Annotated in this window: 56 protein-coding genes and 1 riboswitch (1 of these 57 running past the window's edge); of the genes, 35 read left to right on the top strand and 21 right to left on the bottom strand. The window is 41.3% G+C overall.

The genetic code is table 11. From position 1 onward, the window contains the following. Window positions 1-164, top strand: the 3' portion of a protein-coding gene (locus tag I2484_RS11700; protein ID WP_207151200.1) for an IclR family transcriptional regulator. It extends 595 nt beyond the left edge of the window; only the last 164 of its 759 coding nucleotides appear in the window; the start codon falls outside the window, past its left edge; it ends in the stop codon at window positions 162-164. Window positions 165-285: 121 nt separating this feature from the next. Here the strand turns inward: I2484_RS11700 and I2484_RS11695 are convergent, their stop codons facing one another. Together I2484_RS11695 and pxpB are read right to left on the bottom strand one after the other, a co-directional pair. Continuing rightward, window positions 286-1,278: a 5-oxoprolinase subunit C family protein gene (locus tag I2484_RS11695; protein WP_207151199.1), complete on the bottom strand. Its 993-nt coding sequence runs from the start codon at window positions 1,276-1,278 to the stop codon at window positions 286-288. Next, the gene (gene pxpB / locus I2484_RS11690) at window positions 1,275-2,021 is read right to left on the bottom strand and encodes a 5-oxoprolinase subunit PxpB (protein ID WP_207151198.1); all 747 of its coding nucleotides are present in this window, start codon (window positions 2,019-2,021) and stop codon (window positions 1,275-1,277) included. The genes I2484_RS11695 and pxpB overlap by 4 nt, the downstream gene beginning before the upstream one ends. 273 nt (window positions 2,022-2,294) lie before the next feature. On the opposite strand from pxpB, the gene I2484_RS11685 reads away from it, so the two are divergent. The 3 genes from I2484_RS11685 to I2484_RS11675 are packed head-to-tail and all read left to right on the top strand — an operon-like array spanning window position 2,295 to window position 5,130. After that, the gene (locus I2484_RS11685) at window positions 2,295-3,056 is read left to right on the top strand and encodes a LamB/YcsF family protein (RefSeq protein ID WP_207151197.1); all 762 of its coding nucleotides are present in this window, start codon (window positions 2,295-2,297) and stop codon (window positions 3,054-3,056) included. Window positions 3,057-3,068: 12 nt separating this feature from the next. After that, complete coding sequence (locus I2484_RS11680) at window positions 3,069-4,307, top strand: NRAMP family divalent metal transporter (protein WP_207151196.1); 1,239 nt, start codon at window positions 3,069-3,071, stop codon at window positions 4,305-4,307. A gap of 49 nt (window positions 4,308-4,356) precedes the next feature. Next, complete coding sequence (locus I2484_RS11675; RefSeq protein ID WP_207151210.1) at window positions 4,357-5,130, top strand: putative hydro-lyase; 774 nt, start codon at window positions 4,357-4,359, stop codon at window positions 5,128-5,130. Between the two features lie 298 nt (window positions 5,131-5,428). On the opposite strand, the gene I2484_RS11670 is transcribed toward I2484_RS11675, so the two are convergent. Further along, window positions 5,429-6,355, bottom strand: a complete 927-nt coding sequence (locus I2484_RS11670; protein WP_207151195.1) for a S66 peptidase family protein — start codon at window positions 6,353-6,355, stop codon at window positions 5,429-5,431. Window positions 6,356-6,561: 206 nt separating this feature from the next. On the opposite strand from I2484_RS11670, the gene I2484_RS11665 reads away from it, so the two are divergent. The 3 genes from I2484_RS11665 to I2484_RS11655 all read left to right on the top strand — a co-directional run bounded on the left by I2484_RS11665 (window position 6,562) and on the right by I2484_RS11655 (window position 9,469). Further along, complete coding sequence (locus I2484_RS11665) at window positions 6,562-7,404, top strand: glycerophosphodiester phosphodiesterase (RefSeq protein WP_207151194.1); 843 nt, start codon at window positions 6,562-6,564, stop codon at window positions 7,402-7,404. Between the two features lie 141 nt (window positions 7,405-7,545). After that, window positions 7,546-8,760 (top strand): carboxylate--amine ligase, encoded by a 1,215-nt coding sequence (locus tag I2484_RS11660; protein ID WP_207151193.1) that lies wholly within the window; start codon window positions 7,546-7,548, stop codon window positions 8,758-8,760. 97 nt (window positions 8,761-8,857) lie between these two features. Further along, on the top strand, window positions 8,858-9,469 hold the full coding sequence (locus tag I2484_RS11655) for a sterol desaturase family protein (protein WP_207151192.1): 612 nt from the start codon (window positions 8,858-8,860) through the stop codon (window positions 9,467-9,469). 107 nt (window positions 9,470-9,576) lie between these two features. Here I2484_RS11655 and I2484_RS11650 read toward each other — a convergent pair whose 3' ends face one another. Beyond that, a complete protein-coding gene (locus tag I2484_RS11650; protein ID WP_207151191.1) occupies window positions 9,577-10,635 on the bottom strand; it encodes an SDR family oxidoreductase in 1,059 nt (352 codons plus the stop codon). A gap of 164 nt (window positions 10,636-10,799) precedes the next feature. Between I2484_RS11650 and I2484_RS11645 the strand changes: the two genes are divergently transcribed. From I2484_RS11645 to I2484_RS11635, 3 genes are all read left to right on the top strand, one after another. Further along, entirely contained in the window at window positions 10,800-10,952 is a 153-nt protein-coding gene (locus I2484_RS11645; RefSeq protein WP_207151190.1) for a Fur-regulated basic protein FbpA, read from the top strand. Between the two features lie 113 nt (window positions 10,953-11,065). Further along, entirely contained in the window at window positions 11,066-12,517 is a 1,452-nt protein-coding gene (locus I2484_RS11640; protein WP_207151189.1) for an amidase family protein, read from the top strand. A gap of 77 nt (window positions 12,518-12,594) precedes the next feature. Next, entirely contained in the window at window positions 12,595-13,737 is a 1,143-nt protein-coding gene (locus I2484_RS11635; RefSeq protein ID WP_207151209.1) for a DEAD/DEAH box helicase, read from the top strand. Between the two features lie 190 nt (window positions 13,738-13,927). On the opposite strand, the gene map is transcribed toward I2484_RS11635, so the two are convergent. From map to I2484_RS11625, 3 genes are all read right to left on the bottom strand, one after another. Next, on the bottom strand, window positions 13,928-14,674 hold the full coding sequence (gene map / locus I2484_RS11630) for a type I methionyl aminopeptidase (RefSeq protein ID WP_207151188.1): 747 nt from the start codon (window positions 14,672-14,674) through the stop codon (window positions 13,928-13,930). A gap of 106 nt (window positions 14,675-14,780) precedes the next feature. Beyond that, window positions 14,781-14,897, bottom strand: a complete 117-nt coding sequence (locus tag I2484_RS21495) for a hypothetical protein (protein WP_255551346.1) — start codon at window positions 14,895-14,897, stop codon at window positions 14,781-14,783. Between the two features lie 63 nt (window positions 14,898-14,960). Then, window positions 14,961-15,302 (bottom strand): magnetosome magnetite crystal formation protein family, encoded by a 342-nt coding sequence (locus I2484_RS11625; RefSeq protein WP_186672371.1) that lies wholly within the window; start codon window positions 15,300-15,302, stop codon window positions 14,961-14,963. Between the two features lie 106 nt (window positions 15,303-15,408). Beyond that, window positions 15,409-15,511: riboswitch (TPP riboswitch) on the top strand. A gap of 80 nt (window positions 15,512-15,591) precedes the next feature. On the opposite strand from I2484_RS11625, the gene thiT reads away from it, so the two are divergent. Next, the gene (gene thiT / locus I2484_RS11620; RefSeq protein ID WP_207151187.1) at window positions 15,592-16,149 is read left to right on the top strand and encodes an energy-coupled thiamine transporter ThiT; all 558 of its coding nucleotides are present in this window, start codon (window positions 15,592-15,594) and stop codon (window positions 16,147-16,149) included. A 38-nt stretch (window positions 16,150-16,187) separates the two neighbouring features. Here thiT and I2484_RS11615 read toward each other — a convergent pair whose 3' ends face one another. Beyond that, window positions 16,188-16,919 carry a tryptophan-rich sensory protein gene (locus I2484_RS11615; RefSeq protein ID WP_207151186.1) on the bottom strand — a complete coding sequence of 244 codons (732 nt, stop codon included), beginning with the start codon at window positions 16,917-16,919 and terminating at the stop codon, window positions 16,188-16,190. A gap of 160 nt (window positions 16,920-17,079) precedes the next feature. Here I2484_RS11615 and I2484_RS11610 point away from each other — a divergent pair, with 160 nt between their 5' ends. Both I2484_RS11610 and I2484_RS11605 read left to right on the top strand, forming a co-directional pair. Beyond that, entirely contained in the window at window positions 17,080-18,882 is a 1,803-nt protein-coding gene (locus tag I2484_RS11610; RefSeq protein WP_207151185.1) for a M3 family oligoendopeptidase, read from the top strand. Between the two features lie 7 nt (window positions 18,883-18,889). Then, on the top strand, window positions 18,890-19,435 hold the full coding sequence (locus I2484_RS11605; RefSeq protein WP_207151184.1) for a GNAT family N-acetyltransferase: 546 nt from the start codon (window positions 18,890-18,892) through the stop codon (window positions 19,433-19,435). A gap of 100 nt (window positions 19,436-19,535) precedes the next feature. Here the strand turns inward: I2484_RS11605 and I2484_RS11600 are convergent, their stop codons facing one another. Next, window positions 19,536-20,111: a beta-class carbonic anhydrase gene (locus I2484_RS11600; protein WP_207151183.1), complete on the bottom strand. Its 576-nt coding sequence runs from the start codon at window positions 20,109-20,111 to the stop codon at window positions 19,536-19,538. 330 nt (window positions 20,112-20,441) lie between these two features. Beyond that, window positions 20,442-21,674: an aminopeptidase gene (locus tag I2484_RS11595; RefSeq protein WP_207151182.1), complete on the bottom strand. Its 1,233-nt coding sequence runs from the start codon at window positions 21,672-21,674 to the stop codon at window positions 20,442-20,444. A gap of 234 nt (window positions 21,675-21,908) precedes the next feature. Between I2484_RS11595 and motA the strand changes: the two genes are divergently transcribed. Both motA and motB read left to right on the top strand, forming a co-directional pair. Next, window positions 21,909-22,724 (top strand): flagellar motor stator protein MotA, encoded by an 816-nt coding sequence (motA, locus tag I2484_RS11590; RefSeq protein ID WP_207151181.1) that lies wholly within the window; start codon window positions 21,909-21,911, stop codon window positions 22,722-22,724. Continuing rightward, window positions 22,708-23,466 carry a flagellar motor protein MotB gene (gene motB, locus I2484_RS11585; protein ID WP_207151180.1) on the top strand — a complete coding sequence of 253 codons (759 nt, stop codon included), beginning with the start codon at window positions 22,708-22,710 and terminating at the stop codon, window positions 23,464-23,466. Before motA ends, motB begins: the two co-directional genes overlap by 17 nt. Before the next feature lie 392 nt (window positions 23,467-23,858). On the opposite strand, the gene I2484_RS11580 is transcribed toward motB, so the two are convergent. After that, window positions 23,859-24,080 carry a DUF1128 domain-containing protein gene (locus I2484_RS11580; RefSeq protein ID WP_207151179.1) on the bottom strand — a complete coding sequence of 74 codons (222 nt, stop codon included), beginning with the start codon at window positions 24,078-24,080 and terminating at the stop codon, window positions 23,859-23,861. Window positions 24,081-24,155: 75 nt separating this feature from the next. Beyond that, entirely contained in the window at window positions 24,156-25,520 is a 1,365-nt protein-coding gene (locus tag I2484_RS11575) for an alanine/glycine:cation symporter family protein (RefSeq protein WP_207151178.1), read from the bottom strand. Between the two features lie 228 nt (window positions 25,521-25,748). Between I2484_RS11575 and I2484_RS11570 the strand changes: the two genes are divergently transcribed. Both I2484_RS11570 and I2484_RS11565 read left to right on the top strand, forming a co-directional pair. Further along, window positions 25,749-26,102 (top strand): YtxH domain-containing protein, encoded by a 354-nt coding sequence (locus I2484_RS11570; protein WP_207151177.1) that lies wholly within the window; start codon window positions 25,749-25,751, stop codon window positions 26,100-26,102. Between the two features lie 52 nt (window positions 26,103-26,154). Beyond that, complete coding sequence (locus I2484_RS11565; RefSeq protein WP_218627995.1) at window positions 26,155-27,153, top strand: YihY/virulence factor BrkB family protein; 999 nt, start codon at window positions 26,155-26,157, stop codon at window positions 27,151-27,153. Between the two features lie 41 nt (window positions 27,154-27,194). Here the strand turns inward: I2484_RS11565 and I2484_RS11560 are convergent, their stop codons facing one another. The 3 genes from I2484_RS11560 to I2484_RS11550 form a co-directional block, all read right to left on the bottom strand. Then, window positions 27,195-29,099 (bottom strand): heavy metal translocating P-type ATPase, encoded by a 1,905-nt coding sequence (locus I2484_RS11560; RefSeq protein ID WP_207151176.1) that lies wholly within the window; start codon window positions 29,097-29,099, stop codon window positions 27,195-27,197. A gap of 409 nt (window positions 29,100-29,508) precedes the next feature. Further along, window positions 29,509-31,050 (bottom strand): fumarate hydratase, encoded by a 1,542-nt coding sequence (locus I2484_RS11555; RefSeq protein ID WP_218627994.1) that lies wholly within the window; start codon window positions 31,048-31,050, stop codon window positions 29,509-29,511. Between the two features lie 28 nt (window positions 31,051-31,078). Then, complete coding sequence (locus tag I2484_RS11550) at window positions 31,079-31,255, bottom strand: SE1561 family protein (RefSeq protein WP_207151175.1); 177 nt, start codon at window positions 31,253-31,255, stop codon at window positions 31,079-31,081. A gap of 599 nt (window positions 31,256-31,854) precedes the next feature. On the opposite strand from I2484_RS11550, the gene I2484_RS11545 reads away from it, so the two are divergent. Next, window positions 31,855-33,033, top strand: a complete 1,179-nt coding sequence (locus I2484_RS11545; protein WP_207151174.1) for an MFS transporter — start codon at window positions 31,855-31,857, stop codon at window positions 33,031-33,033. A gap of 687 nt (window positions 33,034-33,720) precedes the next feature. Here I2484_RS11545 and I2484_RS11540 read toward each other — a convergent pair. Then, complete coding sequence (locus I2484_RS11540) at window positions 33,721-34,524, bottom strand: polysaccharide deacetylase family protein (RefSeq protein WP_207151173.1); 804 nt, start codon at window positions 34,522-34,524, stop codon at window positions 33,721-33,723. Between the two features lie 48 nt (window positions 34,525-34,572). Next, the gene (locus tag I2484_RS11535; RefSeq protein ID WP_207151172.1) at window positions 34,573-35,481 is read right to left on the bottom strand and encodes a TIGR01777 family oxidoreductase; all 909 of its coding nucleotides are present in this window, start codon (window positions 35,479-35,481) and stop codon (window positions 34,573-34,575) included. Between the two features lie 108 nt (window positions 35,482-35,589). On the opposite strand from I2484_RS11535, the gene recX reads away from it, so the two are divergent. After that, entirely contained in the window at window positions 35,590-36,402 is an 813-nt protein-coding gene (gene recX, locus I2484_RS11530) for a recombination regulator RecX (protein WP_207151171.1), read from the top strand. Further along, window positions 36,392-36,724, top strand: a complete 333-nt coding sequence (locus tag I2484_RS11525) for a YfhH family protein (RefSeq protein ID WP_207151170.1) — start codon at window positions 36,392-36,394, stop codon at window positions 36,722-36,724. Before recX ends, I2484_RS11525 begins: the two co-directional genes overlap by 11 nt. Before the next feature lie 282 nt (window positions 36,725-37,006). Here I2484_RS11525 and I2484_RS11520 read toward each other — a convergent pair whose 3' ends face one another. Next, window positions 37,007-37,990 (bottom strand): metal-dependent hydrolase, encoded by a 984-nt coding sequence (locus tag I2484_RS11520; RefSeq protein ID WP_207151169.1) that lies wholly within the window; start codon window positions 37,988-37,990, stop codon window positions 37,007-37,009. A gap of 223 nt (window positions 37,991-38,213) precedes the next feature. Here I2484_RS11520 and mutY point away from each other — a divergent pair, with 223 nt between their 5' ends. The 11 genes from mutY (at window position 38,214) to nikC (ending at window position 50,746) form a co-directional block, all read left to right on the top strand. Further along, the gene (gene mutY / locus I2484_RS11515) at window positions 38,214-39,278 is read left to right on the top strand and encodes an A/G-specific adenine glycosylase (protein WP_207151206.1); all 1,065 of its coding nucleotides are present in this window, start codon (window positions 38,214-38,216) and stop codon (window positions 39,276-39,278) included. Then, entirely contained in the window at window positions 39,278-40,024 is a 747-nt protein-coding gene (fabL, locus tag I2484_RS11510; protein ID WP_207151205.1) for an enoyl-[acyl-carrier-protein] reductase FabL, read from the top strand. The genes mutY and fabL overlap by 1 nt, the downstream gene beginning before the upstream one ends. Before the next feature lie 64 nt (window positions 40,025-40,088). After that, on the top strand, window positions 40,089-40,400 hold the full coding sequence (locus I2484_RS11505; protein ID WP_207151168.1) for a gamma-type small acid-soluble spore protein: 312 nt from the start codon (window positions 40,089-40,091) through the stop codon (window positions 40,398-40,400). A gap of 358 nt (window positions 40,401-40,758) precedes the next feature. Continuing rightward, complete coding sequence (ntdP, locus tag I2484_RS11500) at window positions 40,759-41,304, top strand: nucleoside tri-diphosphate phosphatase (protein ID WP_207151167.1); 546 nt, start codon at window positions 40,759-40,761, stop codon at window positions 41,302-41,304. Between the two features lie 724 nt (window positions 41,305-42,028). Beyond that, window positions 42,029-43,780 (top strand): ABC transporter ATP-binding protein, encoded by a 1,752-nt coding sequence (locus I2484_RS11495; protein ID WP_255551344.1) that lies wholly within the window; start codon window positions 42,029-42,031, stop codon window positions 43,778-43,780. Window positions 43,781-43,798: 18 nt separating this feature from the next. Next, window positions 43,799-44,824, top strand: coding sequence for an ABC transporter substrate-binding protein (locus tag I2484_RS11490; RefSeq protein WP_207151166.1), 1,026 nt, complete (start codon window positions 43,799-43,801; stop codon window positions 44,822-44,824). A gap of 224 nt (window positions 44,825-45,048) precedes the next feature. Beyond that, on the top strand, window positions 45,049-46,071 hold the full coding sequence (locus I2484_RS11485) for an ABC transporter ATP-binding protein (RefSeq protein ID WP_207151165.1): 1,023 nt from the start codon (window positions 45,049-45,051) through the stop codon (window positions 46,069-46,071). Next, window positions 46,043-47,056 carry an ABC transporter ATP-binding protein gene (locus I2484_RS11480; RefSeq protein ID WP_207151164.1) on the top strand — a complete coding sequence of 338 codons (1,014 nt, stop codon included), beginning with the start codon at window positions 46,043-46,045 and terminating at the stop codon, window positions 47,054-47,056. The genes I2484_RS11485 and I2484_RS11480 overlap by 29 nt, the downstream gene beginning before the upstream one ends. Continuing rightward, window positions 47,053-48,687: an ABC transporter substrate-binding protein gene (locus tag I2484_RS11475; protein ID WP_207151163.1), complete on the top strand. Its 1,635-nt coding sequence runs from the start codon at window positions 47,053-47,055 to the stop codon at window positions 48,685-48,687. The genes I2484_RS11480 and I2484_RS11475 overlap by 4 nt, the downstream gene beginning before the upstream one ends. 113 nt (window positions 48,688-48,800) lie before the next feature. Continuing rightward, window positions 48,801-49,805: an ABC transporter permease gene (locus I2484_RS11470; RefSeq protein WP_207151162.1), complete on the top strand. Its 1,005-nt coding sequence runs from the start codon at window positions 48,801-48,803 to the stop codon at window positions 49,803-49,805. Window positions 49,806-49,822: 17 nt separating this feature from the next. Further along, window positions 49,823-50,746, top strand: a complete 924-nt coding sequence (gene nikC, locus I2484_RS11465; RefSeq protein ID WP_207151161.1) for a nickel transporter permease — start codon at window positions 49,823-49,825, stop codon at window positions 50,744-50,746. 207 nt (window positions 50,747-50,953) lie between these two features. On the opposite strand, the gene I2484_RS11460 is transcribed toward nikC, so the two are convergent. Together I2484_RS11460 and I2484_RS11455 are read right to left on the bottom strand one after the other, a co-directional pair. Continuing rightward, window positions 50,954-52,036 carry an FUSC family protein gene (locus I2484_RS11460; RefSeq protein WP_207151160.1) on the bottom strand — a complete coding sequence of 361 codons (1,083 nt, stop codon included), beginning with the start codon at window positions 52,034-52,036 and terminating at the stop codon, window positions 50,954-50,956. 251 nt (window positions 52,037-52,287) lie between these two features. Continuing rightward, window positions 52,288-53,592 carry a glutamate-1-semialdehyde 2,1-aminomutase gene (locus I2484_RS11455; RefSeq protein WP_218627993.1) on the bottom strand — a complete coding sequence of 435 codons (1,305 nt, stop codon included), beginning with the start codon at window positions 53,590-53,592 and terminating at the stop codon, window positions 52,288-52,290. Between the two features lie 126 nt (window positions 53,593-53,718). On the opposite strand from I2484_RS11455, the gene bcp reads away from it, so the two are divergent. From bcp to perR, 3 genes are all read left to right on the top strand, one after another. Beyond that, on the top strand, window positions 53,719-54,195 hold the full coding sequence (gene bcp, locus I2484_RS11450) for a thioredoxin-dependent thiol peroxidase (protein WP_207151159.1): 477 nt from the start codon (window positions 53,719-53,721) through the stop codon (window positions 54,193-54,195). A gap of 13 nt (window positions 54,196-54,208) precedes the next feature. After that, a complete protein-coding gene (locus I2484_RS11445) occupies window positions 54,209-55,153 on the top strand; it encodes a D-2-hydroxyacid dehydrogenase (protein WP_207151158.1) in 945 nt (314 codons plus the stop codon). Window positions 55,154-55,295: 142 nt separating this feature from the next. After that, window positions 55,296-55,739, top strand: coding sequence for a Fur family transcriptional regulator (gene perR, locus I2484_RS11440; protein ID WP_207151157.1), 444 nt, complete (start codon window positions 55,296-55,298; stop codon window positions 55,737-55,739). Between the two features lie 48 nt (window positions 55,740-55,787). Here perR and I2484_RS11435 read toward each other — a convergent pair whose 3' ends face one another. Continuing rightward, complete coding sequence (locus tag I2484_RS11435; protein WP_207151156.1) at window positions 55,788-56,168, bottom strand: YgzB family protein; 381 nt, start codon at window positions 56,166-56,168, stop codon at window positions 55,788-55,790. A 127-nt stretch (window positions 56,169-56,295) separates the two neighbouring features. Here I2484_RS11435 and I2484_RS11430 point away from each other — a divergent pair, with 127 nt between their 5' ends. After that, the gene (locus I2484_RS11430) at window positions 56,296-57,159 is read left to right on the top strand and encodes a nucleotidyltransferase-like protein (RefSeq protein WP_207151155.1); all 864 of its coding nucleotides are present in this window, start codon (window positions 56,296-56,298) and stop codon (window positions 57,157-57,159) included. Window positions 57,160-57,671: the final 512 nt, after the last annotated feature.

Genomic DNA, 57,671 nt, shown 5'->3' with positions numbered 1-57,671 from the left:
CCATCGCCGCACCAATTTTCGATTATAAAGGAAACATAATTGCCGGACTAAGTATTGCCGGGATTGAAGCGAATTATCAAGATGAAAACATTCCCATATATGCAGCGAGAGTAAAAGAAGCCGCTGAAGAAATATCACAACGGTTAGGCTATATGAAAAGTTAAAAACATCCTCTACTTACCTGTTAATCAGGCAAAAGTAGAGGATGTTTTTTTGAATAAATTTGCATTAAAGTGACCGATTTCTAGTCAATTATCCTTATTTTAATAAGACCATTTCCTCATATTAGTATGTTCTTTTAAAGTGAATCGCCATTTTTATTTCATCTATAATGTGTTCTTTTTTTAATAACTCCATTTCTGCTTCTTTATGTGTTACTTCTTTGAATTGAATTGTTGAAGTTGGCTGTAACTGAGCTAAACTTGATAAATCGGCGGAAATAATTTGACCGATTTTTGGATAGCCGCCAGTTGTTTGTCGGTCCGCCATTAAAATAATAGGCTGTCCATTTGGGGGTACCTGAATAGTTCCATATGTGACACTTTCAGATAGTAATTCAAATGGTTCAGCTAATGAAAGAACAGGACCTTCCAATCGATACCCCATCCGGTCAGCTTGTATTGTTATTGTATATGGTTCATTAAAAAGAGTTTGCTGACTTTTATTATCGAATCGATTGAACTCAGTACCCTTTAGAACGCGTATCGATTGAGATGTTTTTAAATTGATGAGTGCACTGTAGTTGACGGCCCATGTAAAGTGTCCATTTATCTTGTCTAATTGTTGGACGAGCGAATGATTGAGTTTATTCATTTCTCCAAACTCGAGTATATCCCCTTTTTGTAAAGCTCTACCTTGGAAGCCGCCAATTCCTGCACGAAGATATGTACTTTTACTATCCATAACCTTTGGAATAGCAATACCTCCTGCAAATGCTAAGTAGGCTCTACATCCTTTTATTGCAGATTTAAATTTTAATACGGAGCCCTTCCGCATGAGTATGGGGCGCCACATCGGTGCATTTTCACCATCTATGGTAGTAAGTAAGTCTCCACCTGTGATGGCGATTAACGAATCCTTTTCGAAATAAAGGGTTGTTCCAAATAACGTGATTTCGAGGGCTCCTTCGCCTTCATCATTACCTACTAGCAGATTAGCGACTCTCAGTGAATAGCTGTCCATCGCACCGCTAACGATTACACCATATTTTTGAGAACCATATCTTCCTAAGTCCTGTATCGTAGTCAAAAGACCCGGATTAAGTACTTTGACGGTCATAGTTCCATCTCCTTATAGTGGTCATATTCTTTAGGGGAAATTGGTGCAAAACGAATTTTATCTCCAGCTTGTAATAATGTTGGTGGAGAGATAGCGGGAAGAAATAAATCGAGTGGGGTACGGCCAATAATTTGCCATCCTCCGGGTGTTTCCAATGGGTAAACACCCGTCTGCTTTCCAGCAATCCCAACGGATCCAGAGGGAATGACTAAACGTGGCGTTTCTTTTCGTGGCGTTGCGATTTGTTCACTTAGTCCTCCCATAAATGGAAAACCAGGAGCAAATCCAATCATATAAACTAAATAATCACCTTCGGAATGTATTTGAATAACTTCATCTACGGATAGGGAATGGCACTGCGCTACATATTCTAAGTCGGGACCATACTCCCCCCCATATAAGACTGGAATTGTAACAACCCTTTTATCGTGAAATTTATTACTTCTAATTTGTTGAACCAATTGTTCCATGAAAGCGCTAACTTTTTGGAAAGGAGTTAATCGTGCATGGTGTACTTCCTTATTTATTTGCGAATGGTGTACGACGACGGGGTTGTAATAGATAGTTAGATTATTGTAGGCAGGTACCGACTCAATAAATCCTTCAAAAGGATGATTATTTAATAACACTGACAGATTGTTTACCAATTCATGAATAGATGGACTAATACCTTCCCCAAGTTGGACAATTAGTGCTGAATCACCTAAAGGCTTCATGCTGGCTCCTAAGTTACGATTGCTCATTCCAACAGCTCCTATTGTTTCGATTTACGGTACTCCAGTTCTTTAAAATGGATTATAGAACAATTATAGTTGTCAAAATACAAAAAACAAGCCCAGAAAACTAAAAAAACATATTATTTTTTATTATTGCAACATTTGAAGATAACGTCTATTCAGTTAAATTAATTTGTGATAGAATTAATTTAGTTTCAAAACTCGAGTTCCTAAATTCGGAACTCAATTAGTTTGAAAGCGCTTACGTATACTAATATTTACCACTTGGAGGGAAATAAAATGTTTCGAGTCGATTTAAATTGTGATTTAGGTGAAAGTTTTGGCAGATATAAACTTGGTGAACAGCAAGAAATATTGAAGTATGTAACATCCGCTAACATCGCGTGTGGTTTTCATGCGGGCGATCCAAGTGTAATGAGAGAAACGGTGAAACTTGCAATTGAAAATGGTGTGAAAATTGGTGCACACCCTGGTTTACCTGACTTAAATGGATTTGGACGTCGAGAGATGAAGATTACCCCACAAGAAGGGTACGATATGGTAGTTTATCAAATCGGTGCTTTACAAGGATTTTTAGCGACTTTCAACGAGACAATGCAGCATGTAAAGCCGCACGGAGCATTATATAATATGTCAGCTACAGACACGAAGCTGGCGGAGGCGATTGCTCAAGCGGTATATGATATTTCACCTTCGCTAGTGTTGTTTGGACTTGCTGGTAGTGAATTGACGAAAGCAGGAGAGAAGATTGGCTTGCGTACAGCACATGAAGTGTTTGCTGACCGAACCTATCAATCGGATGGTACGTTAACTTCGCGTTCACAATCTGACGCTTTACTAACAAATCAAGAACAGGCAGTTGCCCAAATAGTTAAAATGGTGACGGAAGGAAAAGTCATTTCTCAGCAAAATACGGAAGTTTCTTTAAAGGCAGATACGATTTGCATCCATGGAGATGGAGAACACGCCCTTGATTTTGCAAAATACAGTAAAGAAACGTTAGAAAAAAACAACATCATAGTTTCAGCAGTTTGTAAGTAGGGGGCAATTTAAATGAGCGAGAAAAAAATAGAGAACTTAGAAATAGCGGGAACAGCAAAGACTAAAAAGAAAGTTAGTATGAGTATTTTATTAGGTGCAGCATTCCTAATGGCTACATCATCGATTGGTCCTGGATTTTTAACGCAAACAACGGTGTTTACGCAGCAATTGGCGGCAAGCTTTGGATTTGTAATATTAATTTCGTTAATTTTAGATGTATTTACTCAAATGAATGTTTGGAGGATTATTGCTGTATCGGGGTTACGTGGTCAAGAAATAGCAAATAAGGTATTACCGGGACTCGGCGTGTTTTTAGCTATTCTTATTGTAATAGGTGGCCTTGCATTTAATATTGGTAACGTTGCCGGAGCAGGTCTTGGATTAAATGCGATGCTTGGACTTGATCCGATAATGGGCGCTATTATAAGTGCTACATTCGCGATCTTTATCTTCCTTGTAAAAGAAGCAGGAAAAGCAATGGATAAAGTTGCTCAAGTAGCCGGTGTTGTAATGATGCTTCTAATGTTGTATGTAGCATTCACAACATCACCACCTGTTGGAGAAGCAATTGTGAATACATTTAAACCAGAACAAATCAGTATATTTGCCATCGTGACACTGGTTGGTGGTACGGTTGGAGGATACATAACTTTTGCTGGTGGGCATCGATTATTAGATGCAGGGGTAAAAGGTATAGAATCATTACCTGAAGTTACGAAGAGCTCTGTAATAGGTATCTTAGTGACAGGAATCATGCGAGTGGCATTATTCTTAGCGGTACTTGGGGTAGTTTCCAAAGGACTTGCAATTGACCCATCAAATCCTCCTGCATCTGTATTCCAACTCGCTGCAGGGAATATAGGGTATAGAATGTTTGGTGTTATTATGTGGGCAGCGGCCATTACCTCTGTAGTCGGTGCAGCTTATACTTCAGTTTCTTTCATTCGATCATTCCACCCGGCAATAGAAAAATATCATAACTGGGTTATTATTCTATTCATTTTAATCTCAACAATTACATTTACATTGATCGGACGTCCTGTTAACGTGCTCTTACTTGTTGGCGCTCTAAATGCACTTATTTTACCACTGGCTTTAGGAACGCTATTAGTAGCTGCTTACAAGAAAGATATAGTCGGAAATTATAAACATCCACTGTGGTTAACAATTGGAGGCGGATTAGTCGTAATCAGCATGGGTGTTTTAGGGATTATGACACTTATTGAACAAATTCCGTTGCTTTTTAAGTAAGTAGAGTATATATGTGAAGGAGTGATATGGGTTGAGGAATTATGAAACAATGGCATCAAATGAAATAAGGGAACTCATCCGTAAACAAGAAATAACAGGTCCTACAGCCGGTATGTCTAAAGGTTTCACACAAGCAAATTTAGTTATTTTAAAGAAAGAACATGCCTTTGATTTTTTGCTATTTTGCCAACGAAATCCGAAGTCATGTCCTTTATTAGATGTGACTGAACCTGGCTCTTTCATTCCAAGCAAACTTGCAAAAGAAGCCGATATTCGTAAGGATGTCCCAAGCTATCGTATATACAGAGATGGTGTGAATACGGAAGAAGTTCTGGATATAACAGAGTATTGGGAAGATGATATGGTTGGCTTTCTTTTAGGTTGCAGCTTTACATTTGAAACGCCGCTACTCGAAAGTGGAATTCCGATTCGTCATATCGAAGAAAAATGTAATGTTCCTATGTACAAAACGAATATTCAATGTGAAAAAGCAGGTGTATTTGAAGGGCCAACCGTTGTCAGTATGCGTCCGATGTCGCATGAAGATGCCATTCGCGCGATTCAAATAACAACTCGCTTTCCCGCTGTACATGGGTCACCCATCCATATCGGGGACCCAAGCCAAATTGGTATTGCTGATATTTCAAAGCCGGATTTCGGCGAATCGGTAACAATCAAAGAAGGTGAAATTCCGGTTTTTTGGGCTTGTGGTGTGACACCTCAAGCGGTAGCTATGCAAAGTAAACCTTCGATAATGATTACGCACGCTCCTGGATGTATGTTCATTAGTGATATAAAGGACGAAAAGTATAGTATTTTATAACAAAAAAACTCCAAACGAAGAACCTTGGAGCCTTTAGGAGAATGGATAACTATCAACAAAATGATAACGCCCCCCTCCTATACAGCGATTACAGGAGGGGGGGCGTTGAATTCTAATCAAATTTCAGATGGAATGGCAGGCATCTTTAACCCGCGGTAAAGGTGTTGTGATCATTTCGTCTAAAGCGAGCAGGAAATATAAAAGTGCAAATAGTTATTCTCCCGCTATTATTATAAGTTTCCCATGTGATAAAATGGTTAATCAACAAACATATTATGTTCAATAATTAAGACATATGTTACTGCGGGCTTACAGCCGGCTCCATCACAGTCAATGTACGGTTAAAAGTGTTCATATTCAAGATTGCACCGATAGGTATCGCTGCTTTATATACACCATGTCCAGTTGCCAGATTGGACATAAGTGGTTTACCTAAAGGAACTAGAAATTCGTTGATAAGATCTTTATAGGATTTTCCGTATGCATTCACACAATTCGTACATTCCCCCATTATTATCCCTATACAATCATCAAATTTTTTGGCTAATAAAAGATGATTCAAATACCGATAGACTTTATTAATCGGTTCATGCGTTTCTTCAAGTACGATAATTTTACCTTCCGTATTGATTTCATAAGAAGTTCCTAATGTACCTATGAAAGATGTGAGATTGCCTCCGATAACGGGACCGGTTACGTTTCCGGGAACTAAGCTTTCGAGGAGCATACCGGGGGGGTTATTTATTCCCCAGGGCGCGGTTAATGTTGTGGTTGCTGAGAAGAATTGATCGAAATTATATGCGGGAGTATTTGGATTGAAATCTAATAGGAGAAGGCTTTGAAAAGTAATTAAGTTTGCATATTCGTACAGGACATTCAGGAGTACTGTAATGTCACTATAGCCTGAGACGATTTTTGGATTTTGAGAAATGATAGAAAAGTCGAGGAAGGGGAGAATACTTGCTACACCAACGCCGCCCCTCGAAGGCAAAATCCACTTCACTTCTTTATTCTGAAACATCTTCATCAAATCTGATGCCATTTGTTGGGGTGTCGCAGCAATGAATCCATTCGATGAATAGACATGCTCCCCTACAAGTACTTTAAACCCCATATTTCGTAAAGTCGTTATTCCTTCATCTATTCTACTTGCAGCCAGTGGACTACCTAACGTAACAATCCCAACAGTATCTCCTGGCTGCAAGTAAGGTGGTTTTGTAGCCATATTTTACAGCTCCTCTTCCTTTTTAAATAAAATAGGATCATACGAATCGGTGTATTTTTATAAAAAGTCGTCTATTTCTATTGGGACTTTTTGTATCTTTAAGCCTAGTGGAAATTAACAGTTACAGGACCTTACACATATGCTATAATAAATAAAAAGAATGATTAGAATAGTCAGTATTCATCATTTGGTGTGAGGTTATAATTATGGGGGAGTTAGGGAAAAAGAAGCTACTATTCGTCTTTGTAAGTATATGTATGCTACTTCTAGTTGGTTACGAGGCGCGACCTTTTAATCATGTAGAAATGAATGGAATGATTAGTGTTGCGCACCGTGGGGCTTCTAATTTCGCTCCGGAAAATACGCAGTCCGCTTTTCGAAAAGCGCTAGAGCTTGGGGCAGACTTTTTAGAATGTGATGTGCACCTGTCCAAAGATGGAGAGTTAATCATTATGCATGATGACAAAGTGGACAGAACAACAAACGGTTCTGGCTATGTGAAAAATTTCACGCTTGCCGAATTAAAAGAGTTAGATGCAGGAGTGAAATTCCATTCTTCATTTACCGGCGAAAAAATCATTACTCTAAAGGAATTACTCGATGAATTTTACGGTAAAGCTGGTTTATTAATAGAGATTAAGAAACCATCCATGTACCCGGGCATTGAAGAGCAAGTAGTGGCTTTGTTAAGCGAATATAAGGATTTGAACAGCATTATTGTTCAATCTTTCGATATCGAATCAATGAGGAAAATGAACACGTTGCTTCCAGAATTAGAAGTTGCACTACTCATGAAACCATCCATTCAATCGCTGTCCACTCAAAAAATAATGGACCTAACATCTTTTGCGACATACATTAACTTTAACGTCTCATATGTCAACAAACGTGTGATCGATCAAATACATAATCAAGGTGGAAAAGTATTGGTTTGGTCTACGAAAAACCCGGGATGGGTGGACAGAGCTTATCAATACGGGGTTGACGGCATCATTACTGATTTTTCAATCTGGCCGGTCGAGGGTCCCGTTCAGCTAGTGCAAGAGTAATCCATAGTACAAAAGGGAATCCAGTATCAGCCTATAGGGGCGGTACTGGATTTCTTAATGTACACTCTTATAATTGGCTTTCTTGACAATGAAAAACAGGAGCCATACACTTATGAGTAGAAAAGATAGTTGGAGGATAAAATGACAAATAATAATTTCATACCAATCATTATCGGAACAGACATGAATGCTTACAACATGGCGATTTCATTCCATGAAGAGTATGGTATCAACCCAATTCTAGTAGGAAAAGAACCTTTATCATTTACCAGTCTAAGCTCAATAATAAAGACCATAGAACTCAATCCAAAACTGCCTGAAAAAAAAGTATTCGTGAGCTTCTTGAAAGAGATTGCAAAGAAGTATGCGGAACCAGGGAAAAAAATGTTACTCATTGGAACGAATGATCTTTACGTTCGGATGATTATTGAAAATGCGGACGAGCTGAAAAGCCATTATGTGTTTAATTATATTTCGGAACCACTTATGAACGATGTGCTTGTTAAATCGAATTTCTATAAGTTATGCGCTGAACATGGTATAGAAGCTCCGGCAACCTATTACTATTCTTGCCAGGATGAAAAGCCATTCGCAGAAAAGGTCATGTTCCCAATCATTATCAAACCAAGCAATGGTGTCGAGTACTATAAGAATCCGTTTGCGGGCATGGAAAAAGTGTATAAGGTCGATTCCTACGATGAAATCCATAACGTTATTAAAACGATTAAAGCGAGCGGCTATGGAGAGGATCTCATTATCCAGGATTATATCCCGGGGGACGATACATATATGTGGGATTCCGTATTCTACATGAACAGTCATGGAAAGGCTGAGCTGATCACTTTCGCACAGGTCGTGTTGCAAGAGCATACCGTTACTGCAATAGGGAATTATACAGCGCTTATCACTCGATATAATGAAGAGATGATGTTGAAACTAAAAGGCTTCCTTGAAGCACTGAACTACGTCGGTTACGCGAATTTTGATTTGAAGTATGATGAGCGGGACGGTAAGTTCAAAGTGTTTGAGGTGAATATACGCCAAGGACGATCAAGCTACTATATTACGGCTTGCGGACATAATATGGCAAAGTATCTAGTCGATGACGTTATTCATGGTCAACAGAAAGAACTGACGCTACTGAATGAGAATTTCCTATTCACTGTCGTGCCTAAAATCGTACTTAAGAAATTTGTGTCAAACCAAGAAGTGCTCAAAGACGTGAAAGCATTGCTTAGAGCAGGGAAATACGGCAATCCTTTGTTTTATAAAAAAGACCGTCATTTCAAGCGTAAGCTGTATTTATTCGCCAGACAGGTTAATTACTATCGTAAATATAAAAATAGTACATGGTAAAACAATCCCCTATGCGTTATGTATAGGGGATTGTTTTCTGGTGTTGAATTGTCTGAATTATTTATATATAATTATAAGAAAAGGGGGATGATTGTAAATGAGGAAATACTTAAAGGAATTTGGAACTTTCCCTGATGTCACTGTTATGCTGCTTATTTTGTTGAGTTGTGCTACTTTAACCGTGCCACATGTACTTCATATTTGGACGTGGGTGGCTTTAGGCGTGGGGATGCTGACGTATGCAACAAGTGAATATATTGTTCACCGTTTTTTATTTCACATTAAAACCCCGGAAAATGCGTTTATGCTTAAGATGATCAAACGGTTACACTATGATCATCATGTCGATCCGGATGATTTAAAATTATTGTTTCTACCATTATGGTTTAGCATTCCAGGATTTATCGTTTATGGGCTTATTGTTTACCTAATAACGGGGAGCATGGGCCTGACGGCTTCATTCACGACAGGCTTGGTGGCTTACTTTCTCTTTTATGAATGGAAACATTATATCGCCCATAAGCCAATACAACCGCGTACGAAAATGGGGAAAAACATTAAGAAGCATCATCTTCTGCATCACTTTAAAAATGAAAATTATTGGTTTGGCGTCACCCATACTTCATTCGATAAAACGCTTGGAACGTTTAAGGAGAACAAGGAGGTTGAAAAAAGTTTGACCGCTCGTAATTTGGAAAATAGAATGTGAGTAGCATAGTGTATAGGTTGAAGTTTTAAATTTAAAAAACTTGTTGAGTAATAAAAAAACGGACTAAACCTGTTACGGTTTTAGTCCATTTTTGTTTTCACGATACATCACTCTGAAACGGCGAAATAAGCATCGATGATTAACTTTGTCGTTTGTTCATCCATATCCAAATGCCTAATATCAGTTCCTTTGATAAGCTGCTGTGTGTTGCTGTCATCGAAATCGAATGAACGGGATAAGTAGGCATTGAATACGGTAATCATGCCGTTCAGCCTCTCTTCGTCAGCTGTCAGCATTCCCGGTTCTGCGTTCTCGATTATTTCTAACTGCTGAAAATCGAGTGCGTTTTTGATGAGCGATAGGAGATCGTAATTCGTCGCAGGCGCAGGGTTCGTGATGTTGTAAATCTTGCCAGCTTCTGCTTTACTTGCAGCCAATGCTAAAATATCAGCGACGTAATTGACGGGAACAAAGTTCGATGTTGCGTATTTGCTACCGACGACACGATAAAAAACATCAGCTTTGTCAACAGACCTAGCGATACGACGCTTGAACACATCAAGTGCCCGCATAAAACCGTAAAGCGTGAATTCGGAATCGGCTTCGCCTGTTTCTGAATCACCAACAATAATTGATGGGCGGAATATAGATACATCCATACAGTCGGAATAGGAAAGGGCAAGGTGTTCCGATTTCACTTTGCTCTCCTCATAAGGATTATGAATGTTTGCGTCGATTGGGTAAAGTGATTCTACACCAAACGCACGTTTCCCGACGGTGTAAGCAGTGCTGATATAAATGAATTGTTTTACATTGAATAGCTTGGCTAGTTCCAACGCGTTTTTTGTACCACCGTAATTGACTGCAAAAAGTTCTTCACGTAATTCTTCATCGAATTTCACAAGAGCTGCGATGTGATAAAAAAGGTCGACTTTGCCTTTCAATTCTTGAATGACATCATCAGAAAGTCCGAATAGCGGTTGTGTAATATCGCCATTTAAAAGCTTGATTCTGTTAGCGGCATTCCCAGAAAGGCCCGCCACAAGTCGTTCAGCCTTTTCCGTATCCCGTACAAGTACGAATAATGTATGATCAGTTGTTTCGAGTAAGTTATTTAGTAATTTACCACCAAGAAAACCAGTAGAACCCGTTAAGAAAATCGTCAACCTAAATCCCTCCATGAATAGGACAGAAATTATCTCCATCCAATTGCTATTCTAATTATCGCATATATGGTTGCTGATGTGAAAAATTAACGGTTTTCATGTTTGAAATAAGGTCATTAGAGGAATATATGTTGTGGATTAAACATCAAGGAGGAACCTACAGCATGAGAAAGATGGAAAACACACAGATGGATTTGAAGAAAGAGAAAATCATCCAGAGACTTATGAAAAATGGAGTTTTCAAACTACATGGGAAACATCTATATGAACTCTCACTCTATGCACTCATGAAAGCTTACATAATACGTACTGAATAATATAGTGCCAGCTCGAACGGCTCCAAAAAACAACCTTATTATAAGACACTGTCTTATGCTTATCTAATTGAGGTAAACTAGTACCACAAGATTCAGATTGGTGGGGGAATCCGATGTTAGATGACAAATTGAAAAAACTTCAAAGCGAGTGGCTAGATGAAGCAACAATTTCTACAATGCAAGAGAAAATGAGTAGCGGAGAATTATCGGCTGAAGAGCTTACGTTTATGTATATTGATATAATCTCACATAGGAATAGAAATATAAATGCAGTTCTTGAGTTGAACCCGCAAGCTGTGCAGATTGCCAGAGCTCTTGATGTAGAACGAAGGGAGAAAGGGATACGTTCACTTCTTCATGGCATACCAATTTTATTGAAAGATAATATGGGGACCCGTGACATGATGCATACGAGCTGTGGATCACTTGCGCTTAAGGATTTCTATGCTGCAGAAGATTCTTTTCTCGTTAAGAAATTACGGGATGCAGGAGCCATTATTCTCGGAAAGACAAATATGACAGAGTGGGCGAATTTCATGTCCGATCGGATGACCAACGGCTGGAGTTCGCGTGGAGGCCAGGTGAATAATCCATATGGTCTATTTGAAGTTGGAGGATCGAGTTCGGGAGCTGGTGCAGGTATTGCCGCGAATATGGCAGCTGTGGCAATCGGTACGGAGACGACGGGGTCTATCCTTAATCCGTCAGCGCAGAATTCGCTTGTCGGTATTAAGCCGACTGTAGGAACAATCAGCCGTACAGGAGTGATTCCTCTTTCGAGCACACAGGACACTCCGGGACCTATGGCAAGGACTGTACACGATGCAGCAATTACATTCAGTCTACTGATTGGCACGGATCCAGAAGATCCTGTAACAGCAGGGGCATCCTGTTTAGAAGGAATTGACTGGATGTCTGTTCTTGATACAAGAGCGCTCGAAGGTGTCCGTCTCGGCGTTGCACGAACTATTTTTGGACAAGAAGCATCTACGGAACGTTTGAATCTTTTTGATGCCGCGCTGAAAGAACTTGAAGCGGCGGGGGCCGTAATTATAGATGATATAGACTTAGGAACAATGGAAAATGACCTTGGCTATAACGTGCTTCTCTACGAATTTAAAGCGTCCTTGAATGCGTATTTGGGGAAGACGCCGGTTACAAATCCGATTCGAACATTATCCGATATTATCGATTTCAACAATGAACATGCAGAAGAAACATTGAAATTCGGTCAAGTTATGCTGGAAAAAGTGGAGCGAACAAGCGGGAAATTGACGGAACGTGCTTATATTGAGGCGCTTCTTCGCAATCGTCATCTAGCTGGAGATATTGCACTTGGCAAAGCACTTGATGAGCATACTATTCAAGCACTAGTATTTCCACAAGATCATGGATGCAGTTTTGGAGCGGCAGCCGGTTATCCATCTGTTACCGTTCCAGCAGCCTATTCCGAGGCTGGTGAACCGTTCGGCATTACATTTTCAGGGAAAGCATTTACTGAACCTGAATTAATTGGGTATGCATACGCGTTCGAGCAGCGTGTCAACGCTAGGAGAAAACCTTAATCAGTTTTGTCAGAAATAGAGTGTAGCAGAGCCTATTATGATAAACTGAAAGGAATAGAGTGAAAGTAGGGATAATGATGTCCTTCTTAGAAAATATGGACGAAATGTTTAAAGAAAAATGGAAGTTTGAGTACGAGATGCCAATCCAAGAGAAAATGATCCCTGAAATGTTGGCAGGTAAAGATATCGTTGCGGAATCGCCGACGGGATCAGGTAAGACTCTTGCATTTGTATTGCCACTAATGCAATTAGTTGATGGTGATAAAAAACAGACGCAGGCGCTGATTATAACACCCTCACAGGAGCTGTCGATGCAAATCGTCAACGTTATCAGAGAATGGGTAACAGGAACAAATATCACGGTTACACAATTAATTGGCGGGGCTAATATGCAACGTCAGATCGAACAATTGAAGAAAAAACCAACGATTGTTGTTGGGACACCTGGCCGTTTAGCTGAACTTATCAAGGTCAGAAAGTTAAAAATGCACGATATTCGTCATATAGTTCTTGACGAAGGTGATCAGCTCCTAACCCGTGATCATCGTGTCGTTGTTAAAAATATGATTGAAGCGGCAAATCCGGAAAGACAAGTTGTTGCTGTATCCGCAACAATTACAGATGAAATTGAAATTGTTGCAAGCAATTTTATGAATGATCCAATCCGCATCCAAGTTGGTGCTGAAGAAATGCCGAAATCAGGTAAGGTCGTCCATTCATTTGTGAAGACAGATGCGCGGGACAAAACGGATGTATTGCGCGGGATTTCTTATTTGAAGGGAATTCGTGCTCTTGCATTTATTAATAATGTGGATCAACTTAGAATGAAAGAAATGAAACTCAAATATAACGAAGCACCGATTTCGGTTCTTCATTCAGAAATGACTAAATTTGAGAGACAGAAGACATTGGAAAGTTTCCGTAAAGGCGAGTTGAAAATTTTGATAGCAACGGATCTTGCGGCACGAGGGCTAGACATTGATGGCTTAACGCATGTTATTCACATCGACGTGCCACATACGGTTGAACAATATTTACACCGTTCAGGCAGAACAGGACGGGCAGGCGGAGACGGTGAAGTATTGACACTGTTGTCATACCCAGAAGAACGGGATTACCGTAAGCTGACTAAGGGAATTAAAACGGTTCAAAAAGTGTGGTATAAAGGCCACCTTGCAGAAGGAAATTCAAAAACAATTGCTGCTCCTAAAAAGAAATAAGGAAAAGCGGAAGGCGCCCGCATAGACGCGACAAGCGCCTGGAGTCTAGACAATAAGAAAAAGGGCTGCCCGGGAATCCAAGTACATTGGATTCCCAGGGACAGCCCTTTTCTCTATATATTGAAAGAACGCACCACACACTGAATAGAAAAGGTCACACTAAACACTCACTAGACAAACCACATAATACTTATAGTTGAGTCAAAATAATTGGTTCGCCTTTTGTGACAATGATTGTATGCTCGATTTGAGCTACAAGGGATTTATCAGGTGTGATGAACGTCCAGCCATCTCCAGATTCGATAATATGATCCGCTTTTTCAGAGATGAACGGTTCAACTGCAAGAACCATACCTTCTTTTAGAAGTGTCTTATCCCATGCGTCATAATAATTGAGAACATGCGAAGGTTCTTCGTGCAACGCTTTACCGATGCCGTGGCCAGTTAAATTTTTGATCACTTTTAAGCCATGTTCTTTTGCTTCGCGTTCAACTGCTTTACCGATTTGATTTAAGCTAGAACCAGCTTTCACTTTCGTCATTGCACGTTCAAATGCACTTTTAGCCACATCACATAATTGTTGTTTCTTTTCATCGGGTGTACCGACAACAAATGAAATGCCAGTGTCGGCAAAATAACCATTGCAGGAACCTGAGACATCAATATTAACGAGATCTCCATCTTCTATGACACGAGAACCAGGCATACCATGGGCGACTTCACTGTTGACGCTGATGCATGTGAATCCGGGGAAATCATATTCTGCGATAGGCCCTGAAATTGCGCCTTTTTCTTTGAATAGGCGTCCACCGATTTCATCAATTTCTTTCGTCGTTATACCAGGGACAGTCGCTTCTTTCATGGTGTCCCTAATTTCAGCAACAATCTTACCGATTTTTTTTAGCGCTTCGATTTCCTGTTCAGTTTTTGCAATCATTAAGCTCAAATCCTTTCTTCCGTTCATTCTTTTCCATACCATACTATATCATAATGAGCTTAACAAAAAAGCCTGCAAACTTAAATAACGTTTGCAGACTGTCGAATTATTTTCTTGGAATTGTCGTGCTGGTTGCTTTTTTTTCATTCATTACTTTGCGAACAATCGGATAGACGATAGGTGCCAATTTAATGGCGGTTTTTAATAACTTTCCAATATTCATTACTAATCACTCCTAAACAAAGCATACTTTACCTTTTCCCCGAACGGGTGGTTTTATAAACATCTACTTCAACACTTTAACACCTTGAAACACATTCCAAATTAGAATAGCTATGAGCAGTAGGCCGTAAACTAGCATGAATAAGACAGGTGTTAATTGCCAAAAGCCAAAGTTGCCACTCGGCATTCCATCCATGCTGTAGGTAAAGGAAAACATTGAAAAAGAAAAAATGATAAATCCTGCAATAAGAAGTACAACGGGAACAAGATGTGAAACGAGGGAGCGTTTGGCATGGTGTTTTACTTCACGGTCATCGGAAACAAAATAAACAATGACAGGTACAAGTAAAGGGGTGAAGAAGACACTGAAATAGCATAGGGCAGCTAATAGTTTATTGTTCGACACAGGAATCCCTCCATTTACTTTGACTATATAGGATAATAACCATCCTTGTTAATCATCTTGCTTAAAGGATCCCCATCTTATACAATTAACTAGACAACTAAATTACTGGAACCACAGGGGGAGCCTATTTTGGCTGAGATTGGATTAGACGTCCTGACCCTTAGAACCTGTAAGATTATTCTTGCGTAGGAATGTGGATGGAAAATGACATATTCGATGTCCCATCTATTTCGGGGTGTCTTTTTTTGTGCCCACATCTTTCGCTGAATTAGGAAAGGGATGAATTAATTTGGATAGGAAGAGACTTCAACTTTTACTTGAAATAGCTATTTTAGGTGCAATTTCATTTATTCTCGATAAAATCGGATTTACAATGCCACAAGGTGGCTCCGTTACGCTGTCGATGTTACCAATTGTTGTCATGGCATTTAGATGGGGGATTGTAGGCGGCATGCTAACAGGCCTTGTCAGCGGTCTACTGCAACTGATGATGGGTGGATATGTTCTAAATGTAATACAAGCAGCGCTTGATTACTTCGTGGCTTACACGCTCGTAGGGGTGGCAGGCGTTACACTTGCATGGCTGTTAAGTGGTAAAGCGAAAGGCGACAAAGGATCAATGGTAGTGGCTATCGTAGTAGGTACTGTAATTGGCGGACTTTTACGCTTTGGGATCCACTTTATTGGTGGAATTGTATTCTTTGCATCATACGCGCCTGTTGGGCAACCAGTATGGCTTTATTCACTCGTTTACAATGCTAGTTACATGATTCCTGCAATAATCCTATCAGCAATTGTTGCGTCAATATTATTCACTACAGCACCGCGTCTTTTAGAGCGAAAATAGAAAATCGCCGTTCTGCCCTATGTGGGGACGGCGATTTTTTATTTAGCTGTGAATGACTTTCTTCTGAAGAACATGAATCCTGCTATTGTAGCTGCAAGAAATAGGGCCGCGGCGGAAACGAATAGTTCATCTGCACCATTTTTCACAGTAATGCCTATAAATGCCCATATGAAGACTGCGCTAAATGCTATATCTTCATAATGGTATAAAAAATGAAGTGCAACAGCGGTTGCGATGGATAAATAGATAACGGTCCATAACGGGTCGCTTAGTCCCCAACCAGACCATTCGTTCAACGTGAGGACGTAACTGATATTCGCAATGGTGCCTACAAAAGTCCATCCCAAATAGACAGCGATCGGAATTCTACCATGAAAATGACTATCCTTTATAGAATAAGTAAAGTAAATGGTTAACAGTGTTATAAGAAGTGCCATATTGATAACAATTGACCATCCGAAGAAGCCAAAATGCCAGAACAAAATCCAAGTGATATTTAATAGGGAGCTGAGCACAAACAAAACTACCCTCCGATTAAATAAAGCATGGTCAACGTTTACCTTGTTGCGCATAAAGCCGTATAACCAGATAGCGAGAAGCAGGTAAATAACTGCCCAAATTGAAGAAGCATAACCTGCAGGTGTAAATAACACCGGTAAACTAGTTGAAATTTCTCCGGTCGTTTTCCCATTGATAGGCATTATATTCGCAGCTGCATTGACTAGAACGACCGCAATGAGCGAAAAGGTCATAATAATAATTCTAAACATATTTAAATCCTCCTACTGAATAGTATACAGAGGAATAGTGGAACCTGCGAAGGAAAGTATGAACCTTCCGTCACAATTGTAATATTTCGTACTCCGAAGATTCATGTTATAATCAATTTGTGTTTTTAGAAGATTTAGAATGAAATGAGGGGGAATAATAGTGACACAAACAACGTATTCTGAGGTATGGGATCTTGATGTATTTTTTAAAGGTGGAAGTGAATCGCAAGAGCTGCGGACACATTTGGATAGCGTAAAAGAAAAGCTAGGTTCATTAGAAGAAACGGCTTCTGCATTTAAAGTTCCTCAGTCGGCTGGCGCGTCAATAGAAGTAGCGAACCTAATTGAATCATTAAAAGAGGTGGCGCTTAACCTGTCACAGGCAGGTGCTGTTATCGGGTGTTTCCTTGCGGCAGATACAACAGATAAAAAAGCATTGCAACTGCAAGGCGAAATTGGAACACTCCAGGCACGCTTTTCTACAATCGGGCTTAAAACCCGACAAACGCTCGCAAAGTCTGATGAAGATACATGGAATGGATTAATGGAATCGGATGAACTAAAGGCATTTGCATTTGTACTGAATGAATGGCGTGAAGAGGTCAACTTGAAACTGTCTGAAGAAGAAGAGAGTTTGATCACATCACTAAGCGTAGACGGCTATCATGGCTGGGGACAGCTATACGACATGCTCGTAGGTGACATCAAAATCAAAATCGAACTGGACGGAGAAGAAAAAGAGGTTTCCGTTGGGCAGGCAAATAACCTAAGTTCGCATGAGAATGCAGACGTGAGAAAGCGCTCATTTGAAGCGCTGGAAGAAGCTTGGGAAGGAAAAGAAGACTTCTTTGCATCTGCATTAAATCGTATTGCGGGTTTTAGGCTTGAAGTATACAAAAAACGTGGCTGGGATTCAGTATTGAAGGAGCCGCTTCTCCGAAATAGAATGAGTGAAGAGACACTCGATGCAATGTGGGGAGCAATTGGTGAAAATAAACAACCGTTTGTAGAATACTTGAACGTCAAAGCGAGAATGCTAGGTACTGACAAGATTAACTGGTATGACATGGATGCACCAGTTACAGCATCAACAAAAAAGATGTCTTATCAAGAAGGTGCAGAATTCATCCTAAAACACTTTAGAGAATTTGGTCCTGAATTGGAAGCATTTTCTCGCCAGGCGTTTGAAGATAGCTGGATAGAGGCGGAGGATCGCCCGAACAAACGTCCAGGTGGTTTTTGTACGGGCATGCCAGCATCCGAGCAATCCCGTATCTTCATGACTTATAGCGGTACAATGTCGAATGTTGCAACACTTGCCCATGAATTGGGTCACGCGTTCCATTCATATGCACTGCGTCCAGTCCATTGGATGAATCGCCAATATGCGATGGGTGTAGCTGAAACGGCATCGACATTTGCAGAGATGATAGTCGCGGATGCTGCTGTAAAAGCGGCTGAAACTAAGGATGAGAAAATTGCACTACTGGAAGACAAAATTCAACGTAGTGTCGCACTCTTTATGAATATTCATGCGAGATTCCTTTTTGAGACGAGATTTTATGAAGAGCGCAAAAATGGTATCGTATCGGCTGAAAGATTGAACGAGCTGATGGCAGAAGCGCAGAAAGAAGCTTACGGAGACGCTCTTAATACGGTCCATCCACACTTCTGGGCATCGAAACTCCATTTCTACATTACGGGCGTACAATTCTACAACTTCCCGTACACGTTCGGTTATTTGTTCTCCCTTAGCATCTATGCAAAAGCTTTGGAAGATGGTGAAGGATTTGAACAGAAATATATGGCGCTCTTACGGGACACTGCGGTTATGAGTGTCGAAGACCTTGCAATGAAGCATCTAGGTGAGGATATTACGAAACAAGAGTTTTGGGCAAAAGGCGTGGCGCTATGCGTAAAAGATGTTGAGGAGTTCTTGGAACTTACTTCGGTAAAAGGGTGAATATGAATTGATTTTGCTTGAAGGGCAAACTTGTTATTTACGAATATTGACAGAGGAAGACGCTTTTATCTTCACGGAATTGATAAGCGCTAATAAAGAATACTGGTCTATTTTCGAACCGCGGCACGAAAGCAGTTATTTTACTGTGGCTGTCCAAAGAGAGAAAATCAGAGAGTCGATTTATCAGATGAGGGACCGGAGGGAGTACAACTTCGGCATCTTCGAAATGGGTACAAACAGGCTAATTGGTCATATCTCGCTTTACAGTATTAAAAGACTTCCATTTTCTAGCGGCTTCGTCGGCTATTCGATCGATGAGCGTGAAACGGGTAGGGGAATCGGCACGGAAGCTGTCCGTCTTGTTACTAAGTTTTCTTTCGACAAAGTCGCTTTACATCGGGTAGAGGCATATGTTTCACCTCGCAATAGCGGTTCGTTAAAAGTGTTGGAGAAGTCCGGGTACTTCCAAGAAGGACTGTTGCGCAAACTCCTTTACATTAATGGAGTCTGGGAAGACCATTACATCTATGCTGTAGTGGAGGATGATTTTTGAAAGGGTAAGACCGCTATGCGGAGATTAATAGCTAATATAAAAAGCCGATTCCTGTAAAATGGAATCGGCTTTTGTTTATTTCCCGGGAAATGAATCGAAATCACACCCGAGAGTTATATTTATATCCATCTACGATAATATCAAGCTTTCCAGTGTCAGGATGGACTACGAGCCCGTGGACGGATACTTTGGTATCCATAAGTGGATGATTCCGAACTGCATCAACACTCATCTTAACGCTTTCAGTTACTTCGCCAAATCCGTGCAGCCAATCTTCCATGTCGACCCCAGAGTATTTTAGCGTCTTAAAAATAGTTTCATCAATCCCACGGTCAGACATCTTTTTAATAATGCGACCAGTATCGACTGCACTCATGCCACAATCGTGATGTCCAACAATATAAACTTCATCTGCATGTAACTCATAAACAGCTACAATTAGGCTTCTCATTATACCGCCAAATGGATGTGTGACGACTGCGCCAGCGCTTTTAATGATTTTAGCATCGCCGTTTTTTAAGTTCATCGCTTTAGGCAACAATTCAGTCAGTCTTGTATCCATACATGTCAATATTACAATTCGCTTATCCGGAAACTTTGTTGTTGCGTATTGTTCATATTGTTTTTCAGTTACAAATGTATCATTATAATCAAGTATTTCTGAAAGAATTGTCATTGTATACTCCCATTCTGTAGGTTTTTTAATTATCATACGTGAAAATATGTAAAAAGAAAAGAGCTGCCTTTAGGCAACTCTTAGAAACTCGTGTCTGGTTTTGGATCAATTCTAGAAGAATCGGCAGAAATCATAGCCGAAGAAAGATAGTGCATTATGAACACAGCTGTTAAACCGAGGCAAACCATAAAACCGATAACTGTAGCGAACATCAAGCCCATATATATGACCCCTCTCAAAGTTGTTAGTTTAGGTACTATCATTAGTATACAGTAAAAACCCAAATTATTTAAGGGTTTCATGAAATGTTTTACCTAATTGTGACGATTATTAGAAAGCCCAATTACCCCCGCGGAATACTGGTTCTGAAGAGCCGTCATCTTGGATTCCATCAATATCCATAACTTCTGATCCGACCATGAAGTCGACGTGAGTGATACTTTGGTTTAAACCACGTTTAACGAGCTCTTCACGTGCCATCGTTTTTCCACCCTCGATACAAAATGAATAGGCACTGCCGAGCGCAAAGTGATTCGATGCATTCTCATCGAACAATGTATTGTAGAAGAGAAGCCCCGATTGTGAAATCGGTGAAGCATGTGGAACAAGTGCGACTTCACCAAGATGTTTTGCGCCTTCATCTGTATCAATTAGACGTTGCAAGACTTCTTCGCCTTGTTCGGCTGAAACCTCAGTTACGCGTCCATCTTTAAATGTTAATTTGAAGTTATCAATGATATTGCCGCCATAGCTTAATGGTTTTGTGCTAGAGATATAGCCGTTGACGCCCGTTTTTAGAGGAACAGTGAATACTTCTTCTGTTGGCATATTAGCCATGAAAGTATGGCCCTTCTCATTGACGCTGCCAGCTCCGCACCACAAGTGACCTTCAGGCAATTCAACAATTAGGTCAGTACCTGGCGCTTTGTAATGAAGTTTGCGGTACCTTTTTCCATTTAGGTAATCGACTTTGGCGTGCAGATGCTTGTTATGATTGATCCATTCTTGGATTGGGTCTTGCTGGTCAGTGCGTACTGCTTTGAAAATAGCAGTCCAAAGTGCTGGAATTTGTTCTTCTTCTGAGAGCTCTGGGAACACTTTTGCTGCCCATGCTTTTGAAGGAGTGGCGATTACAGTCCAGCTAATTTTATCAGACTGTACATACTGCCGATATTTGTCGAGTGCTTGTCCAGAGGCTTTTTGTGTGTCAGCAATGCGTGACGGGTCAATTCCTTTTAATAAGTCGGGGCTTTGGGATATGATGCTCATAAATGCAGCACCTTTTTCCGCGAGTTGTTCGCGTTCCATTACCTTCCACTCTGGGAATTCAGCAAAAGAATCAGCAGGTGCTTTTTCATAACGCAGTCGGGAAATCATGTCATCGGCCCAATCAACAAAGACTTGACGTGCACCCGCTTCATAAGCTTTTTCAGTTACAAGACGCACGAATTCAGTTGTATCTGTTGAAGCACTGATATAAAGGTATTGATTAGGTTGAATATTGACTCCTACTTTTACTGCTAGTTCAGCATAGCGGGATAATTGTTTTTCGAAAGTAGACATAATAATTACTCCTTCCTCTATCTTCTATAATAGTACCAATTTACAGGCTCGCCCTGCAACGTCAAATTTGTTGATGAAGTTAATCTTTAATCAGTGGGGGCCTTACTACCCGTTAATGGTGGGCAAATTGTGACAGTGTGAAAGGTCGCAGATATTTATTACTCCTGTGCGCCTAAAGAATAGGCTAAAGATGCCGAAATAAGAAGAAGAATAGAATACTTGGAGGGTCAACTTATGGATTTATCGACAGTAATTGGACTAGTATTAGGGTTTGTTGCACTTCTTGTTGGTATGACGATGAAAGGTGTCCCAGTAGATAGCCTATTTAATATGGCAGCTATACTAATAATACTTGTAGGAACGCTTGCAGCTGTTATCATTGCATTTCCAATGAATGAGTTAAAACGTGTCCCTAAATTATTTGGCGTGCTTTTTAAAGAACAGAAACTTGCCTCCGATTCTGATATCATCCGTATGTTTTCAAGTTGGGCAGATATTGCGCGACGTGAAGGATTATTATCGCTTGAAGCAAAAACTGATGAAATTAATGATCCGTTTTTGAAAAATGGATTGGGCCTCGCAATTGATGGACAAAATGCAGATTATATCCGTGATGTGTTAAGTGAAGAAGTGGAAGCTATGGAAGATCGGCATTCCGCTGGAGCACAAATATTTTCACAGGCGGGGACGTATGCACCGACGCTAGGTGTTCTTGGGGCGGTAGTTGGTCTAATTGCGGCACTTGGTAATTTGAATGATATTGATGCCCTGGGTCATGCGATTTCAGCAGCCTTTATTGCGACATTGCTAGGTATTTTTACTGGATATGTGCTTTGGCATCCATTTGCGAATAAATTAAAACGTAAATCGCACGAAGAGGTAAGACAAAAGAAGATGATGATTGAAGGGGTCCTCTCCGTTCTTGAAGGGGAAGCACCGCGCGTTATTGAACAAAAGCTGTCCTCATATCTGTCTGCGGAAGAACGCCGAAAGTTAGCTGCCACAAACAATAGCGGTAAAGGGGCTGAGGAGTTTGTCGAAGAGGCGTAAGAGAAAAAAGGCCGAGAACCATATAGATGAGTCATGGCTATTGCCATACTCTGACCTTATGACTCTTCTTCTCGCGTTATTCATCGTGCTATTTGCCTCAAGCTCAGTAGATGAAGTCAAACTTCAACAAATGTCAGCAGTATTCGGTGAAATATTTGATAGTGGACAAGGTGTGATGGATAATGCGGCGCCTACAGCTGTGCCGATACCGAAGGATTCTGTTGGTTCAAAGGACGAAAATACATCCTATATTGAAGATCAGAAGTCACTTGCTGAAATCCAGGATAGAGTAGATGAGTATATTGCGGTGAATGAACTAGAGAATCAGTTCGAAACCAAAATGACGGATGAAGGACTGATGGTTACGATTAGGGATAGTATCCTCTTCAGTCCAGGGATGGCAGATATTAAGCCTGAATATATAGGGATTGCGGATGATATTGCGGAGCTTCTTGTGTTTGACCCACCACGTCAAATCGTCGTTACGGGTCATACGGATAATGTTCCAATCGGGAATGCTCAATTCCAATCGAATTGGGAACTCAGTGTAATGAGAGCCGTGAACTTCCTGAAAAGTATTGTGAGAAATGAAGAAATCAACCCACTTTTATTCAGTGCTAAAGGGTACGGAGAGTTTCAGCCAATCGAATCAAATGAAACAGCTGTGGGACGAAGTAAAAATCGTCGGGTTGAAGTGCTTATCCAGCCACTTGTTCTGAAGGATGGAACTGCATTTGAATGAAATATATCACGTCTGTTGATTAACCATTTATTCGCATAAAATCCTGGTGAGAAGGGCTTGATGATCTTCATTTTCACTGGACTATTTTCGGCCCACTTGCGGCTAACTATTCATGACAGAATTACTGAGGGGCCCTAGTATGGCTAGAAGTGACACCGTCACTTCTAGCCATACTTTCTATAGTAATCCTGTTGTGAGTAGGTGCCTGTAGCTTCCTATACATCAAAACATCACGGTAATGATGTAGAAGTCGTTAAGTCCAAAGTAATCCAAGAGTAACCATACAAGGTGCACCTAGTGTTTATTTACTGGTTAATTAACAGACGTGGAAATATATCCATATAAAAAAGATTCGCCGGTAAAATCATACCGGCGAATCTTTTTTTGATTGATTAACTTCTTAGTGTACCAAGTTCAGCAGCAATTGCCTGCATTTCATTTGGTGTAATAGTAGTACGTTTCATGACCATTTTGTACATATAGTGCAAGTCATCGTATTTAGATGTGCTAAAATTGTCCGAATTCATAGCCGCTGAGTTTACCATACGAAGTTTTTCTGTAATTTTGTCAATCATATAAGAAACGTTTTCTGGTGTAGGGTTAGATAAATCCATAGTATTGTCCACCTTTCGAAAAGCTTTGGACCTATCATTTCATTATTCTCCAGGACTGTCAAATCGAATTGGAGATTATCCTCGTTTTGCGGCTTCTTTTTCTTCTTTGATTTTGGCTTGAACACGTTTTGTTTCGAAAATGATTACGCCAGATAATCCAAGAAGGCCGATTAAGTTTGGTATTGCCATTAGTCCATTCATTACGTCAGCAAATAACCAAACTACGTCAAGCGTAGCAGTTGCCCCAACGAAAATCACGGCAATAAATACAAGACGGTAATAAATAAGGATTTTTGGATTTGGGAACAAGTATTGGAAACACTTCTCTCCATAATATGCCCAACCAAAGATTGTTGATGTTGCAAAGAATAATAGTCCAATTGAAACGACGATCGGACCGGCGCTACCTAGAAATTGTCCGAAAGCGGCAGATGTTAAAGCACCACCTGTAAGATTGTCAGGATTATCTTTCCAAATGCCAGACATTATGATTGTAACGCCCGTAATGGAACAGATAATTAATGTATCAAAGAGTACTTGTGTCATTGAAACTAGTGCTTGACGTCCAGGCATATCTGTTCTTGCAGCTGCTGCAGCAATTGGAGCGGATCCAAGACCAGCTTCGTTCGAGAATACTCCACGAGCAACTCCGAAACGGATAACTGTACCAATTGCACCACCTGCAACCGCTTCACCACTAAATGCATACTTGAAAATTGTAGCAAAAGCTTCGGGAATTAGCCCGACGTTCAAGACTAGTACAATTACTCCGGCAAGAACATAAAACACTGCCATGATTGGAACAAAGAATGATGTAACTTTACCAATTGTTTTAATACCACCCAAGATAACCATTCCTGCCAATACAACAAGAATAAGACCGGAGACCCAATGTGGCACACTAAAAGTTTGATTCATGACGTCTGCCACTGCTTTTGCTTGCGTCCCATTACCGATACCAAATGCTGCTATAGCACCGAAAATAGCAAATAATACACCAAGCCATTTCATTTTCAATCCATGTTCAAGGTAATACATTGGTCCGCCGGCCATTTGACCATTAGCATCTTTAACGCGGTATTTAACGGCAAGAATTGCTTCACCGTATTTTGTAGCCATTCCGAAGAATGCTGAAACCCACATCCAGAACAAGGCACCTGGACCGCCGAGGAAAATAGCGGTAGCAACACCCACAATATTCCCTACGCCTACGGTTGCAGCCATCGCTGTCATAAGGGCTTGGAAGTGGGTAATATCACCTTCGGAATTCTTATCCTGATTTTTTGTGAATACTAACTTTAACGCATATGGTAATAATCGTAACTGAATAAGTCCGAGCCTAAAGGTTAAATAAATTCCTGTACCAACAAGTAAAATTAGTAAAGGTGGACCCCAAATAATACCCCCGAGTTTATCTAAAAACGCTGTTATTCCATCCATTCCATTACCCCCAATTGTGCTATTTTACATTAAGAACGCTCACCCCAGTTTTCTTCGTTCCCACCTCACGTCCTCTCAATCTCTTTATTTCGTCATCCTTGTTGTTAATATTCCGAAAGTTTGCAGCATTCGTCAAGCTTTATTTTTAGAATTCAGTTAGATTGTTTGTTTTTCTTCTTCCTAGGGTATAATTGTATATGCAAAAGAGTTTGAATTGGAGGGCTTATAGTGGGTAATAGCAAATTTGGTACATTTATTATTGTGGGTGCACTTACGGGTGCAGTTGTAAGTATGTTCGATCGGAGTACTCGAAAACATATCGTAAAGAAATCAAATAATTGTATAACGGGAATGAAATTTTATATGAAAAATCCGGATGTTCTCAAATGGAAATTGGAGGAGAAAAAAGACAAATATAGGTCTGTCTATGTGCAACTATCAGGTGATATATCATATATTAAAGCTCAGGTAGAAGAGTTAAAAACACTTACGCCGCAAGTAAAAGGTATAGTCGTGGATACGAAGGAAGCATTTGTTGAATCGAAAGATGAATACAAGTCAATTGTTAATGAAACGCCTTAGGAATATTGCGTTGGTTTAAAAAGTGAAAAGTATTGAAAGGGGTGACGAAGGTTTGAAGAATGATGAAGGTTCAACACCTACGCCAATCCAAGAAGAGAAGTCTAGGAAGTATAGGGAGAAACTTGATAATTTCGGGAAGGACTCTGCTGCCAGGAAGTTTTTAGTTGATGTTAAAGAAGGCGGGCTTGAGGAATTTGACGTTACAACAACAAGCGGATTTTTGAAAGAACTTCTTGTTCGGATAAAGAAAGTCGACATAACGGGCCTTGGCTCGCAGCTCGCCTTCTTTTTCCTCTTGTCTTTGTTTCCACTATTAATCTTTATAATGACACTGCTACCTTATTTAAACTTTAACCAAGCCGAGGTTTTCTTATTGATTCGAGACTATGCACCAGAAAGCGTTGCTATGCTAATCGAGAACACATTAAACGAAATCTTGAAAAATCGCAATGGTGGCTTACTATCAATTGGTGCACTTGCAACGGTTTGGTCAGCATCTAAAGGTATGAACGCATTGACGAAAGCTTTGAACCAATCTTATTTCACCGAAGAATCACGTTCCTTCATCATGGCTCGTGGTATGTCAGTTGTCTTTACTATTATGCTAATCGCTGTTTTACTAGTGGCACTTATATTGCCGGTATTCGGACAACAGATTGGGGTTCTTGCATTCTCTTACATGGGATTGGAGGAAGGTTTCCTCATATTGTGGGCTGGTTTACGTTGGCTAGTACCGCCCGTGTTTATCTTGTTTGTATTTTCACTTATCTATTGGTTGGTTCCTAATTTGAAGATTCAATTTAAAAGTGTATTACCTGGAGCGCTATTTGCGACAGTTGGCTGGATTCTGGCATCTCTTGCATTCTCATTTTATGTTGGTAGTTATGGTAACTACTCCAGTACATACGGAAGTATTGGAGCAATTATCGTGTTAATGATGTGGTTATATTTCTCGGCGATTATACTAATGCTTGGTGGCCAACTTAATGCTGTCATGTTAGAGAGAACTCAGTTGATAAAAGCTAAAGAAAAAAGCAATGCGGTCCTGTGATAGGATGCATTGCTTTTATTCTATTTAAAAATAGTAAATGCTTATTCAATTCGGTTAAGCATCCTGAGACCGTTTAAGATGACGAGGATAGTGCTACCTTCGTGTCCTATAACACCAAGCGGCAGATCAACGACTTGCAGGAAGTTTGAAACAATTAGCACCATGATGATCGAAATCGAGAACAAGACATTCTGCTTCACAATCCGTTGCATTTTTCGGGATAACTTAATGGCATAGGAGATACGTCTTAAATCATTCTGCATGAGGACGATATCTGCAGTTTCGAGCGCAACATCGGTACCTTCGCCCATTGCGATACCTGATGTTGCGGTAGCAAGTGCAGGTGCATCGTTGATCCCATCACCGACCATACCTACATTTTTATGCTCAATAAGGAGACGTTTCAAGTGATTAACTTTCATTTCAGGCAGACATTCTGCAACGAATGAATCGAGCCCAGCTTCTTTTGCGATAGCTGCAGCCGTTTTCTGATTATCTCCTGTTAACATAATTGTTAAAATCCCTGCTTGCTTTAATTGACTTATTGCCTCGATAGCCTCAGGGCGTAATGTATCTCTTAGTGCCGCGGAAGCAATAATGCCCTTATCGTCTTTCATGAAGATAATTGTTTTCCCATCATCTGCAAGGGATAAAGCGACGCCTTGATGAAACTCTTCTGCCAATTCTTTTCCGACAAAACGTGGATTTCCTACGAGTAGTTCTTGTGTATCTACAAATGCCCTGATCCCATGACCAGGCACATCTTCAATCTGCAGATTGCGCTCTAGGGTTAGCCCTTTATCAATCGCATAATTTGTAATTGCAACTGCAAGTGGATGATTAGATTGAGACTCAATACTTGCAAGAATCGCTAGTGTTGTATCTGTATCTGCGTCATCACGTACATAGAAGTCTGTTACAACTGGTTTACCATTCGTTAATGTACCGGTTTTATCAAAAGCAATCGCTTTAAGTGAACCCAAATGTTCTAGGTGGATCCCACCTTTGAACAGAACACCTTTCCTTGCTCCGTTAGAGGCCGCGGCAAGTGTCGCTGGCATAATAGATGCGACTAGCGCACACGGGGAAGCAACGACAAGCAGCACGATTGCACGATAGATTGTAGTCGTCCAATCCCATCCAACTAAATAATGGGGCACAACCATCATGATTAGCACCATAATGATAACGACTTTTACATAAGTACCTTCAAATCGTTCGATAAATTGCTGTGAAGGTGATTTCTCACTTTGTGCGCTTTGAACAAGTGTAATGATTTTTTGGAAAAGTGTTTCAGAACTAGGCTTTGTCATTTTAATTTGGATAGCACCGCTCAAATTGACTGTACCCGCGAATAGTTCATCACCGACTTCTTTTGTGACGGGAATTGATTCGCCATTTATGGCAGACATATCGATGGAAGAAGTGCCAAAAGTGATATTTCCGTCTACCGGAACTCTTTCACCTGGTTTGACGAGTAAGATGGATCCGACATTTAGGGAAGCGGTTGATACTTTGATATCAGTACCATCTTCTTGAATCAGCCATGCCTCTTCAGGCTGTAATTTCATAAGTGCTGAAATTTCCTTATGGCTTTTATTCAACGTGTAGGTTTCAAGCGCACCACTGATTGCAAAGATGAAAATGAGGATTGCTCCTTCCGCCCAGTACCCAATTAATGCAGCACCGATTGCCGCGAAAACCATTAGCATCTCTACGTTCAGGTCCTTGTTGTTGATCGTCTCTTCAATGCCTTCCTTCGCTTTGGCAAATCCACCTATTAAAAAGGCGGTAATGTAGAGGGGGACAGACAGGGTTTCTAATCCGTTCCTACCAACCATCCAAGCTGTAAGAATTAGTGCACCTGATAGAATCGCAGCAATCAATTCAAGATACACTGGCCAAACTATATTTTTTTTTGGTCGATGTTCAGTGAGAGTATTCATAGTTTCTTCCTCCTAATTGATAATGATAGTCAATTTCAAATAGCTCATTAATGTATGAAAGTCGGCTCCCGTTGGTGGGAACCGACTAATGTTAGTTGGTGATAACGAGTATCAGTTAATAGTTATTATTGTTTATGATTATAGTATATCCAACTGGAAAGGAAATAGATACTAGTTTGTATTGAAGGTAGGGGATGAGGGAGTGGTTAACAAGGTTTGTCGCAGAGTTTCTTTGCTGTCGTCAAGTTTCGGTAGGTTGTTGCTCAGTTCTGTGGATTGGTGGTCGAGTTTGCCAACAGTGTCGTTGAATTCCCACAAGCTCATCCCACTTCGCGAACTATTAATACACTTCTAATAAAAAAAGGCATCTTATACCGGGAATTACTCCGACATAAGATGCCTTACTCAATTAGCTAAATACTTTCTCTTTAAACTGAGACAGTTTTTCAAGTGAAGACTTGTCGACATCGGCATGCAAGCTGTTGCCGTGGGAGTCCATCGTAACAACTGCAGTGAAGTCTTTAACTCGCAGATGCCACATTGCTTCAGGAATACCAAATTGAAGAAGGTCAACACCTTCGACTGCCTTAATACAGTCGGCATAATACTGTGCAGCGCCGCCGATTGCGTTCAAGTAGACACCGCCATGTTCTTCTAAAGCGGCCAACGTTTTCGGACCCATTCCGCCTTTACCTATAACAGCACGAACTCCGAATTTCTTCATGATGTCGCCTTGATACGGTTCTTCACGGGCTGATGTTGTGGGTCCCGCAGCTTTGATTTCATAACTGCCATCTTCATTTTTCATCACAACTGGGCCGCAATGATAAATGATTTGTCCATCAAGGTCGATAGGTGAGTCATTTTCTGATAAATATTTATGGATTGCATCACGACCTGTATACATCATTCCGCTGATTTTGACAACATCACCGACATTCAAATCACGGATCTGTTCTTCTGAAATCGGGGCAGTGAGCTCGACAGTACGTGCGGTTTGTTTCGCCTCATTTTGATTAGTATCATCTTGTGCAAAAGCAATTTTTTCACCATCATTGTAATGCCAGTTCGTAATTTCACCAGATCCAGCATCGATATCGACAGCCATGCGGCGGTATGCCCAGCAGTTATACGCTACAGAAACATAGAAGCTTGCAGGGATACGGTGCATGACGCCAATTTTACAGCCAAGAAGGGTAACTTCGCCCCCGAAGCCCATTGTTCCGATGCCGAGTTTGTTTGCTGATTCCAAGGTATATTCTTCAAGTTCTGCAAGTTTTGGATTCGGATTTAGATCATCAACTTCGCGGAAAAGTTGGTCTTTCGCAAGTTCATAGCCTGAAGCTCGGTCTCCGCCGATTCCGACGCCGATGAAACCTGCAGAACACCCTTGCCCTTGGGCTTGATATACAGAGTGTAAAATACATTTACGGATGCCATCAAGATCGCGTCCCGCACGGCCAAGTCCATCCAGTTCCGCTGGCAGGCTATATTGAATGTTTTTATTCTCACAGCCACCGCCTTTTAGAATCAGTTTCACTTCGATATGATCTTGTTCCCATTGTTCGAATTTTACGACTGGAACACCTGTACCAAGGTTATCTCCACTATTTTCCCCTGTCAGTGAGTCGACGGAGTTCGGGCGGAGTTTAGTGTCTTTTGTAGCTTGAACAATCGCACGCTTAATCGCGGCTTTAATCTCAATCTGGTTCACTCCGACTGGTGTTTTGATTTTGAACGTCGGCATGCCGGTATCCTGGCAGATTGGCGACATTTTTTCGTCGGCCATATTGATATTTTTTGTAATCGTATCAAGACTCATTGCTGCACGTGTACCAGCATCTTCTAATTCCTTTGCTGCAAGGATTTTTCGGCGCACATCTTTCGGAAGATTTGTTGACGTTTCGCAAATGAGATCATACATGCTTTTTTCAAGTTGTTCTATGTACATTCTCGAATTCCCCCTTAGTTATTGCTTGTTACTTATCTGATTTGATTTTTTCCATCTGTTCTTCAAGGTCGTCTAGCAAGCTGATTAGCTGATCGATTTCCTGAAGGTCTGCAGTTTCTGGTTCAATTGTATCAAGCGTTTCTAGAAATTGATGAAGCCGTGTTTTTAATCCTTCAACATGACCGTTTTTTTGTCCTTTATCCAATCCGTACACCTCTTTTCATTAGTGTAATCGTAAACGAAAAAACGTATTTTATCAATGAAGGGGAATAGAACCTTTATAATAATTGAATATTCTTTTTAACATAATCTTTACAATACAAAAACTATATGCTATGATTCATTTAATCAAACGAAAGGGAGGATGGCAGTAAGGGTAAACAAAACGAAAACTAAGGAGGTTGAGAACTTTAATTATAAAGGAGAAAGCTCAACTATGTAGGTATCGTTATACCCAAATTTAGTCCTGTGGAGGTGAAGTCTCAAACCGAATGCAGACAGCGTCAGTACTAGCTGGAATGTAAAAGTGAGAGTTAAGCTAAAAAATATAGAAAGGTAGCGGGAACAGGTAAAAGACGAAGAGGAAGAATTTTAGAAGGAGGGGATTCGTAAGTGTCCGCTGGCAGTGTGCCAGGAGACTAATACGACTTATGCAGATGGAAAGTGAAGGTTCAATTCATACGTAAAGGCTCAGCCGTAATCTGACAAACAGATATGGACTGGGCCTTTATGTTTTTTTTCGTTTTCGTCGTTTTCTTGTGCTAAAATCAAACAAGGATCTTCAAGTGGAGGAGTGTTGGAAACATGGATGCTTTTTCACAACTAGAGAAGCGCCGTTTTTGGATACTTGTTATTATTGTATCGATTTCTGGATTTTCACAAGGCATGCTGTTGCCGCTTATTTCGGCCATCTTCGAAAAGGATGGCATTTCGAGTTCGATGAATGGTTTGAATGCCACGGGTTTATACATAGGAACGTTACTCGTTTCACCTTTTATGGAGGCACCGCTCCGTCGTTTTGGCTATAAGCCAATTATCATTGTGGGCGGCATGCTTGTTTTTATATCGCTGCTACTGTTCCCGCTATGGAAAAGTGTCGTGTTTTGGTACGTGCTAAGGTTATTTATTGGCATCGGAGATCATGCACTTCATTTTTCAACTCAAACATGGATTACAAGTTTTTCGCCGCAACAAAGGTTAGGACGCAATATTGCGATTTATGGTTTGTCATTCGGCGTCGGATTTGCGGCAGGTCCATTATTCGCTCCGCTCGTCATTGTGTTTGAAGGTTTACCGTTCATAGTCTCCGGAATACTGTGCATGCTTGCGTGGTCGTTGGTCTTTATGCTGAAAAACGACTTTCCAGATATTATGAAAGGGAAGTCTGGTAATGAAAGACTTTCCGCACGGTTCAATGGGACGATGGCTGTTGCTTGGCTCGCTTTTCTTGGACCATTTGGATACGGTTTTCTAGAATCTACACTAAATGCGATGTATCCAGTGTATGCGCTCAGAAACGGCGTTGAATTTACATCTGTAACAATTATTCTAGCTACATTTTCCGTAGGGGGGATTATTTCGCAGTTACCTCTCGGGATGCTATCGGACAAGATTGGAAGAAGCCCGGTCTTTCTTGTCGCACTAGGAGGTGGGTCTATCTCGTTTTTCATCGCAAGTACTGTTGAAACATCTACGACTGCTGTTATAGCTATGTTTTTCATTGCTGGACTTTTTTCGGGTTCTATTTTTTCACTCGGTATTTCGTACATGTCCGATTTAACACCGAAGCATTTGTTGCCGACTGGGAACCTGTTATGCGGGATTTTCTTTAGTTTAGGGAGTTTGACCGGGCCGTTTCTGGGTGGACTTTTTCTTGAATTTGACGCCGGATTCAGTTTCCTGCTACTTATTTCACTGTTTTTGGCTGTGTTATTCCTCGTGTCTTTTATTGGGAAGCTGAAACAACGCCCAATTGCAGCATAAGAAAAAGCATCCAATAATGGACGCTTTTGCTATTTCTGATCATCATGTCTGTTTATTTACCAAAAGTAATCAGTAACTAACTTGATCGCCCCCTGTCCGCTACTTGTATAGTTGGGCTTTGGATTGAATGACTTCTATACGATTACCGGGATGTCTGGATGTGTAGGGATGCGGTTTTGTCGCATCCCTACACAGTTTTTCCAGTACTCGTATGGTGGTCCTTCATCCGTCGCGCTTTAAAAGCATAAGTACACGAAGTGCTGAAGCTTTTTGGGACGAAAGAATTGTATGCTTCTTACCTGGAGAAAAGCCGCCCAAGATACAATTTTGGCGGCTGATACTTTCTCTATGGTTTTTATCTTTTTTATTTTAAAGAACTGTCACATTCTATAAGACATCTCATGAATTAGATGCATAATCTTTACTAAAAGTGAGCAAGGAACGCATTGTATAACGTGCAAAGGTGCCCGAAATTGCATCTTCGGGCACTGACACTTTCTATAGAATGTCAACTATTCTTTTCTTCCAAATAAACTGCACTTTTCACTTCAACATTCTAGCCACACTAGGACCCTCAGTAAATCTGTCATGAATAGTTAGCCGATAGCGGGCCGAAAAAATAAGGTCATTAAGCCCTTCTCACCAGTATTTTATTCAAATAAATGGTTAATCAACATTCTTGACTGATCATCTTAATATGGAGTTAACGTTTTCATATTCTAAAACAAGGTCGTCAAGCGTCTGGAAAGTATAACCCGCTTTCTTGGCATCTTGGATAAAGGATGGTAAAGCTTGTGCGTTATCAGGTGAAACCGTGTGCATTAGAATGACGGCGCCAGGATGAAGCTGCTTCATTAGTTCACCATATGCAAAGTCACGACCTTTGGGTTTATCGGCGTACCAGTCAATGAATGCGACTGACCAAAAAATGTGCCTGTATCCCAGTTCGTTACCTTTGGCGAGTACTTTGTCATTGAACACGCCTTCGGGGGGCCTTGTGTAGTATGTCCGTTTGATCCCGGTTACTTCATTCAATAGCTTGTCGAATTTGGTCCATTCTTCTTCCATTCTTTGTTCGGATAGATTGGCCAAGTTCGGGTGTCCATACGTATGGTTGCCGATTCCATGACCTTCCGCAATCATCCGTTTGACGAGGGGGAGAGCACTTTTCAAGTAATGCCCTGTGAGAAAGAATGTCGCGGGAGCGTCTTCTTTTTTTAATGTATCTAAAATACTTGCTGTATAGCCGTTTTCATAACCGTTATCGAACGTCAAATAGACAATCTTTTCGTCTGGCTTACCTTTATAAATGGCCCCATGTTTGTCGAGCATTGAATCAAGTGCAGCGCCAGCACTAGGTTGGATCCCTCCTGCAGCTTTCTTGAAGCCCCAATGAAATTCATCCGCCTTAGCTGAAAATGGATTGAAAACAAATCCTACCATTACGATAAAAGTTGCCAATAAAATACCTGGCCCATGTTTTTTTATCATCAAAAACGCACCTTTCCTTTTAGGGTAGGATGCGCAGATGAAGCCGAACTATACGTCTTTAGTATACAAATCATTTAGTGCAGACTCTAGCGTCGGAAAATGAAATGTAAAGCCGCTGTTTAGTAACTTTTCTGGTAAGACATGCTGTCCTTCTAGAACAAGCGCGCTTTTTTTACCAAGCACTATTTTCATTACGAATGAAGGAACTGGTATCCAGTGTGGTCTATGTAACACTGAACCGATTGTTTTACCGAAGTATTTCATTCGTTTTGGAAAGGGCGACGTGACGTTTACAGGTCCGTCTATGCTTTTATTGCCAATTGTAAATGTGATTGCACGTGCAACATCTTCTATATGCACCCAAGATACCCACTGATTTCCTGAGCCGACAGTTCCGCCCGCAAATAATTTGTACGGCAATACCATAAGCGGCAATGCTCCGCCATTTTTTCCGAGTATGACTCCAAATCTCATAAACACGACCCGTATACCTTCAGATTCCACTGATGCCGCTTTCTTTTCCCAATCCGTTACAGTCTGACCTAGAAAGTCATCCGCATAGTCCAGTGATTCTTCTGTATATACATTGTCTTCTGATGCGGGATAAATACCAATTGCACTAGCGTTGACAAGTACAGCCGGTTTTGTTTGCAAAGCGGAGATGATTCGCAGTAATTCATCGGTCGCTTCCATTCGGCTAGCATAAATTTGTTTGCGATGTTCCGCGGTCCAACGCCCCTCGTTGATGGATACACCGGCAAGGTTGACAAAGGCATCGGCTGAAATAATTTCGTTTTCTGGATAGGTACCTTCCTGAAGCCATTTCACGTATTTTATGTTGCCATCTACCTTACTATCTTTTCTGGATAAAATGATGATTTCATGTCCTTCATTCAATAAAGTATCCGTTAATTTCTGTCCGGCGAAACCAGACCCACCTGCAATGACGATTTTCATTTTCCGACACCCCCATTAGGATTCTATACCCTATATTGGAACCAATTAAGCTGAAGCGCAAGGACGGAACATGTATACTAAATAGTAAGCAGGGGAGGCGTGTTAAAAGTGCCTATAATTACTAAAATATCACAACAGAAAAAAGATCACGAACGATACAATATATTCCTGGATGAAAAGTATGCATACAGTGTCCACGAATCGGTGCTTGTTAAATTCGGTCTAACGAAAGGGATGTCTCTTGAAGACTGGTCGATTGACGAGATGGTCTATGAAGACGAAATCCGGAAAGCATTTAACCGGGCACTCCATTATCTTGGTTTCAGAATGCGCAGTGAATTTGAAGTGAAGAAAAAACTTTTGGAATTGGGATATGGGGAAGCAATTGTATTAGAAGCACTTGTGAAGTTGAAAAGCCTTGGATTTCTAAATGATGAAACCTATTCAGAGGCACTTCTTCAAACACGGAAAAATTCATCCACTAAAGGCCCAAAAGCAATTCAGCAAGAGATGCAAAAAAAAGGGATAGGGAAGGAATTACAGATCAAAGTGCTTGAAACCTATTCGGAAGATGAACAGCTTAAAATCGCAACGAAACTCGCGGAGAAGGCAGCAAATGCAAATCCTTCCGTGACTCCATCTCAATTAAAACAAAAAATCCAGAATGCATTGCTTCGAAAAGGGTATTCATTTGATCTTATTAAACAAGCGCTTGCAAATATTAACTTTGAGCGCGAAGAAGATGAATGGACAGCTATCGCCGATTCAATCGGAGAGAAAGCTTGGCGTCGCTATAGTTCAAAGTTTAGTGGACGAGACTTGAAAAATAAAGTGAAACAGGCGATGTATCAAAAAGGAATTCCGTTTGAGCGAATAGATCATTTCATTGATAAGAAGGAGAATGAAGAAGATGGAGATTGAAAAAAAATATAGTGCAATGACTGAACATGAATTACGTACAGAAATAGGCCGGCTGCGTGAAAAAGCACGCAAAGCCGAACAATTGGGCATCCTTAATGAGTTTGCAGTCTACCAACGGAAAATGGTTATGGCGCAATCCTACCTAATTGACCCAAGTACAATTGTTCCTGGTGAAATGTACCGAATTGACGGAGACGAAGGTATGTTTTTTCAAGTCGACTATTTAAAAGGCCGTTTTGCTTGGGGTTACAGACTAGGCGGCGAACGTGCAGATGAGGCGTTACCGATTGCCATGCTGAAGTCCGTAAAAGAAGGCAAATAAGAAAAGCGCAAGCGCCTTGGTAGACCCGACAAGCGCTGGAGGGATATATTCGCCACGTCTTGTGGCAACGTCGGGACTAGTACGTCCTGTACGTAGAGGGCCTTTAACTTAAGAAATGAAGCGCCAGTGGAAGGCAACTTAGGATAGCGGTATCCTGTCGCGACAAGGAGGGATGAAGTTCAATTCCTCCCCGCATGACCCACTTTGTGTGGGCCGAGAGGCTGATGACTGGAGTCTAGACATCGATCCATGTAGAAAAACTTGTATTTACTTACCTTCATATTAAGAGTTGGGCGCAAAGTTGAGTTTCTTTTGTAACTTGTCCTCAGAGAAAATCCATCCTGTATATGAATTTATGACGTTAAGTTCCTTGTCAATATGTGCAACCGCAACAAATGGGTAATAGCCTTTGCTTCGGTAACGAAGATCGACTAAGCGCACTTCACAGATGTCGCCGATGTTGGTGACAGACCATCTGTAAATGGGAGAAAATGATGTGAACGCTTTGATGTTTTTATCACTCATGGCCACATCAATTTCAGGGGTCTTCGGCATAGGTTCCCGTTCAAAGCGGTCGTAAATATTAACGGACCTGCCATAAGCACGTCCAACATAATGGCACTCCTTTGAAGAAGCAGCTATTCTCCATTGGAAGAAACGCATTGTTGGTGCGATAATGATTTTCGTCGCATCAGGGACCGTATTGAAGACGGCTTTTTTAACGGCTGATTTGATCGCAAAGCGCAATAAATAATAAAAGAAGATTATTACGTATGTCGTCAAAATCGTATAGACCGGATTTGCCCCCATTGCCCAAATAATTATCGCGACGGCATGCAATATGAAAATAATCGGATCGAATGTGTTAATGACGCCAATTGCAACCCACTTGTTGGAAAAAGGTCGTAATGCCTGTGTGCCATAGGAATTGAATATATCGACGAAGACATGTAGAAAAACGGCTAAAAAGGTCCACGCCCATACATGTATGAAGCTGGCTTGTGGGACGAAAAATGACATGAGTATTGTAATAAGTAGCGGCCATAATAATACCGCGGGAATCGAATGTGTAATCCCTCTGTGATGCCGTATGTAGACAGCGTTATTTCTTAATTTTAATACGGTATCGATATCCGGGATAAGTGAGCCGACAATAACACTTGCAACCACGGCGCTCATTGTCGAACTATCAGCTAAAACGACAGGGTCCGCCAGAGCGAGGCCACCAAGTGCGACACCCATAACAATATGTGTTCCAGTATCCAAATGATCACTCCTTTTACCTAAGCAGTCTTGCTAAGCATTGGATCGACTTTATCAATCACGCCTCGGAGTGATTGCGTCCAGATTTTGAATTGAGTTTTCCACTCCCTTCAAAATCTGTGACATCCGCCGGAGGCTTTGGGCCAACAGGATGTTGGTTAAATGTCATATACATATCAATACCCATTTATGCTCAATGATAAGCATATGCGATAAGGAGGAAATGATGCAAATAATAGTGAAGAAAGACGAATTCCGCGAAGCGCTTCTTTCCTGGTATCTTCGTGAAAAAAGAGACCTGCCTTGGCGGAGAACGTCGAATCCGTATTACATTTGGGTTTCCGAAGTGATGCTTCAACAAACGAGGGTAGATACCGTTATACCTTATTATGAACGGTTTATCGAAAGTTTCCCGACCATGGAGGCACTTGCGGGGGCAGAAGAAAATGATTTATTGAAAATGTGGGAAGGTCTCGGTTATTATTCTCGGGCCAGGAACTTACAAGCAGGTGTAAGGGAAGTGGTGTCAAATTATGGCGGAGAAGTACCTTCCAATCGAACGGATATTTCAACACTGAAAGGCGTGGGCCCATATACTGCGGGTGCTGTTCTTAGTATTGCATACGGAGTTCCCGAGCATGCCGTAGATGGCAATGTTATGCGCGTCATATCGAGATTACTTCTTATAGAAGAAGATATCGCAATTCCGCGTACAAAAAAGATTTTTGAAACGGTAGTCATGGATTTAATTGACCGAGAAGATCCTTCCTCGTTTAATCAAGGACTGATGGAACTTGGCGCTACAATTTGTACCCCGAAACCGAAATGTCTTCTTTGTCCGGTTCGAGACTTTTGTTTAGCATTCCAAGAAGGTAGGCAAGAGGATCTACCTGTGAAAACGAAGAAAACGAAAATGAAAATTATACCGGTTGCATCTTTTGTAATTCAAAATAGTAAAGGTGAGTGGCTACTCCGTCAACGTCCATCGAAAGGTCTGCTTGCAAGTTTGTGGGAGTTTCCAATGATTGAGCTAGTGGATGATAAAACACCACAAAAAATGGCCTATGAACATTTCGGTATGGAACTCGTGGGGATAGTTGATATACTATCTTTCAAACATATATTTTCCCATTTGACATGGGAGATGAAAAGCTTCGGGGCAAGGATTGATAAGACAGATACGATTCCTGAAGGTTACCGTTTTTTCACGCGGGAAGAAGTGGAAGCGCTACCGAAACCAGTGCCGGTATTAAAAATTTGGGATGAGATTAAACGAGGAGGACTAAAATGATGGCTGAAAATAAAGTAGCAATGGTGACGGGAAGTTCTAGAGGATTAGGAAAAGCACTTGCGATTGAACTCGCGAAACAAGGTTATGATATCGTTGTGAATTATGCACGAAGCCGGTCTGCCGCGGAAGAAACAGTGAAAGAAATCGAGGCACTTGGCAGAAGAGCAATTATGATTCGTGCCAATGTCGGTGATGTTAAAAAGCTTCGTACGATGTTTGAACAAGTAAAAGAGGAATTTGGACGTTTAGACGTGTTTGTTTCAAACGCAGCATCGGGTGTTTTGCGTCCGATTATGGAGCTTGAAGAAACACACTGGGATTGGACGATGAATATCAATGCGAAAGCAATGTTATTTGGCGCGCAAGAAGCAGCAAGACTGATGGATAAAGGCGGAAAAATCCTCGGAGTCAGCTCGCTTGGATCTATTCGGTATCTCGAAAACTACACGACGGTAGGCGTTTCGAAAGCGGCGATTGAATCGCTTACGCGCTATCTTGCTGTTGAACTTGCACCACTGGGGATTTCTGTCAATACCGTTTCGGGTGGCGCGCTTGATACAGAAGCACTGAAACATTTCCCTAATCGTGATGAACTGCTAGAAGATGCGCGTATTAACACACCTGCGGGTCGTATGGTTGAAATTGATGACATGGTGAAAGCAGCGATGTTCCTAATCTCGGCTGATTCAGATATGATTCGCGGACAGACGATTATTGTCGACGGTGGACGTTCGATTTTACTGTAAAAAATTCCAATTGAATAAAAAATGCCTTCTTGTACATGATAGTTGTACGGAGGTGAAAAATCCATTGACCAAAAATAACCCGAATCAAACTGATGCGAAACAAGTACGAAAACAGAACCAAGCATCACAACAACAAAACAAAAATGCAATGAACGAGGAGTTTGCTTCTGAAACTGATGTAAATCAGGTTAGGAAACAAAACCAACAATCAATGCAAAAAATGCAAAACCAAAATCAAAACCAAAATGCGATGACTGAGGAGTTTGGTTCCGAAACTGATGTTAATCAAGTTAGGAAGCAAAACCAACAATCCGAAGCAAACAAAAGAAATGCTTCTGGACAGCGCGCGAATCAGTTCGAGAACGGTTCGAAATAAGTAAATGGATTCCGCCGGCCGGCAGGGGCTTTATGCTTCTGCCGGTTTTTTAATTTCTTTGAAACTATAAAATTCTCGCCCTGTGGATACCCTACAAAAGACGATATTCCACGTCCAGATTCCAGCGCCTAAAGGCTCGGGTCATAAGCCAGTCCGGCTGTGCGGCAAAGAACGCCGCTTCGCCAGCCCGTCTTATGCCTGTCGCCTCTGAACAGGCGCTTGCGCTTTTGTTTTACCTACAATTGACGTCATGAATGGAAATAAAAGTTGAAAGGTTTCAAATAGTACCGTTCTCTTGGTATAATGATGAAATAATAATGGCTTCGAAATTTTCCGGCAACCAAAAGGTGGGTTAATCATGACGATTGCTAAAGAAGGAGAAACGATACAAGTACATAGTTATAAACATAATGGTAAAATCCATCGGGTTTGGCAGGAAACTGTAGTGTTGAAAGGAACACGTAATATTGTCATCGGTGCGAATGAAAGGACGCTTGTAACAGAGTCGGACGGACGTACATGGTTGACACGCGAGCCTTCGATTTGCTATTTTCACGCTGAGCACTGGTTCAATATCATTTGCATGTTAAGAGAAGATGGCGTTTATTATTATATCAACATGAGCTCACCTTTCGTTTACGATAACAAATCATTGAAATATATTGATTATGATCTTGATGTGAAAGTGTTCCCGGATATGAGTTATATGATTCTTGATGAGGATGAATATGACGATCATAGGAAGCAGATGGGTTATCCAAATGTTATTGATCAGATACTGAAGAAGAATTTGGATACTTTGCTTGGTTGGATCAAACAGCGCAGGGGGCCGTTTGCTCCCGACTTCATTGAAGTATGGACATCCAGATATGAATTCTACAAACAGGTCAAGAAAAGCAAGTGAAAAGCCTGATCGTGCTTGCAAGGATTTAGGTGTGCAGTGGGGAGGGATTGAATTACATCACTCCTTGTTACGACGGGACGTCGCGACCTTAGGCTGCCTTCCTTTGTCATTTATGCCTGTCGCGAAAGATTGCGGCAGGCTATTTCTACGCGGGTCGGTGTCTAGACTCCGGGCGCCAGCCCCTGGGCCCACATGACGTGGGTCATGCAGCTGTTGCGACAGGATGTCGCGATCCTAAGCTGCCTTCCTCTGTAGCTTCAGCCTTGCCGAAAAGGCAAAGATCGCCTTTATCTTCAAGCCTTTCAGCAGGGAGGGATGAACTGCATCCCTCCTACTTGTCGGGGCTAAACGGCGACTTACGCTTTCCATAGAGAGATAAGAAAGCATATACTTTTCAACTTAGTTTGCTGGCCAGCCCCTCGAGACGCTTCAGTCTTGCCCAAAAGGCAAAGACTGCCTTTATCTTCAAGCCTTCCAGCAGGGAGGGATGAACTGCATCCCTCCTACTTGTCGGGGCTAAACGGCGCCTTACGCTTTTCATGGAGAGATAAGAAAGCATATACTTTTCAACTTAGTTTGCTGGCTAGACTTCAGGCGCCAGCCCCTGGGCCCACACGAAGTGGGTCATGCAGTTGTTGCGACAGGATGTCGCGGCTTTAAACTGCCTACCTTTAATGTCGGGGCTAAACGGCGCCTTACGCTTTTCATAGTAGGAGGTTAAAAGATGGGTGACAGTATAAAACGCTATATGAAGTTTGTTAAACCATATAACTGGCTAATAGTTTTGACGATAGTTATTGGGATTGTGAAATTCGCTATTCCACTATTCATTCCACTGCTGATGAAAATCGTAATCGATGACATTATCGGATCGGATACACTGACTAAGGCAGAGATGACAAGGCAATTATTTTATTGGCTTGGCGGAACAGTTCTCGTGTTCTTTATCATCCGGCCACCGGTTGAATATTACCGACAATATTATGCCCAGTATGTGAGTAATAAGATTTTGTATGATATCCGGAAAGAGTTGTATTCACATCTGCAAAAATTGAGTCTCAGCTACTATTCAAATACTCGAGCTGGAGAAATCATTTCGCGGGTTATAAATGACGTGGAGCAAACGAAAAACTTTGTTATGATTGGGCTTATGAATGTTTGGCTTGACCTCGCGACAATCATCATCGCAGTTGTCATTATGCTGACGATGGACGTTCCACTGACGCTTGTTACGCTTTTGGCATTCCCTTTTTATGCGTACAGCGTCAAACACTTTTTCGGAAAATTACGAGAATTGACTGGGAAACGATCCCAAGCACTTGCGGATGTGCAAAGCTATCTGCATGAACGTGTTTCAGGTGTAAGTGTTATTAAAAGTTTTGCACTTGAAGAAGAGGAACAACAGCGTTTCGATAAGACGAATGGCAATTTTCTCGATAAAGCACTCGATCATACAAAATGGAATGCGAAAGCATTTGCAGTCGTAAACACGATTACTGATGTTGCACCACTTCTCGTTCTTGCATACGCAGGTTATCAAGTCATCAACAATGATTTGTCCGTTGGAACGATGGTTGCATTCGTCGCATACATCGACCGGGTTTATAATCCGTTGCGAAGACTGGTTAATGCTTCAACATCGTTAACACAATCTTTTGCTTCGATGGATCGTGTCTTTGATCTGATGGAACAGGATTATGATATTACGAATAAGCCCGGAGCAACGGAACTTCCTCCAATGGACGGAGAAATCGAGTTCGATAATGTGAGCTTTACGTATGAAACAGATGGAGAAACGATCTTGGATGGCATTAATTTTACTGTGAAACCAGGAGAGACAGTCGCATTTGTCGGCATGAGCGGCGGTGGGAAATCGACTATCGTTGGTTTGATTCCAAGATTTCATGATGTGACGGGCGGGGCTGTGCGTATAGATGGGCATGATTTACGAGACGTTACTATAAAATCGCTACGTGAGCAGATTGGAATTGTTTTGCAAGATACTATTTTGTTTAGTGATTCAGTAAAGAGCAATATTTTAATGGGGAAATCGGATGCAACAGATGAAGAAGTAATTGCTGCTGCAAAAGCGGCGAATGCACATGATTTCATCGAGGGGCTGTCGCTTGGTTACGATACAAAAGTAGGGGAACGTGGTGTAAAGCTGTCAGGTGGTCAGAAACAGCGGATTGCGATTGCACGTGTTTTCTTGAAAAATCCACCACTTCTTATCTTAGACGAGGCGACATCAGCACTTGACCTTGAAAGTGAAGCGCTCATTCAGGAATCGCTTGAACGACTTGCGAATGAAAGAACGACACTCATTATTGCTCACCGCTTGTCGACAATTACGCACGCGGATAAGATTTTTGTCATTGATTCAGGACAGCTAAAAGAGATGGGTACACACGATCAATTGATGAAATTACAAGGGATTTACTATGGTTTGTTCCAAGTTCAAGTACTTGGAGATTAAAAAGTTGGAGGAATTTTTATGAAAAAGATAAAATTTAGGCCACTAGCCTTGTTCATGATTGTTGCCCTTTTGGCAATGCTTGGAGCATGTTCATCGTCAAATTCGGATGAGGAAAGTATGCAACAAAATGCAAAGAAAATATTAGTTTATGGACATAGCGGAAATTCCACGTCACTAGACCCAGCCCATATGAAAGAAGGGGATTCTAGCCATGTTACTGTCAACCTGTATGAGACGCTTGTGAATCTCGATGAGGAAGGTGCAAAAGTAGTTCCTGGTTTGGCGGAAAAGTGGAAGTCTAGTGAGGACGGTTTGACGTACACGTTCCAGTTGCGGAAAGATGTCAAATTTCATGACGAAACAGATTTTAATGCAGATGCGGTCATGAAAAATTTTGAGCGCTGGACTAACGGCGATGCGGAAGAGTTTCCTTCCTACGGTTCGGTATTCGATGGTTTCAAGGTGGATGACAGTCGGATTATTAAATCGGTGGCGACTGACGGCGATGAAGAAATAACGATCAAGTTGAATCGCCCGCAAGAGTCATTCTTAAAAAATCTGACGATGAGTTCTTTCTCCATTGTTAGCCCGAGTGTATTTGAACAAAGGGATGATGAATTCGAAAGCGATCCTATCGGTACGGGACCGTTTCAATATGTCGAGGGGAAACAGAATGAAGCAATCGTGGTTGTGAAATTCCAAGAGTATTGGCAAGAAGGATTACCAAAGCTTGAAAAAGTCATCTTCAAGTCAATACCTGATAATACTGCACGCTTGAATGCATTGATTGCAGGAGATATCGATTTAGCGGATAGTATTAATCCGGAAGATAGAATGGAAGTTAACGACGATGCTGCTTTACAATTTTTTGAACGACCATTTATAAAGACCATTTATGAAGATGCTCCTTCCCTATTCACTGTCGATTCAACGTCGCTTTTAGGAGCGACAAAGTATTTGATGAATTACTTACCCCGTGCAACAGGCTTTGATGTGTTGTCGAAAGTGGAGTTCGAAATACCAAAAGAAGAAGAAAAAGAGTGAAAAAGCTATCCGATTGACCGATACCCTGGTTAATCGGATAGCTTTTTTCGGTTGTAGATTAAAACATAATCTACTGTTAATAGGTTTTAGTACCAAGAGTATGACTTTGTCATTATAAGAATATACGAAAAAAGTATTGCATTTATTCTGCATAATCGTATAATAAGAACGACCTATTAATTCTGAATATAAATAATTGATTGATAAAGAAAAAGGGTGATCAGATGGATGAGAGGAAGATTGTCCTCCAAGTAAAGGATTTACAGACGACCTTTTTTACTGATTCGGGGGAAATACCGGCTGTTGATCATATTGACTTCCATTTGAAAGAAGGAGAAATCCTTGGAATTGTCGGAGAATCTGGTTGCGGAAAAAGTGTAACTTCCTTATCGATAATGGGGCTAGTACCAAAGCCTCCTGGAAAAGTTGTCGGGGGCGAAATATTATTTGAAGATAAAGACTTACTTGCTATGAATGAAAAGCAGATGCGGCGTATTCGAGGAAATGATATTGCGATGATTTTCCAAGAACCGATGACATCGCTGAATCCATTGTTCTCGATTGGCAATCAAATGACAGAAGCAGTGCGAATTCACGAAAAAGGCTGGTCTAAGAAAAAGGCCGAGGGAAAAGCAGTTGAAATGTTGAAATTGGTCGGTTTGCCTCGTGCAAAGGAAATGATGAGAGACTACCCTCACCAATTATCGGGAGGAATGCGGCAGCGTGTAATGATTGCGATGGCGCTGGTATGTGATCCTAAAGTACTCATTGCTGACGAACCAACCACTGCTCTCGATGTGACGATTCAAGCACAGATATTGAAGTTAATGAGGGAATTAAATACGAGACTGAATACGGCTGTGCTCCTAATTACTCATGACTTGGGTGTCGTTGCAGAAACATGCGAACGAGTCATTGTCATGTATGCTGGACAAATTATTGAAGAGGCATCCGTTAAGATGATCTTCGAAGATCCCCAGCATCCTTATACAAAAGGGCTGATTCAATCCGTTCCCGACATGCGCTACAAAAAAGAGCGACTCTATTCTATCCCAGGCAGCGTGCCGAAACCCGGTTCGATTCAGCAAGGGTGCAGATTTGCAGCAAGATGTGAATTTGCATTTGATCGTTGTCTAACAGAAGATCCTGAACTATATGAAACATCGGCTGTTCACCAGACGAGATGCTTTCTATACGACAGAGAAGGGGTGGAACAGCATGACAACAAAGCCCTTATTGAAAGTTGAAGGTTTGAAAAAGTATTTCCCCATTAAAAAAGGGATTCTTGGCAGAACGGTCGGTTACGTTAAAGCGGTGGATGACGTGTCATTTTACGTGAATGAAGGGGAAACCCTTGGCATAGTAGGCGAATCTGGATGCGGTAAATCGACAACAGGTCGAATGCTCATGCGGCTTCTTGAACCAACTGAAGGAAAAGTAGAGTTTGACGGCAAAGATTTGACGTCCTTATCTACCGAGGAAATGCGAAAAACAAGACGAGATATCCAAATGGTATTCCAAGATCCATACGCATCATTGAATCCGCGTCACACGATTGAAAAGATATTAGAAGAGCCGCTCATTGTGCACGGCCTTGATAATTCAAAAGAGCGGAAAAAGAAAGTGCGTGAATTTCTCGAAATTGTTGGTCTAAGCGCATATCATGCCAAGCGTTATCCACATCAGTTTAGTGGAGGACAGCGGCAACGTATCGGAATTGCTCGAGCGCTAATGACAAATCCGAAACTGATAATTGCTGATGAACCTGTATCGGCTCTCGATGTGTCGATTCAGTCTCAAGTGTTAAACCTCATGCAAGATTTGCAGAAGGAATTCAATCTCACTTACATCTTCATTGCCCACGATCTTGGGGTCGTCCGTCATATAAGTGACAGGGTCGGCGTTATGTATCTAGGGAAGATGGTAGAAATGGCAGACAGCGAGCAGCTCTATTTGAAAGCGCTTCATCCGTATACACAGGCATTATTGTCAGCGGTTCCAGTACCTGATCCGGATTTCAAGAAAGAGCAAATTCTTCTTGAAGGGGATATTCCAAACCCTGCAAATCCTCCTAGCGGTTGCACGTTCCATACGCGCTGTCCGCATAAGATGGAAATTTGCACGAAAGTTACACCAAGGCTCACTGAGCATGATTCGGGTCATTCTGTCGCCTGCCATCTTTACAGTGAACAGGTAGACAATGATATAAAACAGTTGGAGGGGTCAATATGAGAAAAAAGAAGTTAGGCTTACTAGTACTAATGTTGCTTCTCGTTCTTTCGACAGCGCTAGCCGCTTGTGGATCAGATGCTGGCGATGGCAAGAAGGAAGAAGGCAAAAAAGAAGGTACTAAAACTGAAGACGGTAAAAATGTGCAAGATACATTAGTGTTTGGACGCGGTGGGGATTCAACTTCCCTCGATCCATCAAGGGTAACTGAAGGAGAATCTTTCAAAGTTACGGTCAACCTTTACGAAACGCTTCTGAACTTCGGGGAGCAGGACACAACGATTACCCCGGGGCTTGCAACAGAATGGGAGCCAAGTGAAGACGGTTTAACATACACATTCAAACTGCGCGAAGGCGTCAAATTCCATGATGGAACTGACTTTAATGCTGACGCAGTCGTTAAAAACTTTGAGCGCTGGGCAAATGGCGACGCAGAAAAATTCCCATACTACAACTCAATGTTCGGTGGTTTTAAAGGTGATGAAGGGCATGTTATTGAGTCAGTTACAGCAGATGGCGAAAATACAGTGCTAATTAAATTAACACGTTCACAAGCACCATTCCTTAAAAATATCGCAATGAGTATGTTTGCAATTGCAAGCCCGACTGCATTTGAATTAGGTGACGATCAATTCGAAAGAAAACCAGTTGGTACAGGTCCATTCCAGTTCGTTGAATGGAAACCAAATGAAACCATCACAATTGAAAAATTCGATGATTACTGGGATGAAGGACTACCAAAACTTCAAAAGATTATCTTCCGTTCAATTCCTGACAACTCTGCACGTTTGAATGCATTGATGGCTGGAGATATCGAACTTGCAGATGGTATTAATCCATCAGACGGCAAATCGATTGAAGATAATGAGAAACTTCAATTGTTTGAACGCCCATCTATGAACGTGGGCTACTTGGGTCTTACAGTAACACGCCCGCCTTTCGATAAAAAAGAAGTACGTCAAGCGATTAACTATGCAATCGACAAACAATCAATTGTTGACTCATTCTTCGAAGGACGTGCGGATGTCGCTAAAAATCCGATGCCGCCATCCATTTCAGGTTATAACGACGATGTAGAAGGATATGAATACAATCCTGAAAAAGCGAAAGAACTTCTAAAATCGGTAGGACTTGAAGATGGTTTTGAGATGGAACTATGGGCAATGCCGGTACCACGTCCATATATGCCAGATGGTAAAAAAGTGGCTGAAGTCATTCAGAAAAACCTTGCTGATATAGGAATTACTGCGAAAATCGTTTCGCATGAATGGGCAACTTATCTTGAACTTGCAAGTAAAGGAGATGCAGATGCGTTCATGCTCGGCTGGACTGGGGATAACGGAGATGCAGATAACTTCCTATACGTCTTGTTAGATGAAGATAATATCGGCAGCAATAACTATACGTATTATAAGAACGACGAACTGCATGACATTCTAATTGCAGCACAAACTGAAGTCGATGAAGAGAAACGAAATGAATTGTACAAAAAAGCACAAGTTATTATTCATGAAGACGCTCCTTGGGTGCCGCTTGCTCACTCAACTCCGCTTCTTGGAGGAGCTAAGAATCTATCAGGTTTCCTTCCACACCCAACTGGGTCGGATTTGCTGTCGAAAGTAGAATTCAAGTAACAACAGATTGTTAGAGATGAACAGAAAGGGAGAGGTCTTTCGGATTTCTCCCTTTTTCCTTTCATTTGATGGATACATATAAGTTGATAGTAGAGTTGGAGAGGTGAAAAATTATGCTGAGCTACATTGGAAAAAGATTGCTGCAGCTCATTCCCGTCCTGCTTGGGATGACGTTTATCGTATTCATGATTATCCGTGCAATCCCGGGTAACCCCGCACAAATTATACTAGGGCAGCAGGCGACTAAAGAGTCAGTCGAAGCATTGACGATAAAGCTTGGTTTGGATAACCCTTGGTATGTTCAGTATTTTAAATACCTGGGTGACCTTTTTAAAGGGGATTTGGGTGAGTCAATGAGAACCCGGGCTCCTGTAACAGATGAAATATGGCCTTATTTAGCAGCTACTTTTGAATTGGCACTGTTTGCTATTGTAATAGCAGTAATCATTGGTATCAATGCAGGAATTATCTCGGCATGGTTCCAAAATTCATGGTTTGACTATACGGCAATGATTTTGGCACTTGTCGGTGTGTCTATGCCTATCTTCTGGCTCGGCCTTATGGGGCAATGGGTTTTTGCAGTAGAAAATCCGTGGTTGCCGACTGGAGGGCGAGAGGAAGTACGAGATCCTGTCAATGCCATAACGAATCTCTATGTAATCGACACAATTATTCAAGGACGTTTTGACCAGTTATGGCAGGTTTTCCGTCATCTTATTTTACCGGGACTAGCACTAGCGACAATACCGATGGCAATTATCGCACGGATGACCCGTTCAAGTATGCTTGAAGTAATGCGTTCTGATTATATTCGTACCGCTCGGGCCAAGGGGCAGAAAATGTTTTGGGTCGTTTATAAGCATGCACTTAAAAATGCAATCATTCCGGTGTTAACAATTATTGGTCTGCAAATGGGAATGTTGCTTGGTGGTGCGATTTTGACAGAGACAATTTTTGCGTGGCCTGGTGTTGGACGTTATATTTACGACGCAATTGGGTTCCGAGATTATCCCGTCATACAGTCTTCGATTCTAATTGTGGCGCTCTTCTTTGTTATGATTAACCTACTTGTTGACTTGCTCTATAGTCTGATAGATCCGAGGATTAAATATGATTGAGGAAGGGGGAAGCACTTATGTCTGAATTTGTACCTAAAGTAGATGGAATCACGAAAAATAAAATTGAAAAAACCGCAGGACCTTGGCGTGAAGCTTGGAATGGCTTTAAAAAGAGTAAAGTGGCGGTTGCCGGTATGGGCATTGTTTTATTCTTTATCTTGCTGGCGGGATTCGGTTTTCTGGCGGAACAAGGTTATCTCGGTCAAAACATTGGACTAGAGGGCATTAACGACCAAAAATTATCGGACCGGCTTCTCCCGCCTTCAAGTGAATATTGGTTCGGAACAGATGACCTTGGTAGGGATATTTTTTCTCGAATTGTTCACGGTGCCCGGATTTCACTATGGGTTGGATTCTTTTCTGTAATCGGATCAGTGGTAGTAGGAAGTGCATTGGGTATTGTAGCAGGTTATTATGGCAGATGGGTTGATACGATTATTTCACGTGTATTCGACATCATGTTGGCATTTCCTTCTATCTTATTGGCCATTGCAATTGTTTCCGTACTTGGTCCGAATCTACAAAATGCGCTTATCGCAATCGCGGTTATTAATGTGCCGAACTTTGGGAGGCTAATACGTTCAAAAGTATTAAGTATAAAAGAAGATGAATATATTACTGCGGCAAAGGGAATTGGAATGAAAGATGCAAGGATTCTATTTTCTCACATCTTGCCGAACTCTATGGCACCGGTAATTGTTCAAGGAACTTTAGCAATTGCAACGGCAATCCTTGAAGCGGCTGCACTTGGGTTTTTAGGACTTGGTGCGCAAGCGCCGATGCCCGAGTGGGGAAAAATGCTGGCAGATTCAAAAAGCTTCCTTCATTCAGCCCCGTGGACAATGATTTTTCCGGGTATCGCGATTATGCTTACTGTACTAGGCTTTAACTTAATGGGTGATGGTTTACGCGATGCACTCGATCCTAAGATGAAGAGCTAAGATAACAAAACGTCCCGTAAGCCGATGAATTAACCGGTTTACGGGACGTTTTTTAAAAGATACGAAAGTATACGTTTTTCACCTGGAGAAGTTTCTAGACTCCTGCGCATAGCCCTAGGCACACAGGGAAGTGGATCATGCTGAGCCTTCCTCTGTCGCTTAAGGCCTTCAACGCTTTTTGGTTCTACTGAGGCGCTTACGCTTTGCTTAATAAATTTCTTCACTTAGTTTCGAATTCACTTTATTGTTATGATACTTCTGAAATAAAACGATTAGCTTGTCAAAGTGTTCGAGTTGTTCTTCATAATTAAAGATAGAAGACAGGATATGAAGAAGATGATAGGCGGAAAATTCCTCTTCTTCCTTTGTAAGGGCAATTTCCTTTGCGAATATCTCCATCACTTCATAACGCTGGATGTATTCTTCATTTGTACTGGTACTTACTGCGTCAGACTTTAGTTTACCGACGAACTTCAGATGAAGCTGTTCGTGGTAGGTGAGTAAAGCATCCAAACGTTCCTGCACCATCATCCGGAAATGTTCCGGCAAATCAATCAGTTCATTTTCAAACTGATGGAGTCTTTTTAATACATCGTAACTGCTCCTCGAAGTAGCGACCATTTGTCTGTAAACGACAAGTTTTCTCGCTTTGTTTCTCGTATTCTTTTTAAAGTAGCTCCGTTCCTCTTTAAATAGCGTGTAAAGCAGATCTACCTGAGAAAGTCGTTCCTTCGATTTAGTCAGTGACTTTTTTGTTGCAATATGGTCAGATGCTTGCCTTCCAGCAAGGCGGGTCCAACGAATGATTTCATCTTGTGCCTGATGGATAGACTCAAATAGTTTTGTTTCGTATTTCGGTGGCATGAATAGCAAGTTCACAACGAAAGCGGCAAGAATACCGACTATCATCGTCAGAAATCTAAGCAATGCAAATGACAAGAACTCGTCGCCTTTGATTTCCATTATGGCGATCATTACTACGAGTGCCATCGAAATTGACTTTTCAAGGCCCAATTTAATCATTATTAATATAATAATGACAGTGGCAAGACCTATGAAGACAAGCTGATTACCAAATAGAAGAACAAATAAAACTGCAACTACTGCACCTATCACATTACCCTGAACCTGTTCGATAATTGTTAAATAAGATCTATAGATAGAGGGTTGGATGGCGAAAATGGCCGCGATTCCCGCAAACAATGGATGCGGCATTTGTAAAACCTCTGCTAGGAACAATGCGAACACAATCGCAATGCCTGTTTTAAAAATGCGGGCACCAAGTATCATGGGAGTTATCCTTTCTAATCAAACACGCCTTGGCGTGTTCGCACTCAGACTTTTATCTAGATTGCTAGATAAAATTCCACTTAAAAGTCTGTGGTATCCGTCGGAGACTGTAACTTCATTTAGCTAGAGTTTGCCTCCTATCAAGTTGTATGCCTATTTTGCAAATGCCTATCACTTTATAGAAGTGGAAGGCTTCCGCTAAATGAAGTTAAAGCTGTTTTTCGCTACTGTACCTTAACTGTACGATGCGGTCAACCGTTTATTGAAGTTGCAAGCTCTTTGAATGAATGATTGACTGCACTAAGTGTATCCATAATGTCTTTTTCAGTATGGGCAGTTGTTAAAAACCAAGCTTCATATTTCGATGGCGCAAGATTGATGCCATTTTTCAACATTAGTTTGAAGAACTTGGCGAACACGTTGCCGTCTGTAGCTTCAGCCTGTTCGTAGTTTTCTACTTTCACGTCTGTGAAGAATAGTGTAAGCGCTCCTCCTAGGCGGTTTGTTGTTAATGTAATTCCGTGCTCTTTTGCAGAATTCAAAATGCCTTCTTCAAGAATAGCACCTAGACGGTCCATTTCTTCATAAATACCAGGCGTTTGAAGAATTTCTAGAAGGGCGATACCTGCTAACATGGAAGCTGGATTCCCAGCCATTGTCCCCGCTTGATAAGCAGGCCCTAGTGGAGCAACTTGTTCCATAATCTCTTTTTTTCCACCGTAACCACCAATTGGCAAGCCGCCACCAATGATTTTTCCGAAGGCAGTAAGATCAGGTGTTAAACCGAGCAAATCCTGTGCACCGCCATAGTGGAAACGGAATGCAGTAATTACTTCATCATAAACAATCAAAGCGCCTTTTTCAGCTGCGATATCATGGACAAGTGGTAGGAACCCTTCTTTTGGTTCAACAATGCCGAAGTTACCAACGATTGGCTCGACTAGAATACATGCAATTTGGTCGCCCCATTTTTCCATTGCTTCTATATAAGCATCAGGATCGTTAAATGGAATCGTAATCACTTCTTTAGCGATCGACTCTGGTACACCTGCCGAATCGGGCGTACCAAGCGTTGCGGGGCCGGAACCTGCTGCAACCAGTACAAGATCAGAATGGCCGTGGTAACAGCCGGCGAATTTCATGATTTTTGTTCGCCCTGTATAGGCACGAGAAACACGGATGGTCGTCATGACAGCTTCTGTCCCGGAATTTACAAAGCGTACTTTATCCATTCTAGGCATTGCTTCCTTCAACATTTTTGCAAACTTCACTTCATGTCGAGTGGGCGTTCCATATAACAGACCTGTTTGTGCAGCTTTTACAATCGCTTCAGTAATATGTGGATGGGCATGCCCTGTAATGATGGGTCCATATGCAGCAAGATAGTCGATGTATTTGTTGCCATCGACATCCCAGAAGTAAGCACCTTCTGCACGTTCCATTACTGTAGGAGCACCGCCGCCAACTGCGTGGTATCCGCGCGAAGGGCTATTTACCCCTCCTACGATATGCTCGCAAGCTTCATTATAGAGTTTTTCTGAATTCGTTCTGATCATTTCAATTCCCCCGTTCAATTCATTACCCTCTCTATTCTAAACAAAATGGGGCAGATAGCCAAAGAATTTGAAACTAATGGACGCATTCTGTACGATTAAGGAAAGAATATATTGGAGGAATGGAAAATGACGACACTTGAAGGTATGCATGCACCGGAATTTACATTGCCAAACGAGAACGGTGAAATGGTTTCATTAAAAGACTTCGCAGGTGAAAAGTATGTTGTTCTCTATTTTTATCCGAAAGATTCAACGCCTGGATGTACAACGCAAGCTTGCGACTTTCGCGATGCGTATGAAGACTTCAGCAAGCTGAATGCTGTAGTGCTAGGGGTGAGCCCTGATAGCGCAACTTCGCATGATAAGTTTATCGGTAAACACGGATTGCCATTTTCACTTCTTGTTGATGAAGAGCACACAGTTGCTGAAAAATACGATGTTTGGAAGTTAAAGAAGATGTTCGGTAAAGAGTATATGGGTATTGAGCGTTCAACATTTTTGATTGATCCGACGGGGACGGTCGTCAAGGAATGGCGTAAAGTGAAAGTGAAAGGCCATATAGAAGAAGCGCTTGCCACACTAGAGCAACTAACACAGTCTTGAGGGGGAACAAGAAATGGAAGTACTATTTACATTTGATATGAAGGAACATCAGGTACAGGGGCTAGTCACGAGGTTTCCTGAAGTACTATTTCATTTCAATAAAAAGCCGAAAGACATTGAAATCCAAACGGCATCAATTATCGTGACATATGGCGTTGATGTAGACGTTGTGCTTCTCGACAAAGCGAAATCACTAGAATGGATTATGGTTGCGTCGGCGGGCGTTGAAAAAATGCCGCTTGCTGAAATAGCTGAGCGCAATCTCGTCATGTCAAATGTTCGTGGTATTCATAAAACACCGATGGCGGAATCTGTTCTCGCGCATATATTATCACTGCAGCGGTCGTTACCGCTTATTGACGATAGGCAACGTTCACTAGAGTGGAATCGAAAAGTTGGTTCGATTGAATTAAAAGGGTCAACCGCACTTATCTTAGGGCCTGGCGCAATTGGGTCTGAAATAGGACGCTTACTTCAGGCGTTTGGTGTTACGACAATTGGCTGTAACAGATCCGGCAGGGCAAGTGAATCGATGGATGAGACAATAAAATTTGAGACTTTACTAGATAGAGTGGGCGAAGCGGACTTCGTTATTTCTGTTTTACCGAGCACACCAGAAACAATAGGTTTACTAACTGAAAGGCATTTCAAGGCTATGAAGGATAATGCGGTCTTCATGAACTTCGGCCGAGGAGACCTGTTTGCTGAATCAATCCTGATAGCTGCATTGAAAAACAATGAACTCAGGCATGCAGTGCTCGATGTATTTGAAGTGGAGCCGCTAGCTGCTGATAATGAATTATGGGGACTTGCGAATTGTACGGTATCACCACATGTTTCGAGTCTTTCCGGCAAGTATGTTGAAAGAGCCCTCGTTATTTTTGAAGAAAATCTGGGCAAGTGGCAACGTGGTGAGCGGGATCTTCTGAACTTGATTGACATGAAACTCGGCTATTGAATTGTATCTCGGTGCCAGTTACTGAACCCGATTCAAATGAAGTGGTTCAAACAGCGATTTAGTTGACATATGCACCCTATTTTAAGTACACTAATGATAATAATTATAAAGTAAGAATCTTTATGGATAGAGGTGCATAGCGATGTCGGAAGTTAGATTGAAAGGCGCGCTGGACACATTGAAAAAAAGTGGCGTCAGAATTACGCCGCAGCGGCATGCGATTTTAGAGTATCTTATCTCTTCTGAGTCACATCCAACGGCTGATGATATATATAAGGCACTTGAAGGTGATTTTCCTAACATGAGCGTTGCAACAGTATATAATAACCTTCGTGTGTTCCGAAATGCGGGGCTCATTAAGGAACTTACTTATGGAGATGCTTCGAGCCGTTTTGATTTTGTGACTCATGATCACTATCATATCATCTGTGACGAATGCGGAATGATTGTTGATTTTTATCATCCTGGACTAGAAGAGGTTGAGCGCTTAGCTTCTCATGTAACAGGATTCATAGTGAATTCTCACCGTCTAGAAGTATATGGTACATGTCCGTCATGTACTTCGAGCGTAGCAAACACTAAATAAAAAAGCGTCCGATACTCCTTCCAATGAAGGTTGTATCGGACGTTTTTTTTATTTCTTGGTATCCTCTTTTACTGCAGCAGTTTTGCTCTTCGTTCTATTATAAGATTCGTCAAACTCTTTACCTTCTAATGAAGGGTCAAGTGTGAGTGGTTCTCGGCAATGCCCGCACATGTCTACGCGTCCGAGCATTTTCGTATGTTTGCCACAACTAGGGCAGACGATTTGAATGGCTCGCGTGGATAGAGATCCGATCCAAGCATAAACAATGGTACTGCTAAGGATGGCAAGAACGCCAAGAAACATGAATATGAGCATAACAATCTCGTATTTCCTGAAGAAAATCCCGATATACATAATGACGACCCCGGCAAATATTAAAGCAAGGGCGAATGACCGGATCCTATTTATCTTATTTTTATAGGGCTTCATCCAACGTACCTCCTTGATATATCCTCAATTACTATATCATATATTTCGTTTTCTACGTTATTTAACCTTCTTGAATAAAGGATATCCTTGCCTCTTCGTCGAAAGGAAATGGCAGGGAGGTGTATTAGTGGAACAAGTATTAAGACCAATTTATCAGGAGCGGGCAAGTTTTCCAGAGACACTTGGTGTCATTCTTGTAGAAAAGAGAGGGAAAGAGGATCCGATTACAGATACATTCGATGCAATCCTCCTCATCATTACCGCCGACGATGAAATCCCTGTCTTTACGAAACATTACACAGACGGAAATGAGAAAGCTGCAATGCATATAATTAGTGAAAAGCAGTTAAGGAAATGGTTAGTCCTCGGTTCAAAGCGAAAAGTTGTAGATTGGCTATATTACGGAAAGGTCTACTTCGATCGAAATGAGTTCGTCGAAAAACTAAGAATGGAATTACAGGAGTATCCTTTTTGCGGACGGGATATAAAAATGGGCCTAGAGTTTTCGAAGCTTGTAAGAGGATATATGGAAGGTAAAAAGTTTTTTGAAGAAGGAAACTACATGGATGCTTATCATCATGTTGTTAAATCTCTTCATCATCTTGCGAGGCTTGCAGTTATTGAAAACGGATTATTTCCAGAAGTGACGGTATGGTCCCAAGTGAAAAAGATAGACCCGGCAATTTACAAACTATATGAAGAACTGATTATGAGTGACGAGCCTTTAGAAAAACGATTAGAATTATTGTTTCTTGCGAGTGAATTTTTCATTCATAATCGGACAGCTGATGGTGCTCGTCATATTAGAGACGTCATGGCGATTCAAGAGCTATGGACGATTCAGGAACTACACGAACACGAAGAAGTTAGAATGTATTCAATCGACCTTGAAGTGTTTATTGAGTTTTTGATTGATAAAGGATTCATTCTGGTGGTTCAGAGCGATTCTAAAAATGAGTTGATCTTCCACAGGGACTATAGAATAGTGTGACTGGCAATGGGGTAATAGGGCGATTTAAATTCGTCCTATTAATCTAGTTGACAAAAGAATGCGGGGCATGTTATTATAAATCTTGTCGCTTGGGAGGCAAAGCAAATCACCGCCTGAGAGATGAAGTGAAGTTGAAAAAAAGAAGTTGAAATTAGTTGTTGACACGATCGACGTAAGTTGATATGATATGAAAGTTGTCACTGAAACAACGACAACTACTAAAGCGAGGAACGCAATTCAACTCCTCTCCAAATGAACCTTGAAAACTGAACAGCAAAACATCAATGAAATACAGCGAGAGTGCTAACGCACTTGAGCAAAACGTTTCTAACTAAGCCAACTTCGGTTGGTCGAAAAGAAACACGCACAAGAATCTTCGGATTCGAGTCAGCAAGAAATGAGCTATTCGATTTCTTTATGGAAAACTCTTTTCATCATGCTTTGCATGGTGAAAAAGTTCTTATGGAGAGTTTGATCCTGGCTCAGGACGAACGCTGGCGGCATGCCTAATA

It is taken from the genome of Sporosarcina sp. E16_8, assembly GCF_017347095.1.
Classification (GTDB): Bacteria; Bacillota; Bacilli; order Bacillales_A; family Planococcaceae; genus Sporosarcina.
This window is presented reverse-complemented; position numbering and strand designations above follow the sequence as displayed.

What these genes read in the sequence shown, in the direction of transcription:
- I2484_RS11695 (WP_207151199.1), bottom strand. Translation starts at nt 1,278, where the DNA reads ATGACCGTCAAAGTACTTAATCCGGGTCTTTTGACTACGATACAGGAC.
- pxpB (WP_207151198.1), bottom strand. Translation starts at nt 2,021, where the DNA reads ATGAGCAATCGTAACTTAGGAGCCAGCATGAAGCCTTTAGGTGATTCA.
- I2484_RS11685 (WP_207151197.1), top strand. Translation starts at nt 2,295, where the DNA reads ATGTTTCGAGTCGATTTAAATTGTGATTTAGGTGAAAGTTTTGGCAGA.
- I2484_RS11680 (WP_207151196.1), top strand. Translation starts at nt 3,069, where the DNA reads ATGAGCGAGAAAAAAATAGAGAACTTAGAAATAGCGGGAACAGCAAAG.
- I2484_RS11675 (WP_207151210.1), top strand. Translation starts at nt 4,357, where the DNA reads ATGGCATCAAATGAAATAAGGGAACTCATCCGTAAACAAGAAATAACA.
- I2484_RS11670 (WP_207151195.1), bottom strand. Translation starts at nt 6,355, where the DNA reads ATGGCTACAAAACCACCTTACTTGCAGCCAGGAGATACTGTTGGGATT.
- I2484_RS11665 (WP_207151194.1), top strand. Translation starts at nt 6,562, where the DNA reads ATGGGGGAGTTAGGGAAAAAGAAGCTACTATTCGTCTTTGTAAGTATA.
- I2484_RS11660 (WP_207151193.1), top strand. Translation starts at nt 7,546, where the DNA reads ATGACAAATAATAATTTCATACCAATCATTATCGGAACAGACATGAAT.
- I2484_RS11655 (WP_207151192.1), top strand. Translation starts at nt 8,858, where the DNA reads ATGAGGAAATACTTAAAGGAATTTGGAACTTTCCCTGATGTCACTGTT.
- I2484_RS11645 (WP_207151190.1), top strand. Translation starts at nt 10,800, where the DNA reads ATGAGAAAGATGGAAAACACACAGATGGATTTGAAGAAAGAGAAAATC.
- I2484_RS11640 (WP_207151189.1), top strand. Translation starts at nt 11,066, where the DNA reads ATGTTAGATGACAAATTGAAAAAACTTCAAAGCGAGTGGCTAGATGAA.
- I2484_RS11635 (WP_207151209.1), top strand. Translation starts at nt 12,595, where the DNA reads ATGTCCTTCTTAGAAAATATGGACGAAATGTTTAAAGAAAAATGGAAG.
- map (WP_207151188.1), bottom strand. Translation starts at nt 14,674, where the DNA reads ATGATTGCAAAAACTGAACAGGAAATCGAAGCGCTAAAAAAAATCGGT.
- I2484_RS21495 (WP_255551346.1), bottom strand. Translation starts at nt 14,897, where the DNA reads ATGAATATTGGAAAGTTATTAAAAACCGCCATTAAATTGGCACCTATC.
- I2484_RS11615 (WP_207151186.1), bottom strand. Translation starts at nt 16,919, where the DNA reads ATGTTTAGAATTATTATTATGACCTTTTCGCTCATTGCGGTCGTTCTA.
- I2484_RS11600 (WP_207151183.1), bottom strand. Translation starts at nt 20,111, where the DNA reads ATGACAATTCTTTCAGAAATACTTGATTATAATGATACATTTGTAACT.
- I2484_RS11595 (WP_207151182.1), bottom strand. Translation starts at nt 21,674, where the DNA reads ATGTCTACTTTCGAAAAACAATTATCCCGCTATGCTGAACTAGCAGTA.
- motA (WP_207151181.1), top strand. Translation starts at nt 21,909, where the DNA reads ATGGATTTATCGACAGTAATTGGACTAGTATTAGGGTTTGTTGCACTT.
- I2484_RS11580 (WP_207151179.1), bottom strand. Translation starts at nt 24,080, where the DNA reads ATGGATTTATCTAACCCTACACCAGAAAACGTTTCTTATATGATTGAC.
- I2484_RS11575 (WP_207151178.1), bottom strand. Translation starts at nt 25,520, where the DNA reads ATGGATGGAATAACAGCGTTTTTAGATAAACTCGGGGGTATTATTTGG.
- I2484_RS11560 (WP_207151176.1), bottom strand. Translation starts at nt 29,099, where the DNA reads ATGAATACTCTCACTGAACATCGACCAAAAAAAAATATAGTTTGGCCA.
- I2484_RS11555 (WP_218627994.1), bottom strand. Translation starts at nt 31,050, where the DNA reads ATGTACATAGAACAACTTGAAAAAAGCATGTATGATCTCATTTGCGAA.
- I2484_RS11545 (WP_207151174.1), top strand. Translation starts at nt 31,855, where the DNA reads ATGGATGCTTTTTCACAACTAGAGAAGCGCCGTTTTTGGATACTTGTT.
- I2484_RS11540 (WP_207151173.1), bottom strand. Translation starts at nt 34,524, where the DNA reads ATGATAAAAAAACATGGGCCAGGTATTTTATTGGCAACTTTTATCGTA.
- I2484_RS11535 (WP_207151172.1), bottom strand. Translation starts at nt 35,481, where the DNA reads ATGAAAATCGTCATTGCAGGTGGGTCTGGTTTCGCCGGACAGAAATTA.
- I2484_RS11525 (WP_207151170.1), top strand. Translation starts at nt 36,392, where the DNA reads ATGGAGATTGAAAAAAAATATAGTGCAATGACTGAACATGAATTACGT.
- mutY (WP_207151206.1), top strand. Translation starts at nt 38,214, where the DNA reads ATGCAAATAATAGTGAAGAAAGACGAATTCCGCGAAGCGCTTCTTTCC.
- fabL (WP_207151205.1), top strand. Translation starts at nt 39,278, where the DNA reads ATGGCTGAAAATAAAGTAGCAATGGTGACGGGAAGTTCTAGAGGATTA.
- ntdP (WP_207151167.1), top strand. Translation starts at nt 40,759, where the DNA reads ATGACGATTGCTAAAGAAGGAGAAACGATACAAGTACATAGTTATAAA.
- I2484_RS11495 (WP_255551344.1), top strand. Translation starts at nt 42,029, where the DNA reads ATGGGTGACAGTATAAAACGCTATATGAAGTTTGTTAAACCATATAAC.
- I2484_RS11490 (WP_207151166.1), top strand. Translation starts at nt 43,799, where the DNA reads ATGAAAAAGATAAAATTTAGGCCACTAGCCTTGTTCATGATTGTTGCC.
- I2484_RS11485 (WP_207151165.1), top strand. Translation starts at nt 45,049, where the DNA reads ATGGATGAGAGGAAGATTGTCCTCCAAGTAAAGGATTTACAGACGACC.
- I2484_RS11480 (WP_207151164.1), top strand. Translation starts at nt 46,043, where the DNA reads ATGACAACAAAGCCCTTATTGAAAGTTGAAGGTTTGAAAAAGTATTTC.
- I2484_RS11475 (WP_207151163.1), top strand. Translation starts at nt 47,053, where the DNA reads ATGAGAAAAAAGAAGTTAGGCTTACTAGTACTAATGTTGCTTCTCGTT.
- I2484_RS11470 (WP_207151162.1), top strand. Translation starts at nt 48,801, where the DNA reads ATGCTGAGCTACATTGGAAAAAGATTGCTGCAGCTCATTCCCGTCCTG.
- nikC (WP_207151161.1), top strand. Translation starts at nt 49,823, where the DNA reads ATGTCTGAATTTGTACCTAAAGTAGATGGAATCACGAAAAATAAAATT.
- I2484_RS11460 (WP_207151160.1), bottom strand. Translation starts at nt 52,036, where the DNA reads ATGATACTTGGTGCCCGCATTTTTAAAACAGGCATTGCGATTGTGTTC.
- I2484_RS11455 (WP_218627993.1), bottom strand. Translation starts at nt 53,592, where the DNA reads ATGATCAGAACGAATTCAGAAAAACTCTATAATGAAGCTTGCGAGCAT.
- bcp (WP_207151159.1), top strand. Translation starts at nt 53,719, where the DNA reads ATGACGACACTTGAAGGTATGCATGCACCGGAATTTACATTGCCAAAC.
- I2484_RS11445 (WP_207151158.1), top strand. Translation starts at nt 54,209, where the DNA reads ATGGAAGTACTATTTACATTTGATATGAAGGAACATCAGGTACAGGGG.
- perR (WP_207151157.1), top strand. Translation starts at nt 55,296, where the DNA reads ATGTCGGAAGTTAGATTGAAAGGCGCGCTGGACACATTGAAAAAAAGT.
- I2484_RS11435 (WP_207151156.1), bottom strand. Translation starts at nt 56,168, where the DNA reads ATGAAGCCCTATAAAAATAAGATAAATAGGATCCGGTCATTCGCCCTT.